The sequence below is a fragment of the Escherichia sp. 10290 genome (assembly GCF_030295155.1).
Classification (GTDB): domain Bacteria; phylum Pseudomonadota; class Gammaproteobacteria; order Enterobacterales; family Enterobacteriaceae; genus Escherichia; species Escherichia coli_F.
Genome location: NZ_AP025741.1, coordinates 3,504,440 through 3,561,268, shown reverse-complemented (window position 1 = coordinate 3,561,268; position 56,829 = coordinate 3,504,440). Strand labels below are relative to the sequence as shown.

At 51.8% G+C, this 56,829-nt stretch carries 58 protein-coding genes, 2 pseudogenes and 1 CRISPR repeat array (2 of these 61 only partly in view); of the genes and pseudogenes, 43 read left to right on the top strand and 17 right to left on the bottom strand.

What is annotated here, in order from left to right; all coding sequences use genetic code 11:
- From cysJ to cas2e, 14 genes and pseudogenes are all read left to right on the top strand, one after another.
- Positions 1–274, top strand: partial view of an NADPH-dependent assimilatory sulfite reductase flavoprotein subunit gene (gene cysJ / locus QUE74_RS18095; RefSeq protein WP_000211945.1) — the 3' end only. 1,532 nt of this gene lie to the left of the window's left edge; only the last 274 of its 1,806 coding nucleotides appear in the window; its start codon lies off the left edge, out of view; its stop codon occupies positions 272–274.
- A complete protein-coding gene (gene cysI, locus QUE74_RS18090; protein WP_001290684.1) occupies positions 274–1,986 on the top strand; it encodes an assimilatory sulfite reductase (NADPH) hemoprotein subunit in 1,713 nt (570 codons plus the stop codon). Before cysJ ends, cysI begins: the two co-directional genes overlap by 1 nt.
- Positions 1,987–2,122: 136 nt before the next feature.
- Entirely contained in the window at positions 2,123–2,857 is a 735-nt protein-coding gene (cysH, locus tag QUE74_RS18085; RefSeq protein WP_000039873.1) for a phosphoadenosine phosphosulfate reductase, read from the top strand.
- 357 nt (positions 2,858–3,214) lie between these two features.
- Positions 3,215–3,715 (top strand): annotated as a pseudogene (locus tag QUE74_RS18080) (CRISPR-associated endonuclease Cas3''); the annotation flags it as partial.
- 102 nt (positions 3,716–3,817) lie between these two features.
- Entirely contained in the window at positions 3,818–4,990 is a 1,173-nt protein-coding gene (gene istA / locus QUE74_RS18075; protein ID WP_000952431.1) for an IS21-like element ISEc62 family transposase, read from the top strand.
- Positions 4,990–5,784, top strand: a complete 795-nt coding sequence (istB, locus tag QUE74_RS18070; RefSeq protein WP_000544800.1) for an IS21-like element helper ATPase IstB — start codon at positions 4,990–4,992, stop codon at positions 5,782–5,784. Before istA ends, istB begins: the two co-directional genes overlap by 1 nt.
- A gap of 54 nt (positions 5,785–5,838) precedes the next feature.
- Positions 5,839–8,010, top strand: a pseudogene (cas3, locus tag QUE74_RS18065) (CRISPR-associated helicase/endonuclease Cas3); the annotation flags it as partial.
- A 414-nt stretch (positions 8,011–8,424) separates the two neighbouring features.
- A complete protein-coding gene (casA, locus tag QUE74_RS18060) occupies positions 8,425–9,933 on the top strand; it encodes a type I-E CRISPR-associated protein Cse1/CasA (protein ID WP_001050408.1) in 1,509 nt (502 codons plus the stop codon).
- Positions 9,926–10,408, top strand: a complete 483-nt coding sequence (gene casB, locus QUE74_RS18055; RefSeq protein WP_000752795.1) for a type I-E CRISPR-associated protein Cse2/CasB — start codon at positions 9,926–9,928, stop codon at positions 10,406–10,408. Before casA ends, casB begins: the two co-directional genes overlap by 8 nt.
- Positions 10,409–10,420: 12 nt before the next feature.
- On the top strand, positions 10,421–11,512 hold the full coding sequence (gene cas7e, locus QUE74_RS18050) for a type I-E CRISPR-associated protein Cas7/Cse4/CasC (protein WP_000064442.1): 1,092 nt from the start codon (positions 10,421–10,423) through the stop codon (positions 11,510–11,512).
- Positions 11,513–11,514: 2 nt separating this feature from the next.
- On the top strand, positions 11,515–12,189 hold the full coding sequence (gene cas5e, locus QUE74_RS18045) for a type I-E CRISPR-associated protein Cas5/CasD (RefSeq protein WP_001258267.1): 675 nt from the start codon (positions 11,515–11,517) through the stop codon (positions 12,187–12,189).
- Positions 12,176–12,775 carry a type I-E CRISPR-associated protein Cas6/Cse3/CasE gene (gene cas6e / locus QUE74_RS18040; protein WP_000281393.1) on the top strand — a complete coding sequence of 200 codons (600 nt, stop codon included), beginning with the start codon at positions 12,176–12,178 and terminating at the stop codon, positions 12,773–12,775. The genes cas5e and cas6e overlap by 14 nt, the downstream gene beginning before the upstream one ends.
- Before the next feature lie 15 nt (positions 12,776–12,790).
- Entirely contained in the window at positions 12,791–13,708 is a 918-nt protein-coding gene (gene cas1e / locus QUE74_RS18035; protein ID WP_000220068.1) for a type I-E CRISPR-associated endonuclease Cas1e, read from the top strand.
- 1 nt (position 13,709) lies between these two features.
- Positions 13,710–13,994 carry a type I-E CRISPR-associated endoribonuclease Cas2e gene (gene cas2e / locus QUE74_RS18030; RefSeq protein WP_001416755.1) on the top strand — a complete coding sequence of 95 codons (285 nt, stop codon included), beginning with the start codon at positions 13,710–13,712 and terminating at the stop codon, positions 13,992–13,994.
- 105 nt (positions 13,995–14,099) lie between these two features.
- A CRISPR array of direct repeats spans positions 14,100–15,287; the repeat unit is 29 nt; unit sequence GAGTTCCCCGCGCCAGCGGGGATAAACCG.
- Between the two features lie 81 nt (positions 15,288–15,368).
- Here cas2e and iap read toward each other — a convergent pair.
- Positions 15,369–16,406, bottom strand: coding sequence for an alkaline phosphatase isozyme conversion aminopeptidase (iap, locus tag QUE74_RS18025; RefSeq protein ID WP_000490406.1), 1,038 nt, complete (start codon positions 16,404–16,406; stop codon positions 15,369–15,371).
- Positions 16,407–16,657: 251 nt separating this feature from the next.
- Between iap and cysD the strand changes: the two genes are divergently transcribed.
- The 12 genes from cysD (at position 16,658) to rpoS (ending at position 26,428) form a co-directional block, all read left to right on the top strand.
- The gene (gene cysD, locus QUE74_RS18020; RefSeq protein WP_000372392.1) at positions 16,658–17,566 is read left to right on the top strand and encodes a sulfate adenylyltransferase subunit CysD; all 909 of its coding nucleotides are present in this window, start codon (positions 16,658–16,660) and stop codon (positions 17,564–17,566) included.
- A 1-nt stretch (position 17,567) separates the two neighbouring features.
- Entirely contained in the window at positions 17,568–18,995 is a 1,428-nt protein-coding gene (gene cysN / locus QUE74_RS18015; RefSeq protein WP_001090337.1) for a sulfate adenylyltransferase subunit CysN, read from the top strand.
- Positions 18,995–19,600 carry an adenylyl-sulfate kinase gene (gene cysC / locus QUE74_RS18010; protein WP_001173655.1) on the top strand — a complete coding sequence of 202 codons (606 nt, stop codon included), beginning with the start codon at positions 18,995–18,997 and terminating at the stop codon, positions 19,598–19,600. Before cysN ends, cysC begins: the two co-directional genes overlap by 1 nt.
- Positions 19,601–19,649: 49 nt before the next feature.
- Positions 19,650–19,973: a DUF3561 family protein gene (locus QUE74_RS18005; RefSeq protein ID WP_001246111.1), complete on the top strand. Its 324-nt coding sequence runs from the start codon at positions 19,650–19,652 to the stop codon at positions 19,971–19,973.
- Positions 19,974–20,166: 193 nt separating this feature from the next.
- On the top strand, positions 20,167–20,478 hold the full coding sequence (gene ftsB, locus QUE74_RS18000; protein WP_000517476.1) for a cell division protein FtsB: 312 nt from the start codon (positions 20,167–20,169) through the stop codon (positions 20,476–20,478).
- An 18-nt stretch (positions 20,479–20,496) separates the two neighbouring features.
- A complete protein-coding gene (gene ispD, locus QUE74_RS17995; RefSeq protein WP_000246131.1) occupies positions 20,497–21,207 on the top strand; it encodes a 2-C-methyl-D-erythritol 4-phosphate cytidylyltransferase in 711 nt (236 codons plus the stop codon).
- Positions 21,207–21,686, top strand: coding sequence for a 2-C-methyl-D-erythritol 2,4-cyclodiphosphate synthase (ispF, locus tag QUE74_RS17990; RefSeq protein WP_001219246.1), 480 nt, complete (start codon positions 21,207–21,209; stop codon positions 21,684–21,686). Before ispD ends, ispF begins: the two co-directional genes overlap by 1 nt.
- Positions 21,683–22,732 (top strand): tRNA pseudouridine(13) synthase TruD, encoded by a 1,050-nt coding sequence (gene truD / locus QUE74_RS17985; RefSeq protein WP_000568944.1) that lies wholly within the window; start codon positions 21,683–21,685, stop codon positions 22,730–22,732. Before ispF ends, truD begins: the two co-directional genes overlap by 4 nt.
- Positions 22,713–23,474 carry a 5'/3'-nucleotidase SurE gene (gene surE, locus QUE74_RS17980; protein ID WP_001295182.1) on the top strand — a complete coding sequence of 254 codons (762 nt, stop codon included), beginning with the start codon at positions 22,713–22,715 and terminating at the stop codon, positions 23,472–23,474. Before truD ends, surE begins: the two co-directional genes overlap by 20 nt.
- Positions 23,468–24,094, top strand: a complete 627-nt coding sequence (gene pcm, locus QUE74_RS17975; protein WP_000254708.1) for a protein-L-isoaspartate O-methyltransferase — start codon at positions 23,468–23,470, stop codon at positions 24,092–24,094. Before surE ends, pcm begins: the two co-directional genes overlap by 7 nt.
- A gap of 184 nt (positions 24,095–24,278) precedes the next feature.
- The gene (nlpD, locus tag QUE74_RS17970) at positions 24,279–25,373 is read left to right on the top strand and encodes a murein hydrolase activator NlpD (protein WP_306299019.1); all 1,095 of its coding nucleotides are present in this window, start codon (positions 24,279–24,281) and stop codon (positions 25,371–25,373) included.
- Positions 25,374–25,435: 62 nt separating this feature from the next.
- Entirely contained in the window at positions 25,436–26,428 is a 993-nt protein-coding gene (gene rpoS, locus QUE74_RS17965) for an RNA polymerase sigma factor RpoS (RefSeq protein WP_000081550.1), read from the top strand.
- Positions 26,429–26,548: 120 nt separating this feature from the next.
- Here rpoS and QUE74_RS17960 read toward each other — a convergent pair whose 3' ends face one another.
- Positions 26,549–26,956: a MarR family winged helix-turn-helix transcriptional regulator gene (locus QUE74_RS17960; RefSeq protein WP_001208080.1), complete on the bottom strand. Its 408-nt coding sequence runs from the start codon at positions 26,954–26,956 to the stop codon at positions 26,549–26,551.
- Between the two features lie 146 nt (positions 26,957–27,102).
- Here QUE74_RS17960 and QUE74_RS17955 point away from each other — a divergent pair, with 146 nt between their 5' ends.
- From QUE74_RS17955 to QUE74_RS17945, 3 genes are read left to right on the top strand one after another with little or no spacing between them, the layout of a single operon-like run.
- On the top strand, positions 27,103–27,696 hold the full coding sequence (locus tag QUE74_RS17955; protein WP_000767723.1) for a non-oxidative hydroxyarylic acid decarboxylases subunit B: 594 nt from the start codon (positions 27,103–27,105) through the stop codon (positions 27,694–27,696).
- The gene (locus tag QUE74_RS17950) at positions 27,696–29,123 is read left to right on the top strand and encodes a non-oxidative hydroxyarylic acid decarboxylases subunit C (protein WP_000863230.1); all 1,428 of its coding nucleotides are present in this window, start codon (positions 27,696–27,698) and stop codon (positions 29,121–29,123) included. Before QUE74_RS17955 ends, QUE74_RS17950 begins: the two co-directional genes overlap by 1 nt.
- A 10-nt stretch (positions 29,124–29,133) precedes the next feature.
- Entirely contained in the window at positions 29,134–29,370 is a 237-nt protein-coding gene (locus tag QUE74_RS17945; protein WP_000562989.1) for a non-oxidative hydroxyarylic acid decarboxylases subunit D, read from the top strand.
- A gap of 38 nt (positions 29,371–29,408) precedes the next feature.
- On the opposite strand, the gene QUE74_RS17940 is transcribed toward QUE74_RS17945, so the two are convergent.
- From QUE74_RS17940 to ltnD, 5 genes are all read right to left on the bottom strand, one after another.
- Entirely contained in the window at positions 29,409–30,773 is a 1,365-nt protein-coding gene (locus QUE74_RS17940) for a GntP family transporter (protein WP_000104457.1), read from the bottom strand.
- 88 nt (positions 30,774–30,861) lie between these two features.
- Positions 30,862–31,638, bottom strand: a complete 777-nt coding sequence (locus tag QUE74_RS17935; RefSeq protein ID WP_001136937.1) for an HPr family phosphocarrier protein — start codon at positions 31,636–31,638, stop codon at positions 30,862–30,864.
- Positions 31,639–31,642: 4 nt separating this feature from the next.
- On the bottom strand, positions 31,643–32,281 hold the full coding sequence (gene otnC / locus QUE74_RS17930; protein ID WP_001278992.1) for a 3-oxo-tetronate 4-phosphate decarboxylase: 639 nt from the start codon (positions 32,279–32,281) through the stop codon (positions 31,643–31,645).
- Positions 32,278–33,540, bottom strand: a complete 1,263-nt coding sequence (gene otnK / locus QUE74_RS17925) for a 3-oxo-tetronate kinase (RefSeq protein ID WP_000590401.1) — start codon at positions 33,538–33,540, stop codon at positions 32,278–32,280. The genes otnC and otnK overlap by 4 nt, the downstream gene beginning before the upstream one ends.
- The gene (gene ltnD, locus QUE74_RS17920; protein WP_000847985.1) at positions 33,537–34,445 is read right to left on the bottom strand and encodes an L-threonate dehydrogenase; all 909 of its coding nucleotides are present in this window, start codon (positions 34,443–34,445) and stop codon (positions 33,537–33,539) included. Before ltnD ends, otnK begins: the two co-directional genes overlap by 4 nt.
- Before the next feature lie 195 nt (positions 34,446–34,640).
- On the opposite strand from ltnD, the gene ygbI reads away from it, so the two are divergent.
- Positions 34,641–35,408, top strand: coding sequence for a DNA-binding transcriptional repressor YgbI (ygbI, locus tag QUE74_RS17915; RefSeq protein WP_001295181.1), 768 nt, complete (start codon positions 34,641–34,643; stop codon positions 35,406–35,408).
- Positions 35,409–35,458: 50 nt separating this feature from the next.
- On the opposite strand, the gene pphB is transcribed toward ygbI, so the two are convergent.
- Both pphB and mutS read right to left on the bottom strand, forming a co-directional pair.
- Complete coding sequence (gene pphB / locus QUE74_RS17910) at positions 35,459–36,115, bottom strand: protein-serine/threonine phosphatase (protein ID WP_001141287.1); 657 nt, start codon at positions 36,113–36,115, stop codon at positions 35,459–35,461.
- Between the two features lie 105 nt (positions 36,116–36,220).
- Positions 36,221–38,782: a DNA mismatch repair protein MutS gene (gene mutS / locus QUE74_RS17905; protein WP_001272892.1), complete on the bottom strand. Its 2,562-nt coding sequence runs from the start codon at positions 38,780–38,782 to the stop codon at positions 36,221–36,223.
- 75 nt (positions 38,783–38,857) lie between these two features.
- Here mutS and QUE74_RS17900 point away from each other — a divergent pair, with 75 nt between their 5' ends.
- Both QUE74_RS17900 and QUE74_RS17895 read left to right on the top strand, forming a co-directional pair.
- Complete coding sequence (locus QUE74_RS17900) at positions 38,858–39,037, top strand: hypothetical protein (RefSeq protein ID WP_000611939.1); 180 nt, start codon at positions 38,858–38,860, stop codon at positions 39,035–39,037.
- Between the two features lie 31 nt (positions 39,038–39,068).
- The gene (locus QUE74_RS17895) at positions 39,069–39,422 is read left to right on the top strand and encodes a nitrous oxide-stimulated promoter family protein (protein ID WP_000015483.1); all 354 of its coding nucleotides are present in this window, start codon (positions 39,069–39,071) and stop codon (positions 39,420–39,422) included.
- Between the two features lie 38 nt (positions 39,423–39,460).
- On the opposite strand, the gene flhA is transcribed toward QUE74_RS17895, so the two are convergent.
- The 6 genes from flhA to hypA all read right to left on the bottom strand — a co-directional run bounded on the left by flhA (position 39,461) and on the right by hypA (position 45,230).
- On the bottom strand, positions 39,461–41,539 hold the full coding sequence (gene flhA, locus QUE74_RS17890; RefSeq protein WP_286331657.1) for a formate hydrogenlyase transcriptional activator FlhA: 2,079 nt from the start codon (positions 41,537–41,539) through the stop codon (positions 39,461–39,463).
- Positions 41,540–41,612: 73 nt separating this feature from the next.
- The gene (gene hypE, locus QUE74_RS17885; RefSeq protein WP_001059968.1) at positions 41,613–42,623 is read right to left on the bottom strand and encodes a hydrogenase maturation carbamoyl dehydratase HypE; all 1,011 of its coding nucleotides are present in this window, start codon (positions 42,621–42,623) and stop codon (positions 41,613–41,615) included.
- On the bottom strand, positions 42,620–43,741 hold the full coding sequence (gene hypD / locus QUE74_RS17880; RefSeq protein ID WP_001212976.1) for a hydrogenase formation protein HypD: 1,122 nt from the start codon (positions 43,739–43,741) through the stop codon (positions 42,620–42,622). The genes hypE and hypD overlap by 4 nt, the downstream gene beginning before the upstream one ends.
- A complete protein-coding gene (gene hypC, locus QUE74_RS17875; protein WP_000334881.1) occupies positions 43,741–44,013 on the bottom strand; it encodes a hydrogenase 3 maturation protein HypC in 273 nt (90 codons plus the stop codon). Before hypC ends, hypD begins: the two co-directional genes overlap by 1 nt.
- A complete protein-coding gene (gene hypB, locus QUE74_RS17870; RefSeq protein WP_000337676.1) occupies positions 44,004–44,876 on the bottom strand; it encodes a hydrogenase nickel incorporation protein HypB in 873 nt (290 codons plus the stop codon). Before hypB ends, hypC begins: the two co-directional genes overlap by 10 nt.
- Before the next feature lie 3 nt (positions 44,877–44,879).
- Positions 44,880–45,230: a hydrogenase maturation nickel metallochaperone HypA gene (gene hypA, locus QUE74_RS17865; protein ID WP_001299100.1), complete on the bottom strand. Its 351-nt coding sequence runs from the start codon at positions 45,228–45,230 to the stop codon at positions 44,880–44,882.
- A gap of 211 nt (positions 45,231–45,441) precedes the next feature.
- Here hypA and hycA point away from each other — a divergent pair, with 211 nt between their 5' ends.
- The 11 genes from hycA (at position 45,442) to QUE74_RS17810 (ending at position 54,199) form a co-directional block, all read left to right on the top strand.
- Positions 45,442–45,903 (top strand): formate hydrogenlyase regulator HycA, encoded by a 462-nt coding sequence (hycA, locus tag QUE74_RS17860; protein WP_000158081.1) that lies wholly within the window; start codon positions 45,442–45,444, stop codon positions 45,901–45,903.
- Positions 45,904–46,027: 124 nt separating this feature from the next.
- The gene (gene hycB / locus QUE74_RS17855) at positions 46,028–46,639 is read left to right on the top strand and encodes a formate hydrogenlyase subunit HycB (protein WP_001079186.1); all 612 of its coding nucleotides are present in this window, start codon (positions 46,028–46,030) and stop codon (positions 46,637–46,639) included.
- Positions 46,636–48,462 carry a formate hydrogenlyase subunit 3 gene (gene hycC / locus QUE74_RS17850; protein ID WP_001274428.1) on the top strand — a complete coding sequence of 609 codons (1,827 nt, stop codon included), beginning with the start codon at positions 46,636–46,638 and terminating at the stop codon, positions 48,460–48,462. The genes hycB and hycC overlap by 4 nt, the downstream gene beginning before the upstream one ends.
- A 2-nt stretch (positions 48,463–48,464) precedes the next feature.
- Complete coding sequence (gene hycD, locus QUE74_RS17845) at positions 48,465–49,388, top strand: formate hydrogenlyase subunit HycD (protein WP_000115219.1); 924 nt, start codon at positions 48,465–48,467, stop codon at positions 49,386–49,388.
- Between the two features lie 17 nt (positions 49,389–49,405).
- On the top strand, positions 49,406–51,115 hold the full coding sequence (gene hycE / locus QUE74_RS17840) for a formate hydrogenlyase subunit HycE (RefSeq protein ID WP_001288122.1): 1,710 nt from the start codon (positions 49,406–49,408) through the stop codon (positions 51,113–51,115).
- Between the two features lie 9 nt (positions 51,116–51,124).
- The gene (gene hycF, locus QUE74_RS17835) at positions 51,125–51,667 is read left to right on the top strand and encodes a formate hydrogenlyase subunit HycF (RefSeq protein WP_000493798.1); all 543 of its coding nucleotides are present in this window, start codon (positions 51,125–51,127) and stop codon (positions 51,665–51,667) included.
- Positions 51,667–52,434 carry a formate hydrogenlyase subunit HycG gene (hycG, locus tag QUE74_RS17830; RefSeq protein ID WP_000067390.1) on the top strand — a complete coding sequence of 256 codons (768 nt, stop codon included), beginning with the start codon at positions 51,667–51,669 and terminating at the stop codon, positions 52,432–52,434. Before hycF ends, hycG begins: the two co-directional genes overlap by 1 nt.
- Complete coding sequence (gene hycH, locus QUE74_RS17825; protein ID WP_001291923.1) at positions 52,431–52,841, top strand: formate hydrogenlyase assembly protein HycH; 411 nt, start codon at positions 52,431–52,433, stop codon at positions 52,839–52,841. Before hycG ends, hycH begins: the two co-directional genes overlap by 4 nt.
- The gene (gene hycI, locus QUE74_RS17820) at positions 52,834–53,304 is read left to right on the top strand and encodes a hydrogenase maturation peptidase HycI (protein WP_000132961.1); all 471 of its coding nucleotides are present in this window, start codon (positions 52,834–52,836) and stop codon (positions 53,302–53,304) included. The genes hycH and hycI overlap by 8 nt, the downstream gene beginning before the upstream one ends.
- Before the next feature lie 167 nt (positions 53,305–53,471).
- Complete coding sequence (locus QUE74_RS17815) at positions 53,472–53,783, top strand: type II toxin-antitoxin system HigB family toxin (protein ID WP_000547560.1); 312 nt, start codon at positions 53,472–53,474, stop codon at positions 53,781–53,783.
- Positions 53,780–54,199, top strand: coding sequence for a helix-turn-helix domain-containing protein (locus QUE74_RS17810; protein WP_000126290.1), 420 nt, complete (start codon positions 53,780–53,782; stop codon positions 54,197–54,199). Before QUE74_RS17815 ends, QUE74_RS17810 begins: the two co-directional genes overlap by 4 nt.
- Before the next feature lie 114 nt (positions 54,200–54,313).
- Here the strand turns inward: QUE74_RS17810 and ascB are convergent, their stop codons facing one another.
- On the bottom strand, positions 54,314–55,738 hold the full coding sequence (gene ascB / locus QUE74_RS17805) for a 6-phospho-beta-glucosidase AscB (RefSeq protein WP_000110369.1): 1,425 nt from the start codon (positions 55,736–55,738) through the stop codon (positions 54,314–54,316).
- A gap of 8 nt (positions 55,739–55,746) precedes the next feature.
- Positions 55,747–56,829, bottom strand: the 3' portion of a protein-coding gene (gene ascF / locus QUE74_RS17800) for a PTS cellobiose/arbutin/salicin transporter subunit IIBC (RefSeq protein ID WP_001107903.1). Its footprint extends 375 nt past the window's final position; only the last 1,083 of its 1,458 coding nucleotides appear in the window; the start codon falls outside the window, past its right edge — the gene reads right to left on this strand; the stop codon is at positions 55,747–55,749.

Below are 56,829 nucleotides of genomic sequence, written 5' to 3'. Positions count from 1 at the left end.
CGTGCTGACGCGTATCGATCTTGCCTGGTCGCGCGATCAAAAAGAAAAAATTTACGTACAAGACAAAATGCGCGAACAGGGCGCAGAGCTGTGGCGCTGGATCAATGACGGTGCCCACATTTATGTCTGCGGCGACGCTAATCGCATGGCGAAAGACGTTGAACAGGCACTTCTGGAAGTGATTGCCGAATTTGGTGGCATGGACACCGAAGCGGCGGATGAATTTTTAAGTGAGCTGCGCGTAGAGCGCCGTTATCAGCGAGATGTCTACTAATGAGCGAAAAACATCCAGGGCCTTTAGTGGTCGAAGGTAAACTGACAGACGCCGAGCGCATGAAGCTTGAGAGCAACTACCTGCGCGGGACCATTGCGGAAGATTTAAACGACGGTCTGACCGGCGGCTTTAAGGGCGACAACTTCCTGCTGATCCGTTTCCACGGTATGTATCAGCAGGATGACCGCGATATCCGCGCCGAACGTGCTGAACAGAAGCTGGAACCGCGTCATGCGATGCTGCTGCGCTGCCGTCTGCCGGGTGGGGTGATCACCACTAAACAGTGGCAGGCAATTGATAAATTCGCCGGTGAAAACACCATTTATGGCAGCATTCGCCTGACCAACCGCCAGACGTTCCAGTTCCACGGCATTCTGAAAAAGAACGTCAAACCGGTGCACCAGATGCTGCACTCGGTCGGTCTTGATGCGCTGGCGACCGCCAACGACATGAACCGTAATGTACTCTGCACCTCGAACCCATTTGAATCTCAGTTGCACGCGGAAGCGTATGAGTGGGCGAAGAAAATCTCTGAACATCTGCTGCCGCGTACCCGCGCCTACGCGGAGATCTGGCTCGATCAGGAAAAAGTCGCCACCACTGACGAAGAACCGATCCTCGGTCAGACCTATCTGCCGCGTAAATTCAAAACCACGGTAGTGATCCCGCCGCAGAACGATATCGATCTGCACGCCAACGACATGAACTTTGTGGCGATCGCGGAAAACGGCAAGCTGGTGGGCTTCAACCTGCTGGTGGGTGGTGGGCTTTCTATCGAACACGGCAACAAGAAAACCTACGCCCGCACGGCGAGCGAGTTTGGCTATCTGCCACTGGAGCATACGCTGGCGGTGGCGGAAGCGGTCATTACCACTCAGCGTGACTGGGGTAATCGTACTGACCGTAAAAACGCCAAAACCAAATACACGCTGGAGCGCGTGGGGGTCGAGACGTTTAAAGCAGAAGTGGAACGTCGCGCGGGGATCAAGTTCGAACCGATCCGTCCGTATGAATTTACCGGTCGCGGCGATCGTATCGGCTGGGTAAAAGGGATCGACGACAAATGGCACTTGACGCTGTTTATCGAAAATGGCCGAATTCTTGATTATCCGGGACGTCCGCTGAAAACCGGCCTGTTGGAGATCGCAAAGATCCACAAAGGTGATTTCCGCATTACGGCGAACCAGAATCTGATCATCGCCGGTGTACCGGAAAGCGAGAAAGCGAAGATTGAGAAGATCGCCAAAGAGAGCGGATTGATGAATGCCGTCACGCCGCAGCGCGAAAACTCAATGGCCTGCGTGTCATTCCCGACTTGCCCGTTGGCGATGGCGGAAGCGGAGCGTTTCCTGCCGTCGTTTATCGATAACATCGATAATTTAATGGCGAAACATGGTGTCAGCGATGAGCATATCGTGATGCGTGTAACAGGCTGCCCGAACGGTTGTGGTCGCGCGATGCTGGCGGAAGTGGGCCTGGTGGGTAAAGCGCCTGGGCGCTACAACCTGCATCTTGGTGGCAACCGCATTGGGACACGTATCCCACGGATGCATAAAGAAAACATCACCGAGCCGGAAATCCTGGCGACGCTTGATGAACTGATAGGGCGCTGGGCGAAAGAACGTGAAGCGGGTGAAGGCTTCGGCGACTTTACGGTGCGTGCGGGCATCATTCGCCCGGTGCTCGATCCGGCGCGTGATTTGTGGGATTAATATGAATTGCCGCTTCAACTCGGTTTTGTTGGCCTGATAAGCGAAGCGCCATCAGGCACTGTGACACCTTTTGCCGGATGTGGCATAAACGTCTTATCCGGCCTACTTAACCCGCAAGGCAAACAGTGAGGAATCTATGTCCAAACTCGATCTAAATGCGCTGAACGAACTGTCGAAGGTAGATCGCATTCTGGCGCTGGCGGAAACTAACGCCGAGCTTGAAAAACTGGATGCTGAAGGCCGCGTCGCCTGGGCGCTGGATAATCTGCCCGGTGAATATGTGCTTTCTTCCAGCTTCGGCATTCAGGCGGCGGTGAGCCTGCATCTGGTGAATCAGGTTCGCCCGGATATTCCGGTGATCCTCACCGATACGGGTTATCTGTTCCCTGAAACCTACCGCTTTATTGACGAGTTAACGGACAAACTCAAGCTCAACCTGAAAGTGTACCGCGCTACCGAAAGCGCTGCCTGGCAGGAAGCACGCTACGGCAAACTGTGGGAACAGGGCGTTGAAGGCATTGAAAAGTACAACGATATCAACAAAGTCGAACCGATGAACCGGGCGCTGAAAGAACTAAACGCGCAAACGTGGTTTGCTGGCCTGCGCCGTGAACAATCCGGCAGCCGCGCTAATTTACCGGTGCTGGCAATTCAGCGTGGTGTATTCAAAGTGCTGCCGATTATCGACTGGGATAACCGAACTATTTATCAGTACCTGCAAAAACATGGCCTGAAATATCATCCATTATGGGACGAAGGATATTTATCGGTCGGTGATACCCATACAACCCGTAAATGGGAACCTGGTATGGCGGAAGAAGAAACGCGTTTCTTTGGCTTAAAAAGGGAATGTGGGCTGCACGAAGGGTAAATATTGCCGGATAAAATAAACGCCTCTGTCAGAAATGATGGGGGCGTTTTTATTTTGCGAGCCGCATTCCGGCATTTAAACGTGAATATAGCAGGGGAAATCAACAGTTATAGAATGGCGTCGGGTGCTTGAGGCTGTCTGGCGTTAAGCATTCGCGAGGTTCCAGATGGACAAAAGCCCCAGGCGATATATCTATCAACCTGAGGCTCGCGTTCGAACGTAGCAATTCGGATGTTAGTCTCTTCTTTGCAGGGAGGCAAGACATGTGTATATCACTGTAATTCGATATTTATGAGCAGCATCGAAAAATAGTCCACTGATATCATCGATAATACTAAAAAAACAGGGAGGCTATTAATGGAACCTTTTAAATATATATGTCATTACTGGGGGAAATCCTCAAAAAGCCTGACGAAAGGAAATGATATTCATCTGTTGATTTATCATTGCCTGGATGTTGCAGCTGTTGCAGATTGCTGGTGGGATCAATCAGTCGTACTACAAAATGCTTTTTGCCGAAATGAAATGCTATCAAAACAGAAGGTGAAAGCCTGGCTGTTATTTTTCATTGCCCTTCATGATATCGGAAAGTTTGATATACGATTCCAATATAAATCAGCAGAAAGTTGGCTGAAATTAAATCCTGCAACGTCATCACTTAATGGTCCATCAACACAAATGTGCCGTAAATTTAATCATGGTGCAGCCGGTCTGTATTGGTTTAACCAGGATTCACTTTCAGAGCAATCTCCCGGGGATTTTTTCAGTTTTTTTGATGCCGCTCCTCATCCTTATGAGTCCTGGTTTCCTTGGGTAGAGGCCGTTACAGGACATCATGGTTTTATATTACATTCCCAGGTGTCAGCGCCAATGATATAAGACAGTAATTCACCATTTGGATTGTCCGCTCCACCCAACATGTTGTTTCCTTAAGGTTCCTACACCACAAAGGGAACACTCATGCTGAGCAGAGAGGACTTTTACATGATAAAGCAAATGCGCCAGCAAGGTGCGTATATTGTTGATATTGCCACTCAGGTTGGTTGCTCTGAGCGGACTGTCAGACGGTACCTGAAATACCCGGAACCTCCGGCCAGAAAAACACGCCACAAAATGGCCAAACTCAAGCCGTTCATGGACTATATCGACATGCGTCTGGCTGAGAATGTCTGGAACGGCGAGGTCATCCTGGCGGAAATCAAAGCGATGGGTTATACCGGTGGCCGTTCCATGTTGCGTTACTACATCCAGCCCAAACGTAAGATGCGGCCATCGAAGAAAACGGTTCGCTTCGAAACTCAGCCCGGTTACCAGCTACAGCATGACTGGGGAGAAGTTGAGGCTGAGGTTGCCGGGCAACGATGCAGGGTTAACTTCGCGGTTAATACGCTGGGGTTCTCACGTCGCTTCCATGTCTTCGCGGCACCAAAGCAGGATGCTGAACATACCTATGAGTCACTGGTCCGCGCCTTTCGCTACTTCGGCGGCAGCGTGAAAACCGTGCTGGTCGATAACCAGAAAGCCGCAGTGCTGAAAAATAACAACGGGAAGGTGGTGTTCAACTCCGGGTTCCTGCTGCTGGCCGATCACTATGGCTTCCTGCCACGGGCCTGCCGTCCACGAAGGGCCAGAACCAAAGGTAAGGTGGAACGGATGGTGAAATACCTCAAGGAAAACTTCTTCGTCCGGTACCGCCGGTTCGACAGCTTCGCCCATGTTAATCAGCTACTGGAGCAGTGGATGGCTGACGTTGCCGACAGGCGGGAACTTCGCCAGTTCAGGCAGACACCGGAACAGCGCTTCACGCAGGAACAGGTGCATCTGCAGGCGCTGCCAGGTACGGACTTCGATACCAGCTACTTCGATATCCGTCATGTCTCCTGGGATGGCTATATCGAGGTTGGCGGGAACCGTTACAGCGTGCCGGAAAGCCTGTGTGGCCAGCCGGTATCAATACGGATCTCGCTGGATGATGAACTGCGGATCTACAGTAATGAGCAACAGGTAGCATCGCACCGTCTCTGTTCGGCTGTATACGGCTGGCAGACCGTGCCGGAGCATCACGCCCCACTCTGGCAGCAGGTCAGTCAGGTGGAACACAGGCCGTTGAGTGCCTATGAGGAGCTGTTGTGATGCATGAACTGGAGACACTGCTGGGTCGTCTTAAAATGGAACATCTGGGCTACCACGTTGAAAGCCTGCTGGAGCAGGCGGCCAAAAAAGAACTGAACTACCGCGAGTTCCTGTGCATGGCGTTGCAGCAGGAATGGAACGGGAGGCATCAGCGCAGTATGGAGTCCCGGCTGAAACAGGCCCGCTTCCCGTGGGTCAAAACGCTGGAGCAGTTCGACTTCGGCTTCCAGCCAGGTATCGATCGTAAGGTCGTCCGTGAGCTGGCCGGGCTGGCGTTCGTGGAGCGTAGCGAGAACGTGATCCTGCTGGGTCCGCCTGGTGTGGGTAAAACGCACCTGGCAGTCGCTCTCGGGGTAAAAGCGGCGGACGCTGGTCATCGGGTGCTGTTCATGCCACTGGATAAGCTGATCGCCACACTCATGAAGGCAAAACAGGAAAACCGGCTGGAAAAACAGCTACAGCAGCTTGGTTATGCCCGGGTACTGATACTGGATGAGATAGGCTATCTGCCGATGACCCGCGAGGAAGCCAGTCTGTTCTTCCGGTTGCTGAACCGTCGATATGAAAAAGCGAGCATCGTGCTGACGTCAAATAAAGGGTTCGCCGACTGGGGAGAGATGTTCGGCGATAACGTGCTGGCAACGGCAATCCTGGATCGACTGCTACACCACTCAACCACACTGAACATCAAAGGAGAAAGCTACCGGTTAAAGGAAAAACGCAAAGCGGGAGTGCTGGCAAAAAACGCCACGCCAATCAGTGATGATGAAATGGCGGCAAGCGGACAACATTAATGACCAATAGCGGACATTAAAAATGGCGAAAAACGGCCAATAATCTTGGCGTTGACACAGGATCAAGATAAGTCGCGTTGGGAAATGCCAGCTTCTCTGGCATCTTATGCTGCGCAAGATAAACAGGCTCGTGAGGAGTGGATATCTGTACTCGAAGCATTATTTTTAACACCAGCCGGGTTATCTATAAACGATATACCACCTGATTGTTCATCATTGTTAGCAGGTTTTTGCTCGCTTGCTGACTGGTTAGGTTCCTGGACCACAACGGATACCTTTCTATTCAAAGAAGATGCACCTTCAGGCATACAAGCGCTAAGAAAATATTTTCAGGATAGACAACAGGATGCGTGTCGGGTACTGGAGTTGAGTGGCCTTGTATCAAATAAGCGTAGTTATGACGGCGTACATGCCTTACTGGACAATGGCTATCAACCAAGACAATTACAGGTGTTGGTTGATGCTCTTCCTACAGCTCCCGGGCTGACGGTGATTGAGGCACCTACGGGATCAGGTAAAACCGAAACAGCGCTGGCCTATGCCTGGAAACTTATTGACCAACAACTTGCGGATAGTGTTATTTTTGCCCTCCCTACACAAGCTACTGCAAATGCAATGCTCAGCAGAATGGAAGCGAACGCGAGCCGTTTATTTACCTCCCCAAATCTTATTCTTGCTCATGGTAATTCACGTTTTAACCACCTTTTTCAATCAATAAAATCACGCGCATTTACTGAGCAGGGGCAAGAAGAAGCGTGGGTTCAGTGTTGCCAATGGTTGTCACAAAGCAATAAGAAAGTGTTTCTTGGGCAAATAGGAGTTTGCACGATTGATCAGGTGTTGATATCGGTATTGCCAGTTAAACACCGCTTTATCCGTGGTTTGGGAATTGGTCGAAGTGTTTTAATTGTTGATGAAGTTCATGCTTACGACACGTATATGAACGGCTTGCTGGAGGCTGTGCTCAAGGCTCAGGCTGATGTGGGGGGGAGTGTTATTCTTCTTTCCGCAACTCTACCAATGAAACAAAAACAGAAACTTCTGGATACTTATGGTCTGCATACAGATCCAGAGGAAAATAACTCCGCATATCCACTCATTAACTGGCGAGGTGTGAATGGTGCGCAACGTTTTGATCTGTTAGCTCATCCAGAACAACTCCCGCCCCGCTTTTCAATTCAGCTAGAACCTATTTATTTAGCTGACATGTTACCTGACCTTACGATGTTAGAGCGAATGATCGCAGCGGCAAACGCGGGTGCACAAGTCTGTCTTATTTGCAATTTGGTTGACGTTGCACAAGTATGCTACCAACGGCTAAAGGAGCTAAATAACACGCAAGTAGATATAGATTTGTTTCATGCACGCTTTACGCTGAACGATCGTCGAGAAAAAGAGAATCGTGTTATTAGCGATTTCGGAAAAAATGGGGATCGAAATGTTGGACGAATACTTGTCGCCACGCAAGTCGTGGAACAATCGCTCGACGTTGATTTTGATTGGTTAATTACCCAGCATTGTCCCGCAGATTTGCTTTTCCAACGATTGGGCCGTTTACATCGTCATCATCGCAAATATCGTCCCGCTGGTTTTGAGATTCCTGTTGCCACCATTTTGCTGCCTGATGGCGAGGGTTACGGACGACATGAGCATATTTATAGCAACGTTAGAGTCATGTGGCGGACGCAGCAACATATTGAGGAACTTAATGGAGCATCCTTATTTTTCCCTGATGCTTACCGGCAATGGCTGGATAGCATTTACGATGATGCGGAAATGGATGAGCCAGAATGGGTCGGCAATGGCATGGATAAATTTGAAAGCGCCGAGTGTGAAAAAAGGTTCAAGGCTCGTAAGGTTCTGCAGTGGGCTGAAGAATATAGCTTGCAGGATAACGATGAAACCATTCTTGCGGTAACGAGGGATGGGGAAATGAGCCTGCCATTATTGCCTTATGTACAAACGTCTTCAGGTAAACAACTGCTCGATGGCCAGGTCTACGAGGACCTAAGTCATGAACAGCAGTATGAGGTGTTAGCACTTAATCGCGTCAATGTACCCTTCACTTGGAAACGTAGTTTTTCTGAAGTAGTAGATGAAGATGGGTTACTTTGGCTGGAAGGGAAACAGAATCAGGATGGATGGATCTGGCAGGGTAATAATATTGTTATTACCTACACTCGGGATGAAGGGATGACCAGAGTCATCCCTGCAAATCCCAAATAACTTCGGGAATGATTGGTATCAATGACGATAACAAGACCAATAACGGTTTATCCCTACTTAAGTAGGGAAGGTGCACAATGTACATCTTCTTTTAATTTCCCGGTATGAGATTTTATATTCACAGTATGAATATTTTATGTAATAAAATTTATGGTAATTATTATAACTAAAAATTTCTTTGATAATAAAACGAATAACTTGCAGATTTGAAATGCATGCATTATTGTCTTTAAACAATTCAACACATCTTAATATATGCATAGGTTAATTGTATTAAACCAATGAATATATTTTTGCAGTGAATGTGATTATTGAATTAATTACGCCGTATTTTTTCTTTGTTTTTACCGATAACGGAAGTGTGCCGACGTATAGAAATGCAGGAGAAATGTCGGAGCATATGAAGGAGAACAAATGAATTTGCTTATTGATAACTGGATCCCTGTACGCCCGCGAAACGGGGGGAAAGTCCAAATCCTAAATCTGCAATCGCTATACTGCAGTAGAGATCAGTGGCGGTTAAGTTTGCCCCGTGACGATATGGAACTGGCCGCTTTAGCACTGCTGGTTTGCATTGCACAAATTATCGCCCCGGCAAAAGATGACGTTGAATTTCGACATCGCATAATGAATCCGCTCACTGAAGATGAGTTTCAACGACTCATCGCGCCGTGGATAGATATGTTCTACCTTAATCACGCAGAACATCCCTTTATGCAGACCAAAGGTGTCAAAGCAAATGATGTGACTCCAATGGAAAAACTATTGGCAGGGGTAAGCGGCGCGACGAATTGTGCATTTGTCAATCAACCGGGGCAGGGTGAAGCATTATGTGGTGGATGCACTGCGATTGCGTTATTCAACCAGGCGAATCAGGCACCTGGTTTTGGTGGTGGCTTTAAAAGCGGTTTACGTGGAGGAACACCTATAACCACCTTCGTATGTGGGATCGATCTTCGCTCGACGGTGTTACTCAATGTCCTCACAATACCTCGTCTTCAAAAACAATTTCCCAATGAATCAAATACGGAAAACCAACCTACCTGGATTAAGCCTGTCAAGCCCAATGAATCTGTGCCAGCTTCGTCAATTGGGTTTGTCCGTGGCTTATTCTGGCAACCAGCGCATATTGAATTATGCGATCCCATTGGGATTGGTAAATGTTCTTGCTGTGGACAGGAAAGCAATTTGCGTTATACAGGTTTTCTTAAGGAAAAATTTACCTTTACAGTTAATGGGCTATGGCCCCATCCGCATTCCCCTTGTCTGGTAACAGTCAAGAAAGGGGAGGTTGAGGAAAAATTTCTTGCTTTCACCACCTCCGCACCATCATGGACGCAAATCAGCCGAGTTGTGGTAGATAAGATTATTCAAAATGAAAATGGAAATCGCGTGGCGGCGGTTGTGAATCAATTCAGAAATATTGCGCCGCAAAGTCCTCTTGAATTGATTATGGGGGGATATCGTAATAATCAAGCATCTATTCTTGAACGACGTCATGATGTGCTGATGTTTAATCAGGGGTGGCAACAATACGGCAATGTTATAAACGAAATAGTGACTGTTGGTTTGGGGTATAAAACAGCCTTACGCAAGGCGTTATATACTTTTGTGGAAGGTATTAAAAATAAAGACTTTAAAGGGGCTGGAGTCTCTGTTCATGAGACTGCAGAAAGGCATTTCTATCGACAGAGTGAATTATTAATTCCCGATGTATTGGCGAATGTTAATTTTTCCCAGGCTGATGAGGTAATAGCTGATTTACGAGACAAACTTCATCAATTGTGTGAAATGCTATTTAATCAATCTGTAGCTCCCTATGCACATCATCCTAAATTAATAAGCACATTAGCACTCGCCCGCGCCACGCTATACAAACATTTACGGGAGTTAAAACCGCAAGGAGGGCCATCAAATGGCTGATGAAATTGATGCAATGGCTTTATATCGAGCCTGGCAACAGCTGGATAACGGAGCATGTGCGCAAATTAGACGTGTTTCAGAACCTGATGATTTACGCGATATCCCTGCGTTTTATCGGTTGGTGCAACCTTTTGGTTGGGAAAACCTGCGTCACCAACAGGCTCTTTTGCGCATGGTGTTTTGCCTGAGCGCAGGAAAGAATGTCATCCGACATCAGGATAAAAAACCGGAGCAAACAATAGGTATCTCGTTGGGAAGAGCTTTAGCCAATAGTGGAAGAATTAACGAGCGCCGTATCTTCCAATTGATTCGGGCTGACAGAACAGCCGATATGGTCCAGTTACGTCGATTGCTTGCTCACGCCGAACCCGTACTTGACTGGTCATTAATGGCCCGGATGTTGACCTGGTGGGGAAAGCGCGAACGCCAGCAACTTCTGGAAGATTTTGTATTGACCACAAACAAAAATGCGTAAGGAAACCTCTCAATGTCTAATTTTATTAATATCCATGTCCTGATCTCTCACAGCCCTTCATGTCTGAACCGCGACGATATGAACATGCAGAAAGACGCTATTTTCGGCGGGAAAAGGCGAGTAAGAATTTCAAGTCAAAGCCTTAAACGTGCGATGCGTAAAAGTGATTATTACGCACAAAATATTGGTGAATCCAGTCTCAGAACAATTCATCTTGCACAATTACGTGATGTTCTTCGGCAAAAACTTGGTGAACGTTTTGAGCAAAAAATCATCGATAAGACATTAGCTCTGCTCTCCGGTAAATCAGTTGATGAAGCTGAAAAGATTTCTGCCGATGCGGTTACTCCCTGGGTTGTGGGAGAAATAGCCTGGTTCTGTGAGCAGGTTGCAAAAGCAGAGGCAGATAATCTGGATGATAAAAAGCTGCTCAAAATTCTTAAGGAAGATATTGCCGCTATCCGTGTGAATTTACAGCAGGGGGTTGATATTGCGCTTAGCGGAAGAATGGCAACCAGCGGCATGATGAGTGAGTTGGGAAAAGTTGATGGTGCAATGTCCATTGCGCACGCGATCACGACCCATCAGGTTGATTCTGATATTGACTGGTTCACCGCCGTAGATGATTTACAGGAACAAGGTTCTGCACATCTGGGAACACAGGAATTTTCATCGGGTGTTTTTTATCGTTATGCCAACATTAACCTTGCTCAACTTCAGGAAAATTTAGGCGGCGCCTCCTGGGAGCAGGCTCTGGAAATTGCAACCCATGTTGTTCATATGCTGGCAACAGAGGTCCCTGGAGCAAAACAGCGTACTTATGCCGCTTTTAACCCTGCGGAGATGGTAATGGTTAATTTCTCCGATATGCCACTTTCTATGGCAAATGCTTTTGAAAAAGCGGTGAAAGCGAAAGATGGCTTTTTGCAACCGTCTATACAGGCGTTTAATCAATATTGGGATCGCGTTGCGAATGGCTATGGTCTGAACGGAGCTGCTGCGCAATTTAGCTTGTCTGACATGGACCCAATTACTGCTCAGGTTAAACAAATGCCTACTTTAGAACAGTTAAAATCCTGGGTTCGTAATAATGGCGAGGCGTGAACATGAGATCTTATTTGATCTTGCGGCTTGCTGGGCCAATGCAAGCCTGGGGGCTGCCGACCTTTGAAGGAACGCGACCTACCGGAAGATTTCCGACCCGAAGCGGGTTATTAGGGCTACTCGGGGCTTGTCTTGGGATCCAACGTGATGATACTTCTTCATTACAGGTGTTATCAGAGAGTGTGCAATTTGCAGTGCGTTGCGATGAACTCATTCTTGACGATCGTCGTGTGTCTGTAACGGGGTTGCGTGATTACCATACAGTCCTTGGAGCGCGAGAAGATTACCGTGGTTTGAAAAGTCATGAAACGATTCAAACATGGCGCGAATATTTATGTGATGCCTCCTTTACCGTCGCTATCTGGTTAACACCACAGGCAACGATGGTTATGTCAGAACTTGAAAAAGCAGTATTAAAGCCTCGGTATACACCGTATCTGGGGCGGAGGAGTTGTCCGCTAACACAACCGCTTTTTCTCGGGACATGTCAGGCGTCGGATCCTCAGAAGGCGCTATTAAATTATGAGCCCGTTGGCGGCGATATTTATAGTGAGGAATCAGTTGACGGGCATCATTTAAAATTTACGGTGCGCGACGAACCGATGATCACCTTACCTCGACAATTTGCTTCCCGGGAATGGTATGTGATTAAAGGAGGTATGGATGTATCTCAGTAAAATCATCATTGCCAGGGCCTGTAGCAGGGATCTTTACCAACTTCACCAGGGATTATGGCATTTATTTCCAAATAGACCAGATGCTGCTCGTGATTTTCTTTTTCATGTTGAGAAGCGAAACACACCAGAAGGCTGTCATGTTTTATTGCAGTCAGCGCAAATGCCTGTTTCAACTGCCGTTGCGACAGTCATTAAAACTAAACAGGTTGAATTTCAACTTCAGGTTGGTGTTCCACTCTATTTTCGGCTTCGGGCAAATCCGATCAAAACTATTCTCGACAATCAAAAGCGTCTGGACAGTAAAGGGAATATTAAACGCTGTCGGGTTCCGTTAATAAAAGAAGCAGAACAAATCGCGTGGTTGCAACGTAAATTGGGCAATGCGGCGCGCGTTGAAGATGTGCATCCCATATCGGAACGGCCACAGTATTTTTCTGGGGAAGGTAAAAATGGAAAAATCCAAACGGTTTGCTTTGAAGGTGTGCTCACCGTCAATGACGCATCAGCGTTAATGGATCTTATACAGCAAGGTATTGGGCCAGCCAAATCGATGGGATGTGGTTTGCTATCTTTGGCTCCACTGTGATTGAGGTGTAATAAAATGACCTGGCTTCCTCTTAACCCCATTCCACTCAAAGATCGCGTCTCCATGATCTTTCTGCAATATGGGCAGATCGATGTAATCGATGGCGCGTTTGTACTTATCGACAAGACAGGGATCCGCACTCATATTCCTGTTGGCTCGGTTGCCTGCATCATGCTGGAGCCTGGTACACGGGTTTCGCATGCAGCAGTGCGTCTGGCTGCGCAAGTTGGAACATTGTTGGTATGGGTGGGGGAAGCGGGCGTTCGTGTTTATGCTTCTGGTCAGCCTGGTGGTGCGCGTTCAGATAAGCTGCTCTACCAGGCAAAACTTGCTCTGGATGAAGATTTGCGTCTGAAGGTAGTACGCAAAATGTTTGAACTTCGGTTTGGTGAACCTCCGCCCGCCCGACGCTCCGTAGAACAACTCAGAGGTATAGAAGGAAGCCGTGTGCGAGCAACTTATGCACTTCTAGCGAAGCAATACGGTGTGACATGGAATGGACGTTGCTACGATCCGAAAGACTGGGAAAAGGGCGATACGGTCAACCAATGCATTAGCGCTGCAACTTCCTGTTTATACGGCGTAACTGAAGCGGCGATACTTGCAGCTGGTTATGCACCAGCTATTGGGTTTGTGCATACAGGAAAGCCTCTTTCCTTTGTTTACGATATTGCAGACATCATTAAATTTGACACTGTTGTACCGAAAGCTTTTGAGATAGCGCGTCGTAACCCTGGTGAGCCGGACCGGGAAGTCCGTTTGGCGTGTAGGGATATTTTTCGCAGTAGTAAAACATTAGCCAAATTGATTCCGCTTATAGAGGACGTGTTTGCTGCTGGAGAAATACAACCGCCGGCCCCACCTGAAGATGCACAGCCTGTTGCCATTCCGCTTCCTGTTTCACTGGGAGATGCAGGCCATCGGAGTAGCTGAAATGAGTATGTTGGTCGTGGTCACTGAAAATGTACCTCCGCGCTTACGAGGCAGATTAGCCATCTGGTTGTTGGAGGTACGTGCAGGGGTATATGTAGGTGATGTATCCGCAAAAATTCGTGAAATGATCTGGGAACAAATAGCTGGACTGGCGGAAGAAGGCAATGTAGTGATGGCATGGGCAACGAATACGGAATCGGGATTTGAGTTCCAGACATTTGGGGTAAACAGGCGTACCCCGGTAGATTTGGATGGTTTAAGGTTGGTGTCTTTTTTACCTGTTTGAAAACAAAGAATTAGCTGATCTTTAATAATAAGGAAATGTTACATTAAGGTTGGTGGGTTGTTTTTATGGGAAAAAATGCTTTAAGAACAAATGTATACTTTGAGAGAGTTCCCCGCGCCAGCGGGGATAAACCGCTCGCGTATACTCTCTGCCAACGTCTCCAGATGAGTTCCCCGCGCCAGCGGGGATAAACCGGCGGGATTATCGGCACTGACGTCGGCGCTGTGGAGTTCCCCGCGCCAGCGGGGATAAACCGGGTCGCTTCCATATATGAACCTTGAGGATTAGGAGTTCCCCGCGCCAGCGGGGATAAACCGGTTCCATGCACTGCCCGCAGTGTCAGCCGTACGAGTTCCCCGCGCCAGCGGGGATAAACCGGTAAATCATACGTTGGCATCAGTATTTTTCTCGAGTTCCCCGCGCCAGCGGGGATAAACCGACTCCGCGCCATTTGAGAATTCTCAGTTCTGCGAGTTCCCCGCGCCAGCGGGGATAAACCGCTACTGCTGTCAGACGGCAGGGCAAAACAGCGGAGTTCCCCGCGCCAGCGGGGATAAACCGGACGTGCGGATGCTGTTTCTGGTTTTACCTCCGAGTTCCCCGCGCCAGCGGGGATAAACCGTTTTTTCTCAGCGTCTGGCAGAGCTAATCGCCGAGTTCCCCGCGCCAGCGGGGATAAACCGGTGTCAAATTTCATGTAATTGATGATCCAGCTGAGTTCCCCGCGCCAGCGGGGATAAACCGGGTATTTCTCGTTAACACGGTCGTATCAAAACGAGTTCCCCGCGCCAGCGGGGATAAACCGGGTATTTCTCGTTAACACGGTCGTATCAAAACGAGTTCCCCGCGCCAGCGGGGATAAACCGAGGGGTTGCAACCATAGCCCTTAGTTGATTGCGAGTTCCCCGCGCCAGCGGGGATAAACCGCCAGTGGATTTTAATAAACTCTCCAGCGAGCAGAGTTCCCCGCGCCAGCGGGGATAAACCGTTCGCCACGTCAGGCGTGATTTCCTGCACTGAGAGTTCCCCGCGCCAGCGGGGATAAACAGGGCGCGTCTGCGCCCGCTAGGACTCGTGTCAAGAGTTCCCCGCGCCAGCGGGGATAAACCGGGAGTTCAGACATAGGTGGAATGATGGACTACGAGTTCCCCGCGTTAGCGGGGATAAACCGCCCGGTAGCCAGGTTTGCAACGCCTGAACCGAGAGTTCCCCGCGCCAGCAGGGATAAATCGGCAACGACGGTGAGATTTCACGCCTGACGCTGGTGTTCCCCGCATCAGCGGGGATAAACCGGGCGCACTGGATGCGATGATGGATATCACTTAGAATTCCCCGCCCCTGCGGTAGAACTCCCAGCTCCCATTTTCAACCCCATCAAGACGCCTTCGCCAGTTCCTTCACTAGCGGTAGCATTATCCGCATAACGTCACGGCAGCGACGTTCTATTCTTCCAGGAAGCGCCTTATCAATATGCTGTTGATTATCAAGCCTTACATCATGCCAGCTATTTCCCGCCGGGAAGGCCGGTGTTTTTGCGCGTTGCTGATAACCATCCTTATTTCCAAGATTCCAGTTGGTCGCCTCCACCGAAAGTACCGCAATACCGGCTTTGTCGAAAACTTCTGCATCGTTACAACACCCAGTGCCTTTCGGATAGTTTTTATTCAAACCTGGATTTGTTGTCGCTGCAATCCCATGATTATGCGCAATTGCCAGCGCTCGATCACGGGTTAATTTCCTGACAGCCTCTGGTGTATTTACACCACTATTAAAATACAATTTATCGCCAACAATTAAGTTATCGAGATTAATCACCAGCAGCGTATTTTTCTTTTCAGTATCGCTCATGCGCTTGAGTAAATTCTCAGCGCCTAATTTCCCTTCTTCTTCTCCACTGGTTGCCACAAAACGAATACCATACTCGGTAGGCGTATTTTTCAGACGTTCAGCCAGTTCCAGCATGACACCTAAACCTGCGGCGTTATCATCCATTCCTTGTAATGTCAGCCCGCCGAGATTGGCATCGGCGTCGGCATCGCTCAGTGGAGCGTACGTATCAAGATGCGCCATAATAATGATCTGCTGCGGCGCTTTGCCTTCATGAGCGGCAATCACCGTACTTCCCGTCACGTTGTGCCAGTTTTTGCGGTTATCGCGGGCGGTGTAAATATATCGGCTATTAAATGTCCGAATATCACTGCGATAACCCATCTGTTGAAACTGTTGGCGAATATAATCGGCAGATAACATTTCTGCAGGAGTTCCGGTCATGCGTCCCGGAAAGAAAGTAGCAATATGTCGTGCCTGTGTATTAGCAAAATCACCAGGTTTAGGTGACGAGGCGTGTACGGGGAGAATAAAGCATACGCCGAGCGCCAGGGCAGCGGTACGGTGGCGCAATGCGGAAAACATAGTGAGTCCTTAAATACCATGCAAATTTTTTTACCGCCATAGTATGAAACTGCCGCTGCGCTAAAACAATTTCAAATCTTCCTAAACGCCCGAAATCCGGTGCCTTAAGCACTTTTTGATATTAGCTTTGCCAAATCGTTATTCCGTTAAGGAACTACTCATTCTAATTGGTAATTTCATTCGTTCTCTTACGCTCCCTATAGTCGAAACATCTGATGGCAAGAAAATAGCGGTATTGCAAAGGAACGGTTATGGATCAAAAACGACTTACTCACCTGCGGCAACTGGAGGCGGAAAGCATCCACATTATTCGCGAGGTGGCGGCAGAATTCTCAAATCCGGTGATGCTCTACTCTATCGGTAAAGATTCCAGCGTCATGCTGCATCTGGCGCGCAAGGCGTTTTATCCGGGTACGCTGCCTTTCCCTCTGCTGCATGTTGATACTGGCTGGAAATTCCGCGAGATGTATGAGTTTCGCGATCGTACGGCTAAAGCCTATGGCTGCGAGTTGCTGGTGCATAAAAACCCGGAAGGCGTGGCGATGGGGATTAATCCATTCGTACACGGCAGCGCAAAACATACCGATATTATGAAAACCGAAGGTTTGAAGCAGGCGTTGAACAAGTACGGTTTTGATGCCGCCTTCGGTGGCGCACGTCGTGACGAAGAGAAATCCCGCGCTAAGGAGCGAATCTACTCTTTCCGTGACCGCTTCCATCGCTGGGACCCGAAAAATCAGCGCCCGGAGCTGTGGCACAACTACAACGGGCAAATTAACAAAGGCGAAAGTATCCGCGTTTTCCCGCTCTCTAACTGGACCGAGCAGGATATCTGGCAATACATCTGGCTGGAAAATATCGACATTGTCCCGCTGTATCTCGCTGCTGAACGTCCGGTTCTGGAACGCGACGGTATGTTGATGATGATTGATGACAACCGTATCGACCTGCAACCGGGCGAAGTGATTAAAAAACGGATGGTGCGTTTCCGTACGCTGGGCTGCTGGCCGCTGACCGGCGCGGTGGAGTCAAATGCGCAAACACTACCGGAAATCATCGAAGAGATGCTGGTTTCCACCACCAGTGAACGTCAGGGGCGCGTGATTGACCGCGACCAGGCGGGATCCATGGAGCTGAAAAAACGTCAGGGGTATTTTTAAGATGAACACCGCACTTGCACAACAAATCGCCAATGAAGGCGGCGTCGAAGCCTGGATGATTGCGCAACAACATAAAAGCCTGCTGCGTTTTCTGACCTGTGGTAGCGTCGATGACGGCAAAAGTACCCTGATTGGTCGCCTGCTGCACGATACCCGCCAAATCTACGAAGATCAGCTCTCATCACTGCATAACGACAGTAAACGTCACGGCACCCAGGGCGAAAAGCTGGATCTGGCACTGCTGGTGGACGGCCTGCAAGCTGAGCGCGAACAGGGCATCACTATTGATGTGGCCTACCGCTATTTCTCTACCGAGAAGCGTAAATTTATTATCGCCGACACCCCAGGGCACGAGCAGTACACCCGCAATATGGCGACTGGCGCATCGACATGCGAACTGGCGATCTTACTGATCGATGCCCGTAAAGGCGTGCTCGATCAAACGCGTCGTCACAGTTTTATCTCCACGCTGTTGGGTATCAAACATCTGATCGTGGCGATCAACAAAATGGATCTGGTGGATTACAGCGAAGAGACGTTCACCCGCATTCGTGAAGATTATCTGACCTTTGCCGAGCAGTTGCCGGGTAATCTGGATATTCGCTTTGTGCCGCTCTCCGCGCTGGAAGGCGACAACGTGGCTTCGCAAAGTGAAAGCATGCCGTGGTACAGCGGTCCGACACTACTCGAAGTACTGGAAACCGTGGAGATACAGCGAGTGGTGGATGCCCAGCCAATGCGCTTTCCGGTGCAGTACGTTAACCGCCCGAATCTTGATTTTCGTGGCTACGCCGGAACGCTGGCATCCGGTCGCGTGGAAGTCGGGCAACGAGTCAAAGTGTTGCCTTCGGGAGTGGAGTCAAACATTGCGCGGATCGTGACTTTTGATGGCGATCGCGAAGAAGCCTTTGCCGGAGAAGCGATCACCCTGGTGCTAACGGATGAGATCGACATCAGCCGTGGTGATCTGCTGCTGGCGGCAGACGAAGCGCTACCGGCAGTGCAGAGCGCGTCGGTGGATGTGGTGTGGATGGCGGAACAGCCACTTTCCCCTGGACAAAGCTACGACATCAAAATTGCCGGTAAGAAGACGCGTGCCCGTGTTGATGGTATTCGCTATCAGGTTGATATTAATAACCTTACTCAACGCGAAGTTGAAAATCTGCCGCTAAACGGCATTGGTTTGGTGGATCTCACTTTTGACGAGCCGCTGGTGTTAGATCGTTATCAGCAAAACCCGGTTACTGGTGGGCTGATTTTTATCGATCGCCTGAGCAATGTGACCGTGGGTGCCGGTATGGTGCACGAGCCAGTTAGCCAGGCTACTGCTGTGACATCTGAATTCAGTGCATTCGAACTGGAATTGAATGCCCTGGTCCGTCGTCATTTCCCGCACTGGGGCGCTCGCGATTTACGGGGAGATAAATAATGGCGCTGCATGACGAAAACGTCGTCTGGCATAGCCACCCAGTAACTCCGCAACAACGCGAACAGCACCACGGTCATCGTGGTGTTGTGCTGTGGTTTACCGGCCTCTCTGGTTCCGGTAAATCAACCGTCGCGGGGGCGCTGGAGGAGGCGTTACATAACCTTGGTGTCAGTACGTATTTGCTGGATGGCGACAACGTCCGCCACGGCTTATGCAGCGATCTCGGTTTTAGCGATGCCGATCGTAAAGAGAATATCCGTCGCGTCGGTGAAGTGGCGAATTTAATGGTTGAAGCTGGACTGGTGGTGCTGACCGCGTTTATCTCGCCACACCGCGCCGAACGCCAGATGGTCCGCGAACGCGTAGGAGAAGGGCGTTTTATCGAAGTGTTTGTCGATACGCCGCTGGCGATTTGCGAGGCCCGCGATCCAAAAGGCTTATATAAGAAAGCACGTGCCGGTGAACTGCGTAACTTTACGGGAATAGATTCCGTTTACGAAGCACCTGAATCGGCAGAAATTCATCTCAATGGTGAACAATTAGTAACAAATTTGGTACAGCAATTATTAGATCTGTTGAGACAGAACGATATTATCAGATCCTGAGACACCACCGGGTTTCCATGCCCGGTTCGTCAAAGTAACAGGATCAAATATGCGTAATAGCCATAACATTACACTAACAAATAACGACAGCCTTACTGAGGATGAAGAAACCACATGGTCACTGCCAGGTGCTGTGGTTGGTTTTGTCTCCTGGTTATTTGCGCTGGCGATGCCGATGTTGATTTATGGCTCTAACACGCTGTTCTTCTTTATCTACACCTGGCCTTTCTTTCTGGCACTGATGCCTGTCGCGGTGGTGGTGGGGATTGCACTGCATTCATTGATGGACGGAAAGCTACGCTACAGTATTGTTTTCACCCTTGTGACAGTCGGCATTATGTTTGGCGCACTGTTTATGTGGCTACTGGGCTAATTTGTACTTTCCCGTCTCCTCTGTTCATAATTCAAACCGTAACGAATAATGAGATTATGTTCTGCACGCCCTGGGTATACGTAACAATGGACAAATGTGGTACATTTGCCCGCGTTGTCGCGGTATCCCCAACAGAGGATGTAGAGTCGTCTTCGGATGCATGGGATGATGATGCCGTTTTTCAGGGGGCAGGATGGGTAAACTAACGCTGCTGTTGCTGGCTATTCTGGTCTGGCTACAGTATTCGCTGTGGTTCGGTAAGAACGGTATACATGACTATACCCGCGTCAATGATGATGTGGCGGCACAGCAAGCTACAAACGCGAAACTTAAAGCGCGAAACGATCAACTTTTTGCCGAAATTGACGATCTCAATGGCGGCCAGGAGGCGCTCGAAGAGCGTGCGCGTAATGAACTCAGCATGACCAGGCCGGGCGAAACTTTTTATCGTCTGGTGCCTGACGCGTCGAAACGCGCACAGTCTGCGGGGCAAAACAATCGATAAATCAGCCCGGGAATTAACATGGCAACCACTCATTTGGATGTTTGCGCCGTGGTTCCGGCGGCCGGATTTGGCCGTCGAATGCAAACGGAATGTCCTAAGCAATATCTCTCAATCGGTAATCAAACCATTCTTGAACACTCGGTGCATGCGCTGCTGGCGCATCCCCGGGTGAAGCATGTCGTCATTGCCATAAGTCCTGGCGATAGCCGTTTTGCACAACTTCCTCTGGCGAATCATCCGCAAATCACCGTTGTAGATGGCGGTGATGAGCGTGCCGATTCGGTACTGGCAGGTCTGAAAGCCGCTGGCGATGCGCAGTGGGTATTGGTGCATGACGCCGCTCGTCCTTGTCTGCATCAGGATGACCTTGCGCGATTGTTGGCGTTGAGCGAAACCAGTCGCACAGGGGGGATCCTCGCCGCACCGGTGCGCGATACCATGAAACGTGCCGAACCTGGCAAAAATGCCATTGCTCATACCGTTGATCGCAACGGCTTATGGCACGCGCTGACGCCGCAATTTTTCCCTCGTGAGCTGTTACATGACTGTCTGACGCGCGCTTTAAATGAAGGTGCGACTATTACCGACGAAGCCTCGGCGCTGGAATATTGCGGATTCCATCCGCAGTTGGTCGAAGGCCGTGCGGATAACATTAAAGTCACGCGTCCGGAAGATTTGGCACTGGCCGAGTTTTACCTCACCCGAACCATCCATCAGGAGAATACATAATGCGAATTGGACACGGTTTTGACGTACACGCCTTTGGCGGTGAAGGCCCAATTATCATTGGTGGCGTACGCATTCCTTACGAAAAAGGGTTGCTGGCGCATTCTGATGGCGACGTGGCGTTACATGCACTGACCGATGCATTGCTTGGTGCAGCGGCGTTGGGGGATATCGGCAAGCTGTTCCCGGATACCGATCCATCATTTAAAGGGGCCGACAGCCGCGAATTGCTGCGCGAAGCCTGGCGTCGTATTCAGGCGAAGGGGTATACCCTCGGTAACGTCGATGTCACTATCATCGCTCAGGCACCGAAGATGTTGCCGCATATTCCACAAATGCGCGTGTTTATTGCCGAAGATCTCGGCTGCCATATGGATGATGTTAACGTGAAAGCCACTACTACGGAAAAATTAGGATTTACCGGGCGTGGGGAAGGGATTGCCTGTGAAGCGGTGGCGCTACTCATTAAGGCAACAAAATGATTGAGTTTGATAATCTCACTTACCTCCACGGTAAACCGCAAGGTACCGGGCTGCTGAAAGCCAATCCGGAAGACTTTGTGGTGGTGGAAGATTTGGGCTTTGAGCCTGATGGTGAAGGTGAGCATATTCTGGTTAGAATCCTCAAAAACGGCTGTAATACCCGTTTTGTGGCGGATGCACTGGCGAAATTCCTGAAAATTCATGCCCGTGAAGTCAGCTTCGCTGGGCAAAAAGACAAACATGCTGTTACGGAACAGTGGTTATGCGCTCGCGTGCCAGGCAAAGAGATGCCCGATCTCAGTGCTTTTCAACTGGAAGGTTGTCAGGTGCTGGAGTATGCGCGGCACAAGCGTAAGCTGCGTTTAGGGGCGCTGAAAGGTAACGCTTTTACCCTGGTACTCCGCGAAGTGAGCAATCGTGATGACGTTGAACAACGTCTGATCGATATTTGCGTAAAAGGTGTACCGAACTACTTTGGTGCCCAACGTTTTGGTATTAGCGGCAGCAACTTGCAGGGTGCGCTGCGCTGGGCGCAAACCAATACTCCGGTGCGTGATCGCAATAAACGGAGTTTTTGGTTGTCGGCAGCCCGCAGTGCGTTGTTTAATCAGATTGTTGCTGAGCGCCTCAAAAAAGCAGACGTTAATCAAGTTGTTGACGGCGATGCGCTACAATTAGCCGGACGTGGCAGCTGGTTTGTTGCCTCCAATGAAGAACTGGCGGAATTACAGCGTCGCGTCAACGATAAAGAGCTGATGATTACTGCTGCATTGCCGGGCAGTGGCGAATGGGGAACTCAGCGTGAAGCGCTGGCATTCGAACAAGCAGCTGTCGCCGAAGAAACTGAATTGCAAGCCTTACTGGTGCGCGAAAAAGTTGAAGCCGCGCGCAGAGCGATGCTGCTGTATCCGCAACAATTAAGCTGGAACTGGTGGGATGACGTCACCGTAGAAATCCGTTTCTGGCTTCCGGCAGGCAGTTTTGCGACCAGCGTTGTCAGGGAACTTATCAACACAACAGGTGATTATGCGCATATTGCTGAGTAATGATGACGGGGTACATGCACCCGGTATACAAACGCTGGCGAAAGCCTTGCGTGAGTTTGCTGACGTTCAGGTGGTCGCCCCCGATCGTAACCGCAGCGGCGCTTCAAATTCTCTGACACTGGAATCCTCCTTGCGCACGTTTACCTTTGAAAATGGTGATATTGCTGTGCAAATGGGAACCCCGACCGATTGCGTCTATCTTGGCGTGAATGCTCTGATGCGTCCGCGCCCGGACATTGTTGTGTCGGGGATTAACGCCGGGCCGAATCTGGGGGATGATGTTATCTATTCCGGTACGGTAGCCGCCGCGATGGAGGGCCGTCATTTAGGCTTTCCGGCGCTTGCTGTCTCGCTTGACGGGCATAAACATTACGACACTGCCGCGGCGGTAACCTGTTCCATTTTGCGAGCTCTGTGTAAAGAGCCGTTGCGCACCGGGCGTATTCTCAATATTAACGTACCGGATTTACCGTTGGATCAAATCAAAGGTATTCGCGTGACGCGCTGCGGTACCCGACATCCGGCAGATCAGGTGATCCCGCAGCAAGATCCGCGCGGCAATACGCTGTACTGGATTGGCCCGCCGGGTGGTAAGTGCGATGCCGGTCCGGGGACCGATTTTGCTGCGGTCGATGAGGGCTATGTCTCTATCACGCCGCTGCATGTGGATTTAACTGCGCATAGCGCGCAAGATGTGGTTTCAGACTGGTTAAACAGCGTGGGAGTTGGCACGCAATGGTAAGCAGACGCGTACAAGCACTTCTGGATCAATTACGTGCGCAAGGTATTCAGGATGAGCAGGTGCTGAATGCACTTGCCGCCGTGCCGCGTGAAAAATTCGTTGATGAAGCGTTTGAACAAAAAGCCTGGGACAATATCGCCTTGCCGATAGGTCAGGGGCAGACAATTTCGCAGCCGTATATGGTGGCGCGAATGACCGAATTACTCGAGCTGACGCCGCAGTCGCGGGTGCTGGAAATTGGCACCGGTTCGGGATATCAAACGGCAATTCTGGCGCATCTTGTCCAGCATGTTTGCTCGGTTGAACGTATTAAAGGCTTGCAGTGGCAGGCGCGTCGCCGCCTGAAAAACCTTGATTTACATAATGTTTCAACCCGTCATGGCGATGGATGGCAAGGTTGGCAGGCACGTGCGCCGTTTGACGCTATCATTGTTACGGCGGCACCGCCGGAAATTCCAACTGCGCTAATGACGCAGCTGGACGAAGGCGGGATTCTCGTCTTACCCGTAGGGGAGGAGCACCAGTATTTGAAACGGGTGCGTCGTCGGGGAGGCGAATTTATTATCGATACCGTGGAGGCCGTGCGCTTTGTCCCTTTAGTGAAGGGTGAGCTGGCTTAAAACGTGAGGAAATACCTGGATTTTTCCTGGTTATTTTGCCGCAGGTCAGCGTATCGTGAACATCTTTTCCAGTGTTCAGTATGGTGCCTTGCACGGTAATTATGTCACTGGTTATTAACCAATTTTTCTTGGGGGATAAATGAGCGCGGGAAGCCCAAAATTCACCGTTCGCCGCATTGCGGCTTTGTCACTGGTTTCGCTATGGCTGGCAGGCTGTTCTGACACTTCAAATCCACCGGCACCGGTCAGCTCCGTTAATGGCAATGCGTCTGCAAACACCAATTCTGGTATGTTGATTACGCCGCCGCCGAAAATGGGGACGACGTCTACAACGCAGCAACCGCAAATTCAGCCGGTACAGCAGCCACAAATTCAATCTGCACAACAACCGCAAATCCAGCCGGTGCAGCCAGTTGCTCAGCCGCCGGTACAGATGGAAAACGGACGCATCGTCTACAACCGTCAGTATGGGAACATTCCGAAAGGCAGTTATAGCGGCAGTACATACACCGTGAAAAAAGGCGACACACTTTTCTATATCGCCTGGATTACTGGCAATGATTTCCGTGACCTTGCTCAGCGCAACAATATTCAGGCACCATACGCGCTGAATGTAGGTCAGACCTTACAGGTGGGTAATGCTTCCGGTACGCCAATCACTGGTGGAAATGCCATTACCCAGGCCGATGCAGCAGAGCAAGGAGTTGTGATCAAGCCTGCACAAAATTCCACCGTTGCTGTTGCGTCGCAACCGACAATTACGTATTCTGAGTCTTCGGGTGAACAGAGTGCTAACAAAATGTTGCCGAACAACAAGCCAACTGGGACCACGGTCACAGCGCCTGTAACGGTACCAACAGCAAGCACAACCGAGCCGACTGTCAGCAGTACATCAACCAGTGCGCCTATCTCCACCTGGCGCTGGCCGACTGAGGGCAAAGTGATCGAAACCTTTGGTGCTTCTGAGGGGGGCAACAAGGGGATTGATATCGCAGGCAGCAAAGGACAGGCAATTATCGCGACCGCAGATGGCCGCGTTGTTTATGCCGGTAACGCGCTGCGCGGCTACGGTAATCTGATTATCATCAAACATAATGATGATTACCTGAGTGCCTACGCCCATAACGACACAATGCTGGTCCGGGAACAACAAGAAGTGAAGGCGGGGCAAAAAATAGCGACTATGGGTAGCACCGGAACCAGTTCAACACGCTTGCATTTTGAAATTCGTTACAAGGGGAAATCCGTAAACCCGCTGCGCTATTTGCCGCAGCGATAAATCGGCGGAACCAGGCTTTTGCTTGAATGTTCCGTCAAGGGATCACGGGTAGGAGCCACCTTATGAGTCAGAATACGCTGAAAGTTCATGATTTAAATGAAGATGCGGAATTTGATGAGAACGGAGTTGAGGTTTTTGACGAAAAGGCCTTAGTAGAAGAGGAACCCAGTGATAACGATTTGGCCGAAGAGGAACTGTTATCGCAAGGGGCCACACAGCGTGTGTTGGACGCGACTCAGCTTTACCTTGGTGAGATTGGTTATTCACCACTGTTAACGGCCGAAGAAGAAGTTTATTTTGCGCGTCGCGCACTGCGAGGAGATGTTGCCTCCCGCCGCCGGATGATCGAGAGTAACTTGCGTCTGGTGGTAAAAATTGCCCGCCGTTATGGCAATCGTGGTCTGGCTTTGCTGGATCTTATCGAAGAGGGCAACCTGGGGCTGATCCGCGCGGTAGAGAAGTTTGACCCGGAACGTGGTTTCCGCTTCTCAACATACGCAACCTGGTGGATTCGCCAAACGATCGAACGGGCGATTATGAACCAAACCCGTACTATTCGTTTGCCGATTCACATCGTAAAGGAGCTGAACGTTTACCTGCGAACCGCACGTGAGTTGTCCCATAAGCTGGACCACGAACCAAGTGCGGAAGAGATCGCAGAGCAGCTGGATAAGCCAGTTGATGACGTCAGCCGTATGCTTCGTCTTAACGAGCGCATTACCTCGGTAGACACCCCGCTGGGTGGAGATTCCGAAAAAGCGTTGCTGGACATCCTGGCCGATGAAAAAGAAAACGGCCCGGAAGATACCACGCAAGATGACGATATGAAACAAAGCATCGTCAAATGGCTGTTCGAACTGAACGCCAAACAGCGTGAAGTGCTGGCACGTCGATTCGGTTTGCTGGGGTACGAAGCGGCAACACTGGAAGATGTAGGTCGTGAAATTGGCCTCACCCGTGAACGTGTTCGCCAGATTCAGGTTGAAGGCCTGCGCCGTTTGCGCGAAATCCTGCAAACGCAGGGGCTGAATATCGAAGCGCTGTTCCGCGAATAAGTAAGCATCTGTCAGAAAGGCCAGTCTCTTATGAGGCTGGCCTTTTTCTTTTGTATGGGGAGTTGGTGTGTTTCGTCGCCTGGATAAGACACGTCAGCGTCCCATCCGGCAATCAACATCCTATTTGCTCATCATCTTGCGCACCAGCTGCATAAACAGCTCCTGCTCTTCTCCACTCAAACGCCCCAAAAATTCCTCATCCACACTGTCGCCAATCGGTATCGCCGCAGCAAGTACCTTTTCTCCTTCGGCAGTCAGCCAGACAAAGCGTCGCCGCTTATCAGCGGTGTCATGTTCACGTCTGACTAAGCCACGATTTTCCATTCTTGCCAACATTTCTGCCAGCGTTGCTTTGGTGCTGACGGCTGCTTCCATCAGTGCCACCTGTTCGATACCAGGTTTATCAGCAATGGCGCGCATCACCGCGTACTGTGGTTTGGTCAGGTCAGGTAACTCGTGCTGCCAGCGGGCCGTATGCTGCTGAAAAAGCTGTCGTAACTGATGGAACGCTTTATTTCGTAACGCCATGTAAACTCCGGGCTAATTCTCTGTCGCTATCATAGCGGTTTTTCAGTGACGAAGAAGATGTTGTTACTTTTCAATCCTTGCCGCTGTGGAAATGAAGGAGTATGTTAATAATAACGTTCGTATACGAACAATTAAGATAGTAAGCAATGAAACTGATCGTCGGGATGACAGGGGCTACCGGTGCGCCTCTTGGTGTGGCATTACTGCAAGCGCTGCGGGAGATGCCGAATGTCGAGACTCATCTGGTGATGTCGAAGTGGGCGAAAACCACTATTGAACTGGAAACGCCTTACAGCGCTCGCGATGTTGCCGCCCTCGCTGACTTCAGCCATAACCCGGCGGATCAGGCTGCGACCATCTCTTCCGGCTCCTTTCGTACCGACGGCATGATCGTTATTCCATGCAGTATGAAAACGCTCGCCGGTATCCGCGCTGGTTACGCCGATGGTCTCGTAGGGCGCGCGGCGGACGTCGTGCTCAAAGAAGGCCGCAAACTGGTGCTGGTGCCGCGTGAAATGCCGCTTAGCACCATCCATCTCGAAAATATGCTCGCACTTTCGCGCATGGGCGTGGCGATGGTGCCGCCGATGCCTGCCTTTTATAACCATCCCGAAACGGTAGATGACATTGTCCACCACGTGGTAGCCCGCGTGCTGGATCAATTTGGCCTCGAACATCCTCACGCCAGGCGCTGGCAAGGGTTGCCGCAGGCCCGGAATTTTTCTCAGGAGAATGAATAATGGCATTTGATGATTTACGCAGCTTTTTACAGGCGCTCGACGACCAGGGGCAATTGCTGAAAATCAGCGAAGAGGTGAATGCCGAGCCGGATCTGGCTGCCGCTGCCAACGCCACCGGGCGTATCGGCGACGGCGCGCCCGCGCTGTGGTTTGATAATATTCGCGGCTTTACCGATGCGCGCGTGGCGATGAACACCATCGGCTCCTGGCAGAACCACGCGATTTCCCTCGGGCTGCCACCGAACACACCGGTTAAAAAACAGATTGATGAGTTTATCCGCCGCTGGGATAACTTTCCCATTGCCCCGGAACGCCGCGCCAATCCTGCCTGGGCGCAGAACACCGTCGATGGCGACGAGATCAATTTGTTCAATATCCTGCCGCTGTTTCGTTTAAACGATGGCGATGGCGGTTTCTATCTCGACAAAGCGTGCGTGGTTTCCCGCGATCCGCTCGATCCGGATAACTTCGGCAAGCAGAACGTCGGCATCTATCGCATGGAAGTGAAGGGTAAGCGTAAGCTCGGCCTGCAACCGGTGCCGATGCACGATATCGCCCTGCATCTGCATAAAGCAGAAGAGCGCGGTGAAGATCTGCCGATTGCGATCACGCTCGGTAACGATCCGATCATCACCCTGATGGGCGCCACCCCGCTGAAATATGATCAATCGGAGTACGAAATGGCGGGCGCACTACGCGAAAGCCCGTACCCGATCGCCACCGCCCCGCTGACCGGTTTTGATGTGCCGTGGGGCTCGGAGGTGATCCTCGAAGGGGTAATCGAAAGCCGTAAACGCGAGATTGAAGGGCCGTTCGGTGAATTTACCGGCCACTACTCCGGCGGGCGCAACATGACCGTGGTGCGCATCGATAAAGTCTCTTACCGCACCAAACCGATTTTTGAATCGCTCTATCTCGGTATGCCGTGGACCGAAATCGACTACCTGATGGGGCCAGCCACCTGTGTGCCGCTGTATCAGCAACTGAAAGCCGAGTTCCCGGAAGTGCAGGCGGTGAACGCTATGTACACCCACGGCCTGCTGGCGATTATCTCCACCAAAAAACGCTATGGCGGCTTTGCCCGCGCAGTGGGCCTGCGTGCGATGACCACGCCGCACGGTCTGGGTTATGTGAAGATGGTGATTATGGTCGATGAAGACGTTGACCCGTTCAACCTGCCGCAGGTGATGTGGGCGCTCTCGTCGAAAGTGAACCCGGCAGGCGATCTGGTGCAACTGCCGAATATGTCCGTGCTGGAACTCGACCCAGGCTCAAGCCCGGCGGGGATCACCGATAAGCTGATTATCGACGCCACCACGCCTGTCGCCCCGGACAACCGTGGCCACTACAGCCAGCCGGTGGTGGACTTACCGGAAACCAAAGCCTGGGCTGAAAAACTGACCGCTATGCTGGCCGCACGTAAATAAGGAGAACAAGATGATTTGTCCACGTTGTGCCGATGAACAGATTGAAGTGATGGCGAAATCGCCGGTGAAAAATGTCTGGACGGTCTACCAGTGCCAGCATTGCCTTTATACCTGGCGCGATACTGAACCGCTACGCCGCACCAGCCGCGAACATTATCCCGAAGCCTTCCGCATGACGCAGAAAGATATTGATGACGCGCCGATGGTGCCGAGCATCCCGCCGCTGCTGGCGGAAGGTAAGCGCTAAATAAAAGGTCCGATGCCCATCGGACCTTTTTATTAAGGTCAAATTACCGCCCATACGCACCAGGTAATTAAGAATCCGGTAAAACCGAGAATGGTCGTTAACACTGTCCAGGTTTTCAGACCGTCTGCTACCGACAACCCCAGATATTTGGTCACAATCCAGAACCCTGAGTCATTAATATGTGACGCGCCAAGCCCACCAAAGCAGGCTGCCAGCGTCACCAATACGCACTGAATCGGATTCAATCCCATCACCGCTTCTGAGAGTAACCCGCCGGTTGTCAGGATTGCTACGGTTGCTGACCCCTGCGATGCACGCAGCGCCAGTGAAATAATAAATGCGGCTGGTAACAGAGGCAGGTCAATCATTTGTAGCATGTTGGCAAGGGCTTTGCCGACGCCCGATTCCACCAGCACTTTGCCAAATACCCCTCCAGCACCAGTAACCAAAATCACTACCGCCGCAGTGGGAAGGGCTGAGCCCATAATGTCGCTGGTGTGTTGTAAGCTCCAGCCGCGACGTAAAGCCAATAACCAGAATGCCAGCACCAGCGCAATCATTAGAGCTACCATTGGTGAGCCGATCAGCTGTAGCGTACCAAGCAGGGGATGCGAAGGCGGCATCAGTGTTGCGGAAACCGTACCCGCCATGATAATCGCGATAGGAATAACAATTAGCGAGGTGACCAGCGCGACGCCCGGTGGATTTATTTTATCGCTTAATTTTGTCGCGCCTTCCTCACTGGCCGGAGCCAGTTGCATCTGTTCCAGTACTTCCACCGACATCGCATATTGGCGCTTATTGATTATTTTCGCTGCAAAGTAGCCAACAATCCCTACGGGAATAGAAATCGCAATACCGATGATGGTTAGCCAGCCGATGTCTGCGTGGAGTAACCCCGCTGCGGCGACAGGGCCTGGATGCGGCGGTACCGCCACATGAACAGTTAGCATGATTCCAGCGACAGGCAGGCCAAATTTGAGTGGCGATATTTTGGCAACCTTGGCAAAACCGTAAATGATTGGCGCAAGAATAATAAAGCCGACATCAAAGAAGACGGGAATACCGAGGAAGAACGCTGCCAGAGTCAGCGCAGCGATAGTTCGTTTGTCACCTAACTTGCGACTGAAATAATTAGCCAGTGACTCTGCACCACCAGAGTGTTCGATCATACGCCCCAGCATAGCGCCCAGACCAATAATAATAGTGACGGAACCAAGCACACCGCCCATCCCGGCGATCATCACTTTACCCACTTCGCCCGCCGGTATACCCGCCGCAAGTGCGACTAACAGGCTGACGAGGAGCAGAGCAACGAATGGTTGTACCTTTGCCTTGATGACCAGCAGCAACAGCATGATTACGCCAGTTAACGCAATGCATAACAATGTAATTGTGGACATGGGAAACCCTGTCTGAAAGTTATAGTTAACCTACCCCATCCGTAGATGGGGGGATGTATGGGTACGTTGTAATTAGGGATTTAACGAATTAGCGCCAGGCGTCAAACCAGCCAAGCCCTTCTTCGGTGAGGCCACGAGGTTTATATTCACAACCGATCCAGCCCTGATATCCCACCTCATCGAACAGGCGGAACAGCCACGGATAGTTGATTTCTCCATCGTCCGGTTCATGTCGATCAGGTAGTCCGGCAATTTGTACGTGCGCATATTTCCCGGCGTAGTCGCGGATTAAATGCGTCAGGTTGCCATCTACTTTTTGCGCATGAAAAGTATCTAGTTGAATAAACACGTTATCTCGCGCAACTTCTTCAACAATAGCCAGTGCCTGATACTGGCTGGAGAAGAGATAATGAGGCTTAACGCCGGGGCTGAGTGCTTCAACTAATATTCGCTTGCCGTGTGGCGCAAAGCGGTCGGCAGCGTAGCGGAGATTATCGATAAATACTGCCCTGTACCGTTCAGCATCTTCGCCAGCGGGCACGACGCCTGCCATCACATGGACTTGTTCACAATTGAGCGCCAATGCATATTCCAGTGCCAGGTCGATGTCTGCGTGTGCTTCGTGCTCACGTCCGGGAAGGGCGGATAATCCCCATTCCCCCGCATTAATATCTCCGGGAGCGGTATTGAACAGCGCCAGTGTCAGATGGTTTTGCTCCAGTTGCTTTTGGATTTGCAGGGTGGAGTAGTTATAGGGAAACAGAAATTCCACAGCATCGAACCCGGCTTTTCGCGCTGCGGCGAAGCGTTCAATAAAAGGCACTTCGGTGAACATCATGGATAAATTAGCTGCAAAACGAGGCATTGCATTAACTCCTTAATTCCGCAATTTCACCTGCGGTCAGATAACGGATCGGGCGGTCACCGAGAATAAAAATCAGCTTTGCCGTTTCCTCCAGCTCTTCCATATTGTTGGCGGCTTCTTGCAGGCTTTCACCGCAAACCACTGGGCCATGATTTGCCAGTAAAAAAGCCTGATTGTCTGCTGCCAGTTCCGCCAGATCCTGTGCGATGCGTTTATCGCCCGGTCGGTAATAAGGCACCAGCGGGATATTTCCCATCCGCATCACCACGTATGGTGTGAACGGACGAATAACGTTGCTGCTGTCCAGCCCTTGCAGGCAGGAAAGCGCCGTCGACCATGTGCTGTGCAAATGCACCACCGCTTTACAGCGCGGATTGTTGCGATACAGCGCCAGATGAAAGAGCACCTCTTTCGAGGGTTTGTCACCACTTAACCATTCGCCATCCGCGGCGACTTTGGAAAGCCGCTGCGGATCGAGATTGCCCAGGCATGAACCTGTCGGTGTCGCCAGTAAATTCCCGTCAGGTAAAAGCAGCGACAGATTGCCAGCCGAACCGGTTGCATAGCCGCGCTGAAAGAATGAACTGGCAATCCGCGTCATCTCCTCTCGCAAAGACTGCTCTACTTTTGCGAAATCGCTCATGATAAAAACTCTCTTTGGGCTCGTGAAAAAAAGGCTTCATCACCGAAGTTGCCAGATTTAAGGGCGAGTGAGACAGGCTTATCCAGTGCGTTTACCCACGGCACGCCGGGGGAAATGGTTGGGCCAATATGAAACCCTTTTATTCTCAGGCTCTGTGTGACTACGCCGGAGGTCTCACCGCCTGCGACAATAAAGCGTGTCACGCCTTCCGCTGCTAACCGCGCCGCTAGTTGAGAAAACAGTGTTTCTACTGCCTGACTGGCTTTTTGTGCACCGTATTGCTGTTGAATTGCTGCCAATGCGTCAGTGCTGGCGGTGGCAAAAACCAGTGGAGCAAGTACACCTTCCTGGCCCAGAACCCACTCTGCCAGCTCGTGTGCATAAGCGGCCAGAGTTTCGGTTGAGAGGCAGCGTGCCACATCAACTTCACGGGCTGGTGCAATTTGACGGTAATGTGCTACCTGGCGGTTGGTCATTTGAGAGCATGAACCGGAGAGCACTACGCCGCGCCCAGCGAGCGGATGCCCTGCTTTGCGAGCCTGGTTACCGTTTTCTTGCGCCCACTGCCGGGCAAGGCCAATCGCCAGACCAGAACCGCCCGTTACCAGTGGGGCATCGCGCAAGGCTTCCCCCTGAATTTCCAGATGGTGTTCGGTCAGCGCATCAAGCACCGCGTAGCGGTAGCCCTCTTGCTGTAAGCGAGCCAGCTCTTGACGAACGGCATCCACACCTTGTTCGAAAACATGTGCCGAAACGACGCCGCAGCGCCCTGTGGATTGCGCTTCAACCAGACGGGGAAGATAGCTGTCGGTCATGGGATTTACCGGGTGATGGCGCATCCCGGATTCGGCCAGCAGTTGATTCATTACGAACAAATACCCCTGATAAACCGTACGTCCGTTGACCGGCAGGGCCGGAGAGAAGACCGTAAACGGCGTGTCGAGAGCATCCATTAATGCATCGGTAACCGGGCCGATATTACCTTTCGCCGTACTGTCGAAAGTAGAGCAGTATTTGAAATAGATCTGTTTGCAACCTTGCTGTTGCAACCAGCTCAGAGCCGCCAGCGATTGCTGTGTGGCTTCAACCACCGGACAGGAACGCGTTTTCAGGCTGATCACCAGTGCGTCGATTGCTTCCGGCATTTTACCTGTTGGAACACCGTTAATTTGTACCGTTGGTAGACCGTTTTCCACCAGAAAACTGGCGATATCCGTCGCGCCGGTAAAATCATCGGCGATAACGCCAATCTTGATCATGATTTCGCTCCCGGTAGAGTGATGCCAGAGAAAATCTTGATAACTGCGCTATCGTCTTCTTTCCCGTAACCCGCGTTACTGGCGCTGGTGAACATATTCAATGCTGTTGAGGCCAATGGCAGCGGGAAGTGCAGGGCTTTGGCTGTATCGGCAACCAGACCAAGATCCTTAACAAAAATATCGACGGCTGAATGCGGGGTGTAATCGCCATCCACCACATGACGCATCCGGTTTTCGAACATCCAGGAATTTCCGGCAGCATTGGTCACGACGTCATACATCACATCCAGCGGGATCCCCGCACGGGCTGCAAGTGCCATCGCTTCGGCTCCGGCAGCAATATGTACGCCCGCTAACAACTGGTGAATAATTTTTACGGTCGAACCTAGTCCCGGTTCTGCACCTATGCGATAAACTTTTCCGGCAACGGCTTCCAGCACGGGTGCCAGTCGTTCAAAGGCAATATCGCTACCGGAGGCCATGACAGTCATTTCACCGTTAGCGGCTTTTACTGCACCACCAGAAACTGGCGCATCCAGCATTTCCAGATCGAATCCAGCCAGAGCGGTAGCAATTTCTTGCGCATCAGCACTAGCGATAGTGGAAGAAACCATTACTGCCGTACCGGGTTTCAGATGTTGTGCAACGCCTGTTTCACCAAACAGCACCTGTTTAACCTGGGCTGCATTGACCACCAGCACCAGCAGAGCGTCCAGTTTTTCGGCAAACGTCGCGGCGTTATCAGAAACCCCGCAAGCACCTGCCTCTTTCAACGTAGCGCAGGCATTGCTGTTCAGGTCTGCGCCCCAGGTAGAAAGACCTGCGCGGACACATGACAGTGCTGCTCCCATTCCCATTGACCCTAAGCCAACGATACCGACATGAAACTCAGATCCCGTTTTCATCTGCTCTCCTTGTTAATTTAAGTGATATTTTGTTTGATATTGTGAATATAAGCGCTGGAAGATAACGATATGGTGAGCTGATTCACAAAAATTAACATTATGTGTTATTTTATGTGAACTAAGCGTTAGTTGCGCCGCGCACGTTTCGCAGGCAAATAGCGTAGAATGTCAGCAGGACAAAGGAAGGAGCAAAAGTTGATACCCGTAGAGCGTCGCCAAATCATCCTTGAGATGGTAGCTGAAAAAGGCATTGTCAGTATTGCTGAACTAACGGACAGAATGAATGTGTCACATATGACCATTCGTCGGGATTTACAAAAACTGGAGCAGCAGGGAGCCGTTGTGCTGGTGTCCGGAGGCGTCCAGTCTCCGGGACGCGTGGCGCATGAACCTTCTCATCAGGTAAAAACTGCGCTGGCAATGACGCAAAAAGCGGCTATTGGCAAGCTGGCGGCAAGTCTTGTTCAGCCGGGAAGTTGTATCTATCTGGATGCGGGAACGACCACGCTAGCGATAGCACAGCATCTGATTCACATGGAGTCACTGACTGTGGTCACAAACGATTTCGTTATTGCGGACTACTTGCTCGACAACAGTAATTGCACAATTATTCACACTGGCGGTGCAGTGTGTCGGGAAAACCGTTCCTGTGTCGGGGAAGCCGCTGCGACCATGCTGCGCAGCCTGATGATTGATCAGGCTTTTATTTCTGCATCGTCATGGAGTGTGCGGGGGATTTCTACGCCAGCGGAAGATAAAGTCACGGTGAAACGGGCGATTGCCAGTGCCAGCCGCCAGCGAGTTTTGGTCTGTGATGCGACGAAATATGGTCAGGTGGCGACATGGCTGGCGTTACCATTAAGCGAGTTTGATCAGATTATTACAGACGACGGTTTGCCGGAGAGTGCCAGTCGCGCGCTGGCGAAGCAGGATCTCTCTTTGCTGGTAGCGAAAAATGAATAATGGCCTGCAATAACACCGGGTTACTCATGCTTCACAGAAGAAGCATGAGACTACTTTATTTTATAAAATGACAGCCGCCCGCTTTTCGGCGATCCGGTATCAATATAAATCTGGTTTGCGAACGTCTGGATGTTATCAAACATCATATGACCGAAGATAAAGCAGTCGGCGCCGTTTATTTCCTGTAACTCGCCTTTGAGCGATTTCAGTACGCGATCAACAGGCCAGAGCAATTCTCTCTCCGCTATTTCTTTGCCAAAGAGATATTCATTCCCCGGATAATCTGCATGCGCGATGACATATTTTATTATGTCGTTAGTGATTTCAACAATATGCGGAAGATTATGAAAACGTAGCAACAGGTCTATTGCTTCTTTTTGTTCCGTATCACTTAACTCAAAGAACCAGTCGCCACCGCTGGCAAGCCACATATTGCCATCGCCGGTCGCGAACGCATCCAATGCCATCGCTTCATGGTTGCCTTTAACCGATGTAAACCAGGGCTGGTTTAGCAGGCGCAGCACGTTAAGACTCTCCGGCCCACGATCAATATTATCGCCGACAGAAATAAGTAAGTCGATTTCAGGGCAAAAAGAGAGTTGATGTAAGCGGGATTGTAATAATTGATAGTCACCATGAATATCACCAACGGCCCATATATGGCGATAGTGATGGGCATTAATTTTTTGATAGCGTGTAGATGGCATGGTTTTACCCTGTAAAATAAGATTTCCTATTATACAGGGTATTTTTATTTGATTTGTCAGTTGTCGTTAATATTCCCGATAGCAAAAAACTATCGGGAATTGTTATTACACCAGACTCTTCAAGCGATAAATCCATTCCAGCGCCTGACGCGGGGTAAGTGAATCCGGGTCAAGATTTTCCAGCGCTTCGACCGCTGGCGACGTTTCTTCCGGTACTGACAGCAAAGACATTTGCGTACCATCCACTTGCGTAGCGGCGGCGTTCGGCGAAATGCTTTCCAGTTCACGCAGTTTTTGCCGTGCGCGCTTAATCACCTCTTTTGGCACGCCCGCCAGAGCAGCAACCGCCAGGCCGTAGCTTTTGCTCGCCGCGCCATCCTGCACACTGTGCATAAAGGCGATGGTGTCGCCGTGCTCCAGTGCATCGAGATGCACGTTGGCGACGCCTTCCATTTTCTCCGGCAGTTGAGTCAGTTCAAAGTAGTGGGTAGCAAACAACGTCAACGCTTTAATCTTATTCGCCAGATTTTCAGCGCACGCCCATGCCAGCGACAGACCATCGTAAGTGGACGTTCCGCGCCCAATCTCATCCATCAACACCAGGCTGTACTCCGTGGCGTTATGCAGAATATTGGCGGTTTCGGTCATCTCCACCATAAAGGTTGAACGCCCGGATGCCAGATCGTCAGCCGCGCCCACACGGGTAAAGATACGATCGATAGGTCCAATCTCGACTTTTTGCGCCGGTACGTAGCTGCCGATATAGGCCATCAGCGCAATCAGTGCGGTCTGGCGCATATAGGTACTTTTACCGCCCATATTCGGACCGGTGATGATCAACATGCGACGCTGCGGCGACAGGTTCAGCGGGTTAGCGATAAACGGCTCATTCAGTACCTGTTCAACCACCGGATGGCGACCTTCGGTAATGCGAATGCCCGGTTTATCAATGAAGGTCGGGCAGGTGTAGTTCAGGGTATAGGCTCGTTCCGCCAGGTTTACCAGTACGTCGAGTTCTGCCAGTGCGCTCGCGCTCTGTTGCAACGCTTCCAGATGCGGCAACAGCAGGTCGAACAACTCTTCATAAAGCTGTTTTTCCAGTGCCAGCGCTTTACCTTTCGAGGTGAGTACTTTGTCTTCATACTCTTTTAGCTCTGGAATAATGTAGCGTTCGGCGTTTTTCAGCGTCTGACGACGCATATAGTTGATGGGTGCCAGATGGCTTTGTCCACGGCTAATCTGAATGTAATAACCATGCACCGCGTTAAAGCCGACTTTCAGCGTGTCCAGGCCGGTACGTTCACGCTCGCGAACTTCCAGACGCTCCAAATAATCTGTCGCGCCGTCAGCCAGCGCGCGCCACTCATCCAGCTCTTCGTTATAGCCTGATGCGATAACACCACCGTCGCGTACCAGCACCGGCGGTGTGTCGATGATTGCTCGCTCCAGCAGATCGCGCAGCTCTGCAAACTCGCCCATTTTCTCACGCAGCGCCTGTACCGGTGCACTATCGACACTTTCTAACTGCGCGCGTAGTTCTGGCAGTTGCTGGAAAGCGTGACGCATACGGGCCAGATCGCGTGGGCGAGCAGTCCGTAAAGCCAGACGTGCCAGAATACGTTCCAGGTCGCCGACCTGACGCAGTACCGGCTGCAGCTCAGCGGTGAAATCCTGCAATGCGCCAATAGTTTGCTGGCGCTCAAGCAACACGCGGGTATCGCGCACTGGCATATGCAGCCAGCGCTTCAGCATACGACTCCCCATCGGCGTTACAGTGCAGTCGAGCACGGAAGCCAGCGTGTTTTCCGCACCGCCCGCCAGGTTCTGGGTAATTTCCAGGTTACGGCGCGTCGCGGCATCCATAATGATACTGTCCTGCTCACGTTCCATAGTGATAGAACGAATGTGCGGCAGAGTCGTACGTTGAGTATCTTTCGCATACTGCAACAGACAACCGGCGGCACAAAGTCCGCGCGGCGCGTTCTCGACGCCAAAACCGACCAGATCGCGAGTGCCAAATTGTAGATTCAACTGCTGGCGCGCGGTGTCGATTTCAAACTCCCACAGCGGACGACGACGCAGGCCGCGACGACCTTCAATCAGCGACATTTCAGCAAAATCTTCTGCATACAGCAGTTCCGCCGGATTAGTGCGTTGCAGTTCTGCCGCCATCGTTTCGCGGTCAGCCGGTTCGCTCAGGCGAAAACGACCGGAACTGATATCCAGCGTCGCGTAGCCGAAACCTTTACTGTCCTGCCAGATAGCCGCCAGCAGGTTGTCCTGACGCTCCTGCAACAGCGCTTCATCGCTGATGGTGCCCGGCGTAACGATACGCACAACTTTGCGCTCAACCGGACCTTTGCTGGTCGCCGGATCGCCAATTTGTTCGCAGATGGCAACGGACTCGCCCTGATTCACCAGTTTGGCGAGGTAGTTTTCCACCGCATGGTATGGAATCCCCGCCATCGGGATCGGCTCTCCCGCGGAAGCGCCGCGTTTGGTCAGTGAAATATCCAGCAGTTGTGACGCACGTTTTGCGTCGTCATAAAACAGTTCGTAAAAGTCACCCATCCGGTAGAACAGCAGGATCTCGGGATGCTGGGCTTTCAGCTTGAGATACTGCTGCATCATGGGCGTATGGGCATCGAAATTTTCTATTGCACTCATGGGGTTATGTCCGGTTCCCTGATATTAAATGGGGTGTGATGGTTTTTATTTTCGTTGTAATCACATAAGGCGCACATGATACCGGAGTTAATCATTTCAGGGGAAGAAGCGAACGGCGAGTTCTTGATGGTGATTCCGGGAAAGATGCTGTTTTGCAGCTTTTGCGTGATGCTTATGAAGCAAGTACGCAAAATTGTATCAGTTGGCGACCCCTTCTTCTTCAGAGCCATAGTCCCCTTTCAAATTAAGTTGTAATATAAATACATCTTAAGAGTATGGAGGCAGCATGTCTGGCAAGCGTATCTCTCGTGAAAAACTGACGATTAAAAAAATGATCGATCTTTATCAAGCGAAATGCCCGCAGGCGTCAGCGGAGCCGGAGCATTACGAAGCGTTGTTTGCCTACGCGCAAAAACGGCTGGATAAATGTGTGTTCGGCGAAGAGAAACCCGCCTGTAAGCAGTGTCCGGTGCACTGTTACCAGCCTGCAAAGCGTGAAGAGATGAAACAGATTATGCGTTGGGCCGGGCCGAGAATGCTGTGGCGTCATCCGATCCTAACCGTACGCCATCTCATTGATGACAAGCGTCCGGTGCCGGAGTTGCCAGAAAAATATCGCCCGAAAAAACCTCGTGAATAGTATACCGGACAGGCAGATCTGTCCGGCACCTCATGCAGTTAAACCAATGCCGATTTATCAATCCCCAGTCGTTTCATCCGTGATAGCAGTGTGGTGCGTTTTAGTCCCAGACGTTGCGCCGCGCCTTTCGGCCCGGCAACCACGCCGTTAGTCTCTTTTAATACACGCACAATTAGCTGATATTCATCTTCGCCCTCCTGAGCGACGACCGTTGCAGTCGGCGGCGTTTTAGGTTCCGGTAAAGCAATATCAGGCAATGACAGCTGCAGCACGTTGCCACGTGTCAGCAATACCGCGCGCTCAATGACGTTTTCCAGCTCGCGTACATTACCTGGCCACTCCATATTGCTCAACGCGCGCAATGTTTCGGCAGGAATGCTGTCGATATTACGCCCCAGACGGCGGGCAATTTTAAAAGTAAAGGCTTTCGCCAGCAGCGGAATATCTTCCGGACGCTCGCGTAGTGGCGGCAGGTGGATCGGGAATACGTTCAGACGGTAATAGAGATCGCTACGGAACTCGCGGTCGGCAACCATTTTTTTCAGATCGCGGTTAGTCGCGGCAATTAAACGCACGTCCGTCTGTATAATTTTATTACTGCCGAGACGTTCAAACTCCTGTTCCTGTAATACACGCAGCAACTTCGGTTGTAACTCCAGCGGCATATCACCCACTTCATCGAGGAACAGGGAGCTTTTATCCGCCAGTTCAAAACGACCGATACGCTGGGCGCTGGCTCCGGTAAACGCACCACGCTCATGGCCAAACAGATCGCTTTCCAACAATCCGGCAGGCATCGCCGCGCAGTTCATTTTTACCATGCGGCGATTATTACGCCCACTGAGATTATGGATCGCGCGGGCAATCAGCTCTTTACCAGTGCCAGTTTCACCGAGGATCAGAACTGTACTGTCACTTTGTGCCACCATTTCAACTTGTTTAAGCACGCTGTACATGGCTTCACTGCGACCAATAATCTCGCCAAATTCACTATCAACATTGTTGAGCTGCTCGGTCAGGGCGAGATTTTCATCAACCAGTCGTTCTTTCAGACGATGAATTTCCTGATAGGCAAGGGCGTTATCGACAGCGATTGCCACACGTTCGGCAATCTGGCGCAGTAAATTCAGATTGGTCGTGGTAAACACTTTCTCTTCGCATTGCGCCAGTTTCAGCACGCCCAGCATGGTGTCGCCAGACATCAGCGGTAACAGGCACAAGGTTTGAATCTGGTTGCCCCAGGTGTCGAACAACATGCGTTCGTAGGGGGCTAAATTATCTCGCTCGTGGAGATTAATCAGCAGCATCTCTTTGCTTTTAAACACGCGTTCGGTGAGGGTTCCTGCTTCATCGACTTCGCTCTGTTCGTGAGCGGGATGCTGTTTATCAAGATAGTGAGTGGAGTAGATGTTGAGTTTGTTTTTACGGTGGCTGCGTAAGACGATGCTGATATCGTCAATGTCGAAATAGTAATGGATTTCTTTGGCGACTTCGCTGACCAGTTCGTCCATATCCAGGCGAGAAAGCACCGTGTTGGTGATGGCAACCAGGATGCGGAAGTTATCGCGTTCCCGGCATAACAACTCATAGTCGACATTATTGACGACGCGGCTCTGGATTTGTTCGGTGACGACAGAAATGATCTGCGTAAAAGTTTGCAGGCGATTGAACTCTTTTTCACTCCACGGGCGATCGTCATAACGAATAAATTCACAGCCACCAAAAATATGCCCTTCCGCCGCCAGTGGCATCAGGCAATAGTGACCAAATTTGGGGTATAGCCCACCAGCGGCCAGCTGCGGCCAGGTTTCACAAAATTCTTCGTAACTGCAATGCAGTGTATCAGGGCGCGACAAAATGCTGCGCACCGGACCGTGTGCCAGAACAGTTTCGTCTTCATAATTTATGGGGGTGTCTTTTTCACGCGACGCGTAATAAGACGCACGTTGAGTATGCGCTTGCCACAACACAATAGCTGCATTGTCGGCGAGCGCAGAACGCTTTACCAATTGCGAAAGAGCCTCACACAGCGAGGCCAGATCGGGCTGCTGCAATAGTGTCCGAGTGATGTCGAACAACCCTTGTTGTCCGAGATCACTCATCGGTGTATATGACATTTTGTTCTTCCAGGAAAGCACCGCAAAGCGGTGCAAAAGGTCATTGACTAAATATAGGAGATTTAGAATTTTATTAGCATATACGCGGAAGCGGTTCGGCGTGTGGTAAATCGAGGGTTCGTTTCACGCCATACAGACCGGCAAGACGAACACCTTTACGTTCCACCACTTCACCAATCAGCGCCGCGTCTTTCCCCAGTGGATGGGAATGTAACGCCGCCAGCACTTGCTCTGCTGCGTTGCGTTCAACGGCGATCACCAGTTTGCCTTCGTTGGCAAAGTTAAGGGCGTCCAGCCCCAGCAGTTCGCAAACGCCGCGCACGGCAGGTTTAACCGGCAGTGCCGCTTCTGAAATTTCAATACCACAACCGCAGGCTGCCGCGAACTCATGAACTACCGCGTTCACTCCACCACGGGTGGCGTCACGCAGTGCCTTCACACCGGGAATATCACGCAGCGTCTGGATGAGCGGCGTCAGCACTGCGCAGTCGCTGACCAGTTCGCCATCCAGCCCCAGTTGCTCGCGCAGATTAAGAATAGTTGCTCCGTGGTCGCCGAGAGTTCCACTCACCAGCAGAACATCGCCTGCGGTTAGCGTCTGTGCGCCCCAGTGAATATTCGCCGGGATCGCGCCCATGCCAGCGGTGTTGATAAACAGTTTATCTGCCGCGCCGCGTTGCACCACTTTAGTGTCGCCAGTAACGATGGCAATGCCTGCCGCGCGGGCGGTTTCTGCCATGCTGGTCACCACGGCTTTTAGCGTCTCCATCGGCAATCCCTCTTCGAGGATAAAGCCACAAGAGAGATAGCGCGGAATAGCGCCACTGACCGCAACGTCATTCGCGGTGCCACAAATCGCCAGCTTGCCAATATTGCCACCAGGAAAGAACAGCGGGTCGATGACGTAGCTGTCGGTGGAGAACGCCAGCCGGTCGCCTTCTGCCACCAGCTGCGCCAGCTCAAGGCGCGCCTGGTCTTCCTGTTCTGCCAGCCACGGATTGGCAAAAGCTTCCATAAACAGGCTGTTGATTAATTGCTGCATCGCCTGGCCGCCGCTGCCGTGGGCGAGTTGGATATTATTCACGCTTCACTCTCCTGCTGACGATACTGATACCACGCGGCGCATGCTCCTTCGGAGGAAACCATCAGCGCGCCAAACGCGGTTTGAGGATTACAGGTGTTACCAAACAGCGGGCATTGATGCGGCTTACATTTGCCCGTCAATACTTCGCCACAACGTGCGCGCGGGTCATCGCAAACCTGCTGCGGTGCCGGGCGGAAATGCGCTTCGGCGTCAAATCGTTGATAGTCTGGCGTCAGGTGTACACCAGAAGATTCAATCACGCCTAAGCCGCGCCATTCGCTGTCGCCGTTGACGCAGAAGACATCCGCAATCGCCTGTTGCGCCAGCAGGTTACCGGCATCCGGCACCACGCGCCGATACTGATTTTCTACCTTGCTGTGGGCCGCTATTTTCTGCTCCACCAGCATGACCACGCCTTGTAGTAGATCAAGCGGTTCGAATCCAGCAATCACCAGAGGACGATGAAAATCACTGGCGATAAAATTATAGGCGTCGGTGCCGATAACCATACTGACGTGACCCGGCGCGAGGAACGCATCGATACCGTTATCCGGCTGTTCCAGCAAACTGCGTAGCGTTGGGATCAGCGTAATATGCTGGCAGAAAAAGTAAAAATTTTGCACATCGCGGGCTTTCGCCTGTTGCAGAGTGATGGCCGTCGTCGGCATGGTGGTTTCAAACCCTAAGCCGAAGAACACCACTTTACGAGTTGGATTCTCCTGCGCCAGTTTCAACGCATCCATTGGCGAGTAAACGATGCGAACATCGGCACCGCGCGCTTTTGCCTGTAACAGCGACCCCTGTTTCCCCGGCACGCGCATGGCGTCTCCAAAGGTACAGAAGATGACTTCCGGATGGCTGGCAATCTCCACGCAGGTGTCGATTCTTCCCATCGGCAGTACACATACCGGGCAACCCGGACCGTGGATAAACTCAACGTTTTCCGGCAGTAACTGGTCGAGGCCGAATTTAAAAATGGCGTGGGTATGACCGCCGCACACTTCCATAATCCGCAGAGGGCGTTCAGCGGTGTAAGAGAGATGTGAAGCACGTTCGCGCAGATGCTCAATTAACTGCATCACCTGTTCCGGCGCGCGATATTCATCAACAAAACGCATTATTTTTCCTCGCCATACAACAGCGCACCGACATCCGGCTCAACGTCAAACATGTTTTGTAAGGCGTCGAGAGTGTCGCGCGCTTCGGCTTCATTAATTACGCTCATGGCAAAGCCAACGTGAACCAGTACCCACTGGCCCACGCGTGGCTGACCGTTTTCATCGCAGCTGCCGACTAACGTTAGATCGACGTCGCGCTGAATACCGCAGACGTCGACTTTCGCCTGGTTGCCGTCAATGGTGCGGATCTGGCCGGGAACGCCTATGCACATCGCTGTGTCTCCAGCCAGTTCAGCCACTGGTCCATCCCTTCGCCGCTGGTGGCGGAAATAAGGATGATTTCAATTTCTGGATTGACTTCGCGGGCGCAGGCGATGCACTTCTCAACGTCGAAATTGAGATACGGCAGCAGGTCAACTTTGTTGAGCAGCATCAGTGAGGCGGCGGCAAACATATGTGGATATTTCAGCGGTTTGTCTTCACCTTCGGTAACGGAAAGCACCGCCACTTTGTGTTTTTCACCGAGATCGAAGCTCGCCGGACATACGAGGTTGCCAACGTTTTCGATAAACAGAATACCGTTATCGTCCAGTGGCAGGCGCGGCGCGGCGTCGGCAATCATCTGTGCGTCAAGATGGCAACCTTTACCGGTATTCACCTGAATCGCTGGCGTGCCGGTAGCGCGAATGCGCGCGGCATCGTTCACGGTTTGCTGGTCACCTTCAATAACTGCGCACGGAACGCTGTCTTTCAGGCGTATCAAGGTTTCCGTCAGCAGGGTGGTTTTACCGGAACCAGGGCTGGAAACCAGGTTGAGTACCAACTGATTGCGGGCAGCAAAGCGCGCTCGGTTGCGTTCAGCCAGACGGTTGTTTTTGTCCAGCACGTCAATTTCGACTTCCAGCATCCGACGCTGGCTCATGCCCGGCGCGTGAGTACCCGCTTCGCCATGACCGTAATGCAGGTCGCCTTCTTCAGTCTGGCTGGGGGTAAATTCAGGCGCTTTAATGCCGGTGATTTTCATCTTCGGGCGTGCCGCCGGGGCAAATGGCGCGCTACGAAACGCGGAATGAGGGTTATGTTCATCACCCTCGATATACAGGTTGCCTTCACCGCAACCGCATGTTGTACACATCGCTCACTCCTGGTCTATTTCTATCCGCCGAATCTGTAAACCGTCGTCTGCCACAATTTGTAGCATGTCGCCATGACACTGTGGACAGCGTCGGACGCGCTGGGTTAATAGCGTCACATATTGTTGGCATGTTTCGCACCAGCATTCGGCCTCTTGTTCTTCGAGGTGCAGTTTACAACCTTCCGCCACGCTGCCGCGGCAAACCAGATCAAAACAAAAGGCAAGAGAGCTGGTTTCGACACAAGAAAATGCGCCAATTTTGAGCCAGACCCCAGTTACGCGTTTTGCGCCGTGTTTTGCGGCCTGCTGTTCGATCAATTCCAGTGCCCGTTGGCAGAGGGTTATTTCGTGCATATCGCCTCCCATTAACTATTGCCAGCTACAAGCAATAATTGTGCCAGTGTTGATTATCCCTGCGGTGAATAATGTCGATGATGTCGAAATGACACGTCGACACGGCGACGAAATTCATCTTTAGCTTAAAAATCGCTTTAATAACAATAAATTAAAAGTTGGCACAGAAAATGCTTAAAGCTGGCATCTCTGTTAAACGGGTAACCTGACAATGACTATTTGGGAAATAAGCGAGAAAGCCGATTACATCGCACAGCGGCATCGTCGCCTACAGGACCAGTGGCATCTCTACTGCAATTCGCTGGTTCAGGGGATCACGTTATCGAAAGCGCGCCTGCATCACGCCATGAGCTGTGCGCCAGACAAAGAACTCTGTTTCGTCCTTTTTGAACATTTTCGCATTTACGTCACCCTGGCGGATGGCTTTAACAGCCACACCATCGAGTATTACGTCGAAACGAAAGAGGGTGAAGAAAAACAGCGGATTGCGCAGGCACAATTGAGCATTGACGGAATGATAGATGGCAAGGTCAACATCCGCGATCGCGAACAGGTGCTGGAACACTATCTCGAAAAAATCGCTGGCGTTTACGACAGCTTATACACCGCCATTGAAAACAATGTACCGGTGAATTTAAGCCAACTGGTAAAGGGACAAAGCCCGGCGGCATGAGCTGAGGCTTTGCCCGTTTTGCAGGCGTTACGCCTGTTTGGGGATGGGCGTGTCGATGAGTGTCGAAAATGACATTTCATCGGCATGTTTTCGTCAAAAATGACAATCACCTGAGGAATGCCTGGTGAATCGTTTTGTAATTGCTGACTCCACGCTCTGTATCGGCTGCCACACCTGTGAGGCCGCCTGTTCAGAGACGCATCGCCAGCACGGCCTGCAATCAATGCCGCGCCTGCGAGTGATGCTAAATGAAAAAGAATCTGCGCCGCAGCTCTGTCACCACTGTGAAGATGCACCCTGTGCGGTGGTCTGCCCGGTTAACGCTATCACCCGCGTTGATGGGGCAGTGCAGCTGAATGAAAGCCTGTGCGTAAGCTGCAAACTGTGCGGCATCGCCTGCCCGTTTGGCGCAATCGAATTTTCCGGCAGCCGTCCGCTGGATATTCCGGCAAACGCCAATACCCCGAAAGCGCCACCGGCACCGCCTGCTCCGGCGCGTGTCAGCACGTTGCTTGACTGGGTGCCGGGTATTCGCGCGATCGCCGTCAAATGTGACCTCTGTAGCTTTGATGAACAAGGTCCGGCCTGCGTGCGGATGTGCCCAACCAAAGCCCTGCATCTGGTGGATAACACCGATATCGCCCGTGTCAGCAAACGTAAGCGTGAGCTGACTTTTAACACGGATTTTGGCGATCTCACCTTGTTTCAGCAGGCTCAAAGTGGAGAGGCTAAATGAGCGCAATTTCCCTGATCAATAGCGGCGTGGCGTGGTTTGTTGCCGCCGCTGTTCTGGCATTTCTCTTTTCTTTTCAAAAGGCGTTAAGCGGCTGGATTGCCGGAATTGGCGGCGCGGTGGGTAGCCTGTATACGGCAGCCGCAGGCTTCACTGTGCTGACTGGCGCGGTTGGCGTGAGCGGCGCGTTGTCGCTGGTAAGCTACAATGTGCAAATCTCTCCGCTTAATGCGATTTGGCTGATAACCCTCGGCCTGTGCGGTCTGTTTGTCAGCCTCTACAACATTGACTGGCATCGCCATGCGCAGGTGAAGTGTAACGGCTTGCAGATCAATATGTTGATGGCTGCTGCCGTCTGTGCCGTCATTGCCAGCAATCTGGGCATGTTCGTAGTAATGGCAGAAATCATGGCCCTGTGTGCGGTGTTCCTCACCAGCAACAGCAAAGAGGGCAAACTGTGGTTTGTGCTGGGGCGTCTTGGCACTTTGCTGCTGGCGATTGCTTGCTGGCTGCTGTGGCAACGTTACGGCACGCTGGATCTGCGCCTGCTGGATATGCGCATGCAACAGCTGCCGCTTGGTTCCGATATCTGGCTGCTCGGTGTGATTGGTTTTGGCCTGCTGGCCGGGATTATCCCGCTGCACGGCTGGGTGCCGCAGGCACATGCTAACGCCTCTGCGCCAGCTGCGGCGCTGTTTTCCACGGTGGTGATGAAAATTGGCCTGCTGGGTATTTTAACCCTGTCTCTGCTGGGCGGTAATGCGCCGCTGTGGTGGGGAATTGCACTTCTGGTACTCGGCATGATCACCGCGTTCGTCGGCGGTCTGTATGCGCTGATGGAGCACAACATTCAGCGTTTGCTGGCTTACCACACTCTGGAAAATATCGGCATCATCCTGCTGGGGCTGGGCGCTGGCGTAACGGGTATCGCGCTTGAACAACCGGCGCTGATTGCCCTTGGCCTGGTCGGTGGTCTGTACCATCTGCTTAACCATAGCCTGTTCAAGAGCGTACTGTTCCTCGGGGCTGGGAGCGTCTGGTTCCGTACCGGTCATCGCGATATCGAAAAACTCGGCGGTATTGGCAAAAAAATGCCGGTTATCTCCATCGCCATGTTGGTCGGTCTGATGGCAATGGCTGCGCTGCCACCGCTGAACGGTTTTGCCGGGGAATGGGTTATCTATCAATCCTTCTTCAAACTGAGCAATAGTGGCGCGTTTGTTGCTCGTCTTCTCGGGCCGCTGCTCGCCGTGGGGCTGGCAATTACCGGTGCGCTGGCAGTGATGTGTATGGCGAAAGTTTATGGCGTTACTTTCCTTGGCGCGCCGCGTACCAAAGAAGCCGAAAACGCCACCTGTGCGCCGCTCCTGATGAGCGTAAGCGTAGTGGCACTGGCGATTTGCTGCGTGATTGGCGGTGTTGCTGCGCCGTGGCTGCTGCCGATGTTGTCTGCAGCCGTACCTCTGCCGCTGGAGCCTGCTAATACAACCGTTTCTCAACCAATGATCACGTTGCTGCTGATTGCCTGCCCACTTCTGCCATTCATCATTATGGCGATTTGCAAAGGCGACCGTCTGCCGTCGCGTTCCCGCGGCGCTGCCTGGGTATGTGGCTACGACCATGAAAAATCAATGGTGATTACCGCTCACGGTTTTGCCATGCCGGTGAAACAGGCATTTGCGCCAGTGCTGAAACTGCGCAAATGGCTGAATCCGGTGTCGCTGGTACCAGGCTGGCAGTGCGAGGGGAGTGCGTTGCTGTTCCGCCGGATGGCGCTGGTTGAACTGGCGGTGCTGGTGGTGATTATTGTTTCACGAGGAGCCTGAGAATGAGTGTTTTATATCCGTTAATTCAGGCGCTGGTGTTATTTGCCGTTGCGCCGCTGCTCTCCGGTATTACCCGCGTGGCGCGCGCCCGCTTGCATAACCGTCGCGGGCCGGGCGTGTTGCAGGAGTATCGCGACATTATCAAACTGCTGGGTCGTCAGAGCGTTGGTCCCGATGCCTCCGGCTGGGTGTTCCGCCTGACACCGTACGTAATGGTTGGCGTCATGTTGACTATCGCTACCGCGCTGCCGGTAGTGACTGTCGGTTCTCCGCTGCCGCAACTGGGGGATTTGATCACTTTACTGTATCTCTTCGCCATTGCGCGTTTCTTCTTTGCCATTTCTGGTCTGGATACCGGTAGTCCGTTTACTGCTATTGGCGCGAGCCGTGAAGCGATGCTTGGCGTGCTGGTCGAACCGATGTTGCTGCTTGGTCTGTGGGTCGCCGCGCAGGTGGCCGGTTCCACCAACATCAGCAACATCACCGACACCGTTTATCACTGGCCGCTGAGTCAGAGCATCCCGCTGGCGCTGGCGCTTTGTGCCTGTGCGTTCGCCACCTTTATCGAAATGGGCAAACTGCCGTTCGACCTGGCGGAAGCCGAGCAGGAGCTGCAGGAAGGTCCGCTCTCTGAGTACAGCGGCAGCGGCTTTGGTGTCATGAAATGGGGTATCAGCCTGAAACAGCTGGTGGTGTTACAGATGTTCGTCGGGGTGTTTATTCCGTGGGGACAAATGGAAACCTTCACTGCCGGTGGGCTGCTGCTGGCGCTGGTGATTGCCATCGTCAAACTGGTGGTCGGCGTACTGGTTATCGCGCTGTTCGAAAACAGCATGGCCCGTCTGCGTCTTGATATTACACCACGCATTACCTGGGCTGGTTTTGGCTTTGCATTTTTAGCGTTCGTCTCCTTGCTGGCGGCGTGATTAAAGAGAGTTTGAGCATGTCTGAAGAAAAATTAGGTCAACATTATCTCGCCGCGCTGAATGAGGCATTTCCGGGCGTCGTGCTGGACCACGCCTGGCAGACCAAAGATCAGCTGACTGTCACCGTAAAGGTGAACTATCTGCCGGAAGTGGTGGAGTTCCTCTACTACAAGCAGGGGGGCTGGCTGTCGGTGCTGTTTGGTAACGACGAACGCAAACTGAATGGTCATTACGCCGTTTATTACGTGCTGTCGATGGAGAAGGGCACCAAGTGTTGGATTACGGTTCGCGTCGAAGTTGACGCCAACAAACCAGAATATCCGTCCGTGACGCCGCGCGTTCCGGCGGCGGTGTGGGGCGAGCGTGAAGTGCGCGATATGTACGGTTTGATTCCGGTAGGGCTTCCGGATGAACGCCGTCTGGTGCTGCCGGATGACTGGCCGGATGAACTCTACCCGCTGCGTAAAGACAGCATGGATTATCGTCAACGTCCGGCACCAACTACTGATGCTGAAACCTACGAGTTCATCAACGAACTGGGCGACAAGAAAAACAACGTCGTGCCGATTGGTCCACTGCACGTCACTTCTGACGAACCGGGCCACTTCCGTCTGTTCGTTGATGGCGAAAACATTATCGACGCCGACTACCGCCTGTTCTACGTCCATCGCGGCATGGAAAAACTGGCGGAAACCCGCATGGGTTACAACGAAGTGACCTTCCTCTCTGACCGAGTTTGTGGGATCTGCGGCTTTGCCCACAGCACCGCTTACACCACATCGGTGGAAAACGCGATGGGTATTCAGGTGCCAGAACGTGCGCAGATGATTCGCGCCATTTTGCTGGAAGTGGAACGCCTGCACTCGCATCTGCTCAACCTTGGACTTGCCTGCCACTTCACTGGCTTTGACTCCGGTTTTATGCAGTTCTTCCGCGTGCGTGAAACCTCCATGAAAATGGCGGAGATCCTTACCGGTGCGCGTAAAACTTACGGTCTGAACCTGATCGGCGGGATTCGTCGCGATCTGCTGAAAGATGACATGATCCAGACCCGTCAACTGGCGCAGCAGATGCGTCGTGAAGTGCAGGAGCTGGTGGATGTGCTGCTGAGCACACCGAACATGGAACAGCGCACTGTCGGCATTGGTCGTCTGGACCCGGAAATTGCCCGCGACTTCAGTAACGTCGGCCCGATGGTCCGCGCCAGCGGTCACGCTCGCGATACCCGCGCTGATCACCCGTTTGTTGGTTATGGCCTGCTGCCAATGGAAGTCCACAGCGAGCAGGGCTGCGACGTGATTTCCCGTCTGAAAGTGCGTATCAACGAAGTCTATACCGCGCTGAACATGATTGACTACGGTCTGGATAACCTGCCGGGCGGCCCGCTGATGGTGGAAGGCTTTACCTACATTCCGCACCGTTTTGCGCTGGGCTTTGCCGAAGCGCCGCGTGGCGATGATATCCACTGGAGCATGACCGGCGACAACCAGAAGCTGTACCGCTGGCGCTGCCGTGCCGCGACCTACGCGAACTGGCCGACCCTGCGCTACATGCTGCGCGGCAACACCGTTTCTGATGCGCCGCTGATTATCGGTAGCCTGGACCCTTGCTACTCCTGTACTGACCGCATGACCGTGGTCGATGTACGTAAGAAGAAGAGCAAAGTGGTGCCGTACAAAGAACTTGAGCGCTACAGCATTGAGCGTAAAAACTCGCCGCTGAAATAAGGAATCGCCATGTTTACCTTTATCAAAAAAGTCATCAAAACCGGCACGGCGACCTCGTCTTACCCGCTGGAGCCGATTGCGGTTGATAAAAACTTCCGTGGTAAGCCAGAGCAGAACCCGCAGCAGTGCATCGGCTGCGCAGCCTGCGTCAATGCCTGCCCGTCAAACGCCTTAACCGTTGAAACTGATCTCGCCACCGGTGAGCTGGCATGGCAGTTCAATCTCGGTCGCTGCATCTTCTGTGGACGCTGCGAAGAAGTCTGCCCGACGGCGGCGATCAAACTGTCGCAAGAGTACGAACTGGCGGTGTGGAAGAAAGAAGATTTCCTGCAACAGTCTCGCTTCGCGCTGTGCAACTGCCGCGTCTGCAATCGTCCTTTCGCCGTCCAGAAAGAGATCGACTACGCCATTGCGCTGCTTAAGCACAATGGTGACAACCGTGCGGAAAACCACCGCGAAAGCTTTGAGACTTGCCCGGAATGTAAGCGCCAGAAATGCCTGGTGCCGTCTGACCGTATTGAACTGACTCGCCATATGAAAGAGGCCATCTGATGAGCAATTTATTAGGCCCCCGTGACGCCAACGGCATTCCGGTCCCGATGACGGTGGATGAATCCATCGCCAGTATGAAGGCGTCGTTACTGAAAAAAATCAAACGTTCTGCCTACGTTTACCGCGTGGACTGCGGCGGCTGCAACGGCTGCGAAATTGAAATTTTCGCTACCTTATCGCCGCTGTTCGATGCAGAACGCTTCGGCATTAAAGTTGTGCCGTCTCCGCGTCATGCGGATATTTTACTGTTTACCGGCGCGGTCACCCGTGCAATGCGATCCCCTGCGCTGCGTGCGTGGCAGTCTGCGCCGGACCCGAAAATCTGTATCTCCTACGGCGCCTGCGGTAACAGCGGCGGGATCTTCCACGATCTCTACTGCGTGTGGGGGGGTACGGATAAAATCGTCCCGGTGGATGTCTACATTCCGGGGTGCCCGCCAACGCCTGCCGCCACGCTGTACGGCTTTGCAATGGCGCTCGGCCTGCTGGAGCAGAAAATTCACGCCCGTGGGCCGGGTGAACTGGATGAACAACCGGCAGAGATCCTGCATGGCGATATGGTGCAGCCGCTGCGTGTAAAAGTAGATCGCGAAGCACGCCGCCTGGCGGGTTATCGTTACGGTCGCCAGATTGCCGATGATTTCCTGACGCAGTTAGGGCAGGGTGAAGAGCAGGTTGCACGCTGGCTGGAAGCGGAAAACGATCCGCGTCTGAACGAGATTGTCAGCCATCTGAATCATGTTGTTGAAGAGGCGCGTATTCGATGAGTGAAAAGGTGGTGTTCAGTCAACTGAGCCGTAAATTTATTGATGAGAACGATGCTACGCCCGCCGAGGCGCAGCAGGTGGTCTATTATAGCCTGGCGATTGGTCACCACCTTGGGGTTATCGATTGCCTGGAAGCCGCGCTCACCTGCCCGTGGGATGAATATCTGGCATGGATTGCCACTCTGGAGGCGGGCAGTGAAGCCCGCCGTAAAATGGAAGGCGTGCCGAAATATGGTGAGATCGTTATCGACATTAACCATGTGCCGATGCTGGCCAACGCATTCGATAAAGCCCGGGCAACGCAAACTTCGCAACAGAAAGAATGGAGTACCATGCTGTTAAGTATGCTGCATGATATTTATCAGGAAAATGCCATCTATTTGATGGTGAGGAGACTGCGTGACTGACGTTTTACTCTGTGTTGGCAATAGCATGATGGGCGATGATGGCGCAGGTCCGCTGCTGGCGGAAAAGTGCGCCGCCGCGCCGAAAGGTAACTGGGTGGTGATTGACGGCGGAAGCGCACCGGAAAACGACATTGTCGCCATCCGCGAACTGCGCCCGACACGACTGCTGATTGTCGACGCCACGGATATGGGGCTAAACCCCGGCGAGATCCGCATCATCGATCCGGATGACATCGCCGAGATGTTTATGATGACTACCCATAACATGCCGCTGAACTACCTTATCGACCAGTTGAAAGAAGATATTGGTGAAGTGATTTTCCTCGGTATCCAGCCGGATATCGTCGGTTTTTACTACCCGATGACCCAGCCGATTAAAGACGCCGTAGAAACCGTTTATCAACGTCTGGAAGGCTGGGAAGGGAATGGTGGATTTGCGCAGTTAGCGGTGGAAGAAGAGTAGTTCGTAGACAAACATATTCACGTTTTTGAATTTGGACGTGCTATTGTGACGGTTAGACGGGTGTTTACATATTGTGAACACTCGTGTGATCAACTACTATAGAAAAATAAAACCGAAGGAACGGGTAGTCCAGGCTTAGTCATTCAGGCGCTGATAAGGAAGTTAAAATGCACATCATTTCTAAAGCGCCATTTGAAGAGTCTGCGCGTAAATATCCTAACGACGCTCTGGCTCTACACTCATTGTATCGGGTTATTAAGGAAACGGATTTTTCTACGCCAGAAGAAATGCGAACGGCGTTTCCCAACCTCGACAATTTTAAATATCGCAATAAATGGTACGTTCTGGATGTAGGCGGGAACAATCTTAGGGTTATTGCCTACATAAACTTTGTTAATAAGCGGTTCTTTGTGAAGCACATAACGAATCATGCCGAGTATGACAAACTGACACGTTACTACAGAGAGAACAAAGAATGACTGCTAATGCTGCACGCGCTGTTAAAGCAACAAGAGAACTGGTCAATGCAGTCCCCTTTCTGGGAGGCAGTGACTCAGAAGATGATTATCGTGAAGCACTGGAACTGGTCGAATATTTGATTGAAGAAGATGACACCAATCCACTTATCGACTTTCTGGCGAGCCGTATTGCAGAATATGAAAACAACCACGAAAAGTTTGCAGAGTTCGATAAAGCCGTTGCAGCAATGCCGATTGGCGTGGCGTTACTTCGCACGCTGATTGATCAACATAATCTGACCTATGCGGATTTGAAGAACGAAATCGGCTCTAAATCCCTGGTCAGTCAGATTTTGTCTGGACAAAGATCCCTGACGATATCCCACATTAAGGCACTTTCAGCCCGATTTGGCGTTAAGCCGGAATGGTTTCTTTGATTTTTGACAGATGCCAAACGCCAGATTGCCCGATGTGCTGCGCTTATCGGGCCTACATGTCGCACGAACTATGTAGGCCGGATAAGGCGTTCACGCCGCATCCGGCACGTTTGCTTACTCTAAATCTTCACCGTTACTGGCAATCACTTTTTTATACCACCAGAATGATTTCTTACGCGTGCGCGCCAGCGTGCCGTTGCCTGCATCGTCACGGTCTACATAGACAAAACCGTAGCGTTTGCTCATTTCACCCGTTGACGCGGAAACTAAATCAATACAGCCCCAAGTGGTGTAGCCCATCAGCGGAATACCGTCTGCAATCGCTTCGCCCATTGCGCGGATATGTTCGCGTAAATAGCTGATGCGATAGTCGTCGTTAATTTCGCCATTGGCAGCAAATTCATCTTTTGCGCCCAGGCCGTTTTCCACCAGAAACAGCGGCTTCTGATAACGGTCATACATCATGTTCATAGTGATACGCAGACCGAGTGGATCAATACCCCAACCCCAGTCGCTTACCTGCAGATAGGGGTTACGCAGCGATTTCACCACGTTCGCTGCACTGCTGTTGTTGGCGTTCATCTCCGCCGAGGCACAGCGCGAGGCGTAATAGCTGAAAGAGACAAAATCGACGGTATTTTTCAGGATTTCATCATCGCCCGGAGCTTTATCAATGGTTACCCCTTTTTCGCGGAATACGCGGGCAGAGTAAGCCGGATACGCGCCCCGTGCCTGCACATCAATAAAAAACAGGTTTTCCCGGTCTTTCTCCAGCGCTGCCCAGACATCTTCCGGCTTGCAGCTGTAAGGGTAGAAGTTGCCGCCCGCCAGCATACAGCCCACCTGATTTTGCGGGTTAACCTCATGGGCGATTTTGGTAGCTAACGCACTGGCAACCAGCTGGTGGTGCGCAGCCTGATATTTCACCTGCTCTTGATTTTCCCCTTCTTCAAACACCAGACCTGCGCCGGAGAACGGGCTATGCAACATAATGTTGATTTCATTGAAGGTGAGCCAGTATTTCACCAGGCCATCAAATGCTTCAAAGCAGGTCCGGGCGTAGCGGCTGAAAAACTCCACCAGCTTGCGGTTACGCCAGGAGCCATATTCAGTGACCAGATGCATCGGCACGTCGAAGTGACACAACGTGACCAGCGGTTCGATACCGTACTTTTTACACTCTTCAAATACCGCGCGGTAAAAAGCAATGCCCTGCTGGTTGGGCGTCAGTTCATCGCCCTGCGGAAAGAGGCGGCTCCAGGCAATCGAGGTACGAAAAACCTTGAATCCCATCTCTGCCATCAGGGCGATATCTTCTTTATAACGATGATAAAAATCCGTCGCCTCATGGCTGGGATAAAACTCGTCATCGCGCAACTGAAAACGTTTTTCCAGCCCCAGTTTCACCGCCATTCGATGTTCGCCGTGCGGGATCATATCGACCGTGGTCAGCCCTTTGCCACCTTCACGGTACGCACCTTCAGATTGATTGGCGGCAAGCGCGCCGCCCCATAAAAAATCTTGCGGAAATACTGACATTTTCATCCTCAATTAAGACTTACTTCTTTGGCGACGGTCGGTTGTACGCTCTGATGCTTTCGCGCCTGGGCAGCCGCTTCCTCAACAGGAATATCCTCAAAGCCGAGCAACAGTGTGAGGATAAATGACAGCACGACCGCCAGCGCCATGACGGCGAACACCCAGACGATGCTCATTGGATTAGCCGGATCGAAGAACTGCACGCTGGTAAATAATCCCGGCGCTGCCATTGAGTGGCTGGCAAGCCCCGCCATACCGGCAACCGCGCCGCAAATAAAACCGCTGATAAGACTGGCGATAAGCGGACGTTTCAGGCGGATCGCCACGCCGTATAATGCCGGTTCGGAAATCCCCGCCATAATGGCCGATGCCGCCGCCGCCAGCGCCGTCTGGCGCAGTTCCGGGTTTTTCGTTTTCCACGCCACCGCCAGTGATGAACCGCCCAGCGACAGGTTAGCGCCGATTTCTGACGGCATGACCATTCCTTCTTTGCCGGTTTCGGCAATGGTCTGAATGATGGTTGGCGTAAAGACGCGGTGCATCCCGGTCATTACCAGCAGAGGCCACAGCGCGCCCATAATGGCGACTGAAAGCCAGCCCAGATAACCATGAATGGTGTAAACCAGTGCCGAAATGGCGCTACCGATCCAGATACCAATCGGGCCAATTAGCAGGATTGCCAGCGGTGCGGCAATCAACACAATCAGCATTGGCTTGAGGAAGTTTTTCGTCACCGCCGGTGTAATGCTGTCCACCCAGCGTTCGATATATGACAGGCACCAGGTCATCACCAGCGCCGGGATCACCGTGTAGGTGTATTTCACCGCGGTGACCGGAATCAGGGCAAATTCAACATGTTCACCCTGGGCCGCTTTCGCCATCAGCTCAATAAAACTCGGATGTACCAGCACACCCGCAATGGCAATCGCCAGCGACATATTGGTTTTAAATTTGATGGCGGCAGAAGCAGCGACCATCAGCGGCAGGAAGAAGAATGCACCATCACCAATCACATTGAGAATGGTTAAGGTCGGCGATCCTTTTGTCAGCACGCCGCTCATCTCGAGGATCATCGCCAGCAGTTTGACCAT

What these genes read in the sequence shown, in the direction of transcription:
- ftsB (WP_000517476.1), top strand. Translation starts at nt 20,167, where the DNA reads ATGGGTAAACTAACGCTGCTGTTGCTGGCTATTCTGGTCTGGCTACAG.
- rpoS (WP_000081550.1), top strand. Translation starts at nt 25,436, where the DNA reads ATGAGTCAGAATACGCTGAAAGTTCATGATTTAAATGAAGATGCGGAA.
- mutS (WP_001272892.1), bottom strand. Translation starts at nt 38,782, where the DNA reads ATGAGTGCAATAGAAAATTTCGATGCCCATACGCCCATGATGCAGCAG.
- casA (WP_001050408.1), top strand. Translation starts at nt 8,425, where the DNA reads ATGAATTTGCTTATTGATAACTGGATCCCTGTACGCCCGCGAAACGGG.
- truD (WP_000568944.1), top strand. Translation starts at nt 21,683, where the DNA reads ATGATTGAGTTTGATAATCTCACTTACCTCCACGGTAAACCGCAAGGT.
- hycH (WP_001291923.1), top strand. Translation starts at nt 52,431, where the DNA reads ATGAGTGAAAAGGTGGTGTTCAGTCAACTGAGCCGTAAATTTATTGAT.
- hypD (WP_001212976.1), bottom strand. Translation starts at nt 43,741, where the DNA reads ATGCGTTTTGTTGATGAATATCGCGCGCCGGAACAGGTGATGCAGTTA.
- hypC (WP_000334881.1), bottom strand. Translation starts at nt 44,013, where the DNA reads ATGTGCATAGGCGTTCCCGGCCAGATCCGCACCATTGACGGCAACCAG.
- pphB (WP_001141287.1), bottom strand. Translation starts at nt 36,115, where the DNA reads ATGCCATCTACACGCTATCAAAAAATTAATGCCCATCACTATCGCCAT.
- QUE74_RS17960 (WP_001208080.1), bottom strand. Translation starts at nt 26,956, where the DNA reads ATGGCGTTACGAAATAAAGCGTTCCATCAGTTACGACAGCTTTTTCAG.
- QUE74_RS17810 (WP_000126290.1), top strand. Translation starts at nt 53,780, where the DNA reads ATGACTGCTAATGCTGCACGCGCTGTTAAAGCAACAAGAGAACTGGTC.
- QUE74_RS17895 (WP_000015483.1), top strand. Translation starts at nt 39,069, where the DNA reads ATGTCTGGCAAGCGTATCTCTCGTGAAAAACTGACGATTAAAAAAATG.
- hycC (WP_001274428.1), top strand. Translation starts at nt 46,636, where the DNA reads ATGAGCGCAATTTCCCTGATCAATAGCGGCGTGGCGTGGTTTGTTGCC.
- cysN (WP_001090337.1), top strand. Translation starts at nt 17,568, where the DNA reads ATGAACACCGCACTTGCACAACAAATCGCCAATGAAGGCGGCGTCGAA.
- QUE74_RS17815 (WP_000547560.1), top strand. Translation starts at nt 53,472, where the DNA reads ATGCACATCATTTCTAAAGCGCCATTTGAAGAGTCTGCGCGTAAATAT.
- otnK (WP_000590401.1), bottom strand. Translation starts at nt 33,540, where the DNA reads ATGATCAAGATTGGCGTTATCGCCGATGATTTTACCGGCGCGACGGAT.
- cas1e (WP_000220068.1), top strand. Translation starts at nt 12,791, where the DNA reads ATGACCTGGCTTCCTCTTAACCCCATTCCACTCAAAGATCGCGTCTCC.
- cas6e (WP_000281393.1), top strand. Translation starts at nt 12,176, where the DNA reads ATGTATCTCAGTAAAATCATCATTGCCAGGGCCTGTAGCAGGGATCTT.
- hycE (WP_001288122.1), top strand. Translation starts at nt 49,406, where the DNA reads ATGTCTGAAGAAAAATTAGGTCAACATTATCTCGCCGCGCTGAATGAG.
- QUE74_RS17950 (WP_000863230.1), top strand. Translation starts at nt 27,696, where the DNA reads ATGGCATTTGATGATTTACGCAGCTTTTTACAGGCGCTCGACGACCAG.
- hycA (WP_000158081.1), top strand. Translation starts at nt 45,442, where the DNA reads ATGACTATTTGGGAAATAAGCGAGAAAGCCGATTACATCGCACAGCGG.
- QUE74_RS17955 (WP_000767723.1), top strand. Translation starts at nt 27,103, where the DNA reads ATGAAACTGATCGTCGGGATGACAGGGGCTACCGGTGCGCCTCTTGGT.
- ispD (WP_000246131.1), top strand. Translation starts at nt 20,497, where the DNA reads ATGGCAACCACTCATTTGGATGTTTGCGCCGTGGTTCCGGCGGCCGGA.
- cysH (WP_000039873.1), top strand. Translation starts at nt 2,123, where the DNA reads ATGTCCAAACTCGATCTAAATGCGCTGAACGAACTGTCGAAGGTAGAT.
- surE (WP_001295182.1), top strand. Translation starts at nt 22,713, where the DNA reads ATGCGCATATTGCTGAGTAATGATGACGGGGTACATGCACCCGGTATA.
- otnC (WP_001278992.1), bottom strand. Translation starts at nt 32,281, where the DNA reads ATGAGCGATTTCGCAAAAGTAGAGCAGTCTTTGCGAGAGGAGATGACG.
- cysD (WP_000372392.1), top strand. Translation starts at nt 16,658, where the DNA reads ATGGATCAAAAACGACTTACTCACCTGCGGCAACTGGAGGCGGAAAGC.
- cas5e (WP_001258267.1), top strand. Translation starts at nt 11,515, where the DNA reads ATGAGATCTTATTTGATCTTGCGGCTTGCTGGGCCAATGCAAGCCTGG.
- istA (WP_000952431.1), top strand. Translation starts at nt 3,818, where the DNA reads ATGCTGAGCAGAGAGGACTTTTACATGATAAAGCAAATGCGCCAGCAA.
- hypB (WP_000337676.1), bottom strand. Translation starts at nt 44,876, where the DNA reads ATGTGTACAACATGCGGTTGCGGTGAAGGCAACCTGTATATCGAGGGT.
- cas7e (WP_000064442.1), top strand. Translation starts at nt 10,421, where the DNA reads ATGTCTAATTTTATTAATATCCATGTCCTGATCTCTCACAGCCCTTCA.
- QUE74_RS18005 (WP_001246111.1), top strand. Translation starts at nt 19,650, where the DNA reads ATGCGTAATAGCCATAACATTACACTAACAAATAACGACAGCCTTACT.
- hycF (WP_000493798.1), top strand. Translation starts at nt 51,125, where the DNA reads ATGTTTACCTTTATCAAAAAAGTCATCAAAACCGGCACGGCGACCTCG.
- cysI (WP_001290684.1), top strand. Translation starts at nt 274, where the DNA reads ATGAGCGAAAAACATCCAGGGCCTTTAGTGGTCGAAGGTAAACTGACA.
- istB (WP_000544800.1), top strand. Translation starts at nt 4,990, where the DNA reads ATGCATGAACTGGAGACACTGCTGGGTCGTCTTAAAATGGAACATCTG.
- ispF (WP_001219246.1), top strand. Translation starts at nt 21,207, where the DNA reads ATGCGAATTGGACACGGTTTTGACGTACACGCCTTTGGCGGTGAAGGC.
- iap (WP_000490406.1), bottom strand. Translation starts at nt 16,406, where the DNA reads ATGTTTTCCGCATTGCGCCACCGTACCGCTGCCCTGGCGCTCGGCGTA.
- QUE74_RS17945 (WP_000562989.1), top strand. Translation starts at nt 29,134, where the DNA reads ATGATTTGTCCACGTTGTGCCGATGAACAGATTGAAGTGATGGCGAAA.
- ltnD (WP_000847985.1), bottom strand. Translation starts at nt 34,445, where the DNA reads ATGAAAACGGGATCTGAGTTTCATGTCGGTATCGTTGGCTTAGGGTCA.
- cysC (WP_001173655.1), top strand. Translation starts at nt 18,995, where the DNA reads ATGGCGCTGCATGACGAAAACGTCGTCTGGCATAGCCACCCAGTAACT.
- QUE74_RS17900 (WP_000611939.1), top strand. Translation starts at nt 38,858, where the DNA reads ATGATACCGGAGTTAATCATTTCAGGGGAAGAAGCGAACGGCGAGTTC.
- hypA (WP_001299100.1), bottom strand. Translation starts at nt 45,230, where the DNA reads ATGCACGAAATAACCCTCTGCCAACGGGCACTGGAATTGATCGAACAG.
- pcm (WP_000254708.1), top strand. Translation starts at nt 23,468, where the DNA reads ATGGTAAGCAGACGCGTACAAGCACTTCTGGATCAATTACGTGCGCAA.
- flhA (WP_286331657.1), bottom strand. Translation starts at nt 41,539, where the DNA reads ATGTCATATACACCGATGAGTGATCTCGGACAACAAGGGTTGTTCGAC.
- hycG (WP_000067390.1), top strand. Translation starts at nt 51,667, where the DNA reads ATGAGCAATTTATTAGGCCCCCGTGACGCCAACGGCATTCCGGTCCCG.
- ascB (WP_000110369.1), bottom strand. Translation starts at nt 55,738, where the DNA reads ATGTCAGTATTTCCGCAAGATTTTTTATGGGGCGGCGCGCTTGCCGCC.
- hycD (WP_000115219.1), top strand. Translation starts at nt 48,465, where the DNA reads ATGAGTGTTTTATATCCGTTAATTCAGGCGCTGGTGTTATTTGCCGTT.
- casB (WP_000752795.1), top strand. Translation starts at nt 9,926, where the DNA reads ATGGCTGATGAAATTGATGCAATGGCTTTATATCGAGCCTGGCAACAG.
- cas2e (WP_001416755.1), top strand. Translation starts at nt 13,710, where the DNA reads ATGAGTATGTTGGTCGTGGTCACTGAAAATGTACCTCCGCGCTTACGA.
- QUE74_RS17940 (WP_000104457.1), bottom strand. Translation starts at nt 30,773, where the DNA reads ATGTCCACAATTACATTGTTATGCATTGCGTTAACTGGCGTAATCATG.
- QUE74_RS17935 (WP_001136937.1), bottom strand. Translation starts at nt 31,638, where the DNA reads ATGCCTCGTTTTGCAGCTAATTTATCCATGATGTTCACCGAAGTGCCT.